The following is a 57,671-nucleotide window of genomic DNA, read 5'->3' on the forward strand; positions in this document are numbered from 1 at the left end:
ATGGTTGCAGATGAGGCTGTCAGCAGCTCCTGGCGCAAGGTGGTGCGCACCCTGGAGGAGGACGACCGCGTCTCCCCACGCCAGCGCGGGCACGTGGGCCTGGCCCAGGCCCAGGGACTCATCGGCAACACGCTCCTGCTGGCCGTCCCGAACGAGCTGACGCGCGAGGTGCTGCAGACCCAGCTGAAGGACCCGCTGGCCGCCGCCCTGCAGGACGTGTTCCGCACCGAGATCCTCTGCGCCTACTCCATCGACTCCACCCTCGCCGCGCCCCGCGCGGAGGAGTCCCCGGTGCCCGTGCGCGCCACCCCGGTCCGCGAGGTGCCCGCCGTCCGCTCGGCCGCCTCCCCGGTCCGCTCGGCGCCGCCCGCCCCCGCGCCCGGGCCGCCGTCGACCTCGGACGAGACGAGCCGGCTGAACCCGCGGTACCACTTCGAGACGTTCGTGATCGGGTCCTCGAACCGCTTCGCCCACGCCGCCGCCAACGCCGTGGCCGAGGCTCCCGCCAAGGCCTACAACCCGCTGTTCATCTACGGCGAGTCCGGGCTCGGCAAGACCCACCTGCTGCACGCCATCGGGCACTACGCCCGGCACCTGTACCCCGGACTGCGGGTGCGCTACGTGAACTCGGAGGAGTTCACCAACGACTTCATCAACTCGATCCGCCACGACGAGGGCGCCAGCTTCAAGCAGGTGTACCGCAACGTGGACATCCTGCTCATCGACGACATCCAGTTCCTGGCGGACAAGGAAGCCACCGTCGAGGAGTTCTTCCACACGTTCAACACGCTGTACAACAACAACAAGCAGGTCGTGATCACCTCCGACCTGCCGCCGAAGCAGCTCTCCGGCTTCGAGGAGCGGCTGCGCTCCCGCTTCGAGTGGGGTCTCATCACGGACATCCAGCCGCCGGACCTGGAGACGCGCATCGCCATCCTGCGCAAGAAGGCCGAGGCCGAGGGGCTCACCGCGCCGCCAGAGGTGCTGGAGTACATCGGCTCGAACATCTCCACGAACATCCGCGAGCTCGAGGGCGCCCTGATCCGCGTGACCGCCTTCGCGTCCCTCAACAAGCAGCCCGTGGACACCCAGCTCGCCGAGCAGGTGCTGCGCGACCTCATCACGGACGAGGACGCCCACGAGATCACGGCGCCGGCGATCCTCAACGAGACGGCGGCGTACTTCAACCTGACGATGGAGGAGCTGACCTCCAAGTCCCGCACGCGCACCCTGGTGACCGCCCGGCAGATCGCCATGTACCTGCTGCGCGAGCTCACCGAGATGTCCCTGCCCAAGATCGGCCAGGAGCTCGGTGGCCGGGACCACACCACGGTCATCCACGCCGACCGGAAGATCCGCGAGCTCATGGCCGAGCGCCGGACGATCTACAACCAGGTCACGGAACTCACGAACCGGATCAAGCAGAAGCAACGGGCCCGCTGACCCCGGCCGGCGACCTTCATCCTTAACTCGAGGGTGGACCCACAGCCTTAACCCCGTGAACCCGGGCCCCGGGAGCACTTCTCCACAGTTGTCCACAGAATTCCACAGGCAGAACCGCGAGATCTCAAGGGTGGCACCCACAGCTGTGGACAACGCTGTGGATCGTTAAGTGGAGGACCGCCCCCAGGCTCTGGACAACTGCCGGGCGAGCTGTGGATCGGGTTGCGGGGCCGGCGGAGGTTGTGCACCGGCCGTGCACAGGGACAACGGAGACCCTCCACCGCCCCATCCACAGGCTTAACCGCGTTCAGGCGCCGGGAAGAGGGGTTATCCACAGTTTCCACAGGGGTTATTAACACTACTCATCCCTGTTAAGAGAGAATCCCAAGAACATTCACCCTCCGTCCGTCGACCGCGACTCGTCCCACCGGCCCAGATCGGTCCCGACGCCCACCGTGGACCGGAGCCCACGCGGCCGGTGGCCTCCCCCGCCCGGGGCCGCACCCCGTTCCCCGACCCCGGGGCGGCCGAACTGCCCGGGAACACTCCCCCACCTCGGGCGCCTCAACCACAGGTCGGCCCGGTTTCCCGGCATTCGCGGCACCGGCGAGTCACGGTAAGCTGGCACAGCACCGGCCGTCGGTGTGCATGAGGGACCCCAGGTGGGTGGACGTCCCGATGGAGCCGAACGACTAGACCTGCCGTCTGCGAGAAAGGCGGATACTTCTGTGAAGTTCACCGTTGAGCGAGACATCCTGACGGATGCCGTCTCCTGGACCGCACGCTCCCTGTCCCCTCGCCCTCCGGTGCCGGTGCTCTCGGGCCTGCTGATCACGGCCGAGAGCGGCCTGGTCTCCATCGCGAGCTTCGACTACGAGACCTCCGCCCAGCTGGAGATCGAGGCCGAGATCGAGGCCCCCGGCAAGATCCTGGTCTCCGGCCGGCTGCTCAATGACATCGTCCGGTCCCTGCCGGCCGCCCCGGTCACCGTGGAGACCGAGGGGTCAAAGGTGATCGTCACGTGCCGCAGCTCCCGCTTCGAGCTGGCCACCATGCCGGTCGAGGAGTACCCCGCCCTCCCGGAGATGCCGGAGTCGGCCGGCACCGTGGACGGCAGCGCCTTCGCGCACGCCGTCGCACAGGTCACCGTGGCCGCCTCCCGGGACGACACCCTCCCGATCCTCACCGCCGTGAAGCTCGAGATCGAGGGCGACCGGATCACCTTCCTGGCCACCGACCGCTACCGCCTGGCGATGAAGGAACTCCACTGGGCACCCGCGGACCCGTCCATCTCCACCTCCCTGCTCGTCAAGGCCCGCACCCTCACCGAGGTGGCGAAGTCCCTCGCCGGCGGCGGTGAGCTGCAGCTGCGGCTGCCCCGGGAGTCCTCGACCTCCGACCTCATCGGCTTCTCCTCCGGCGGCCGCCGGACCACCTCCGTCCTGGTGGACGGCGAGTACCCGAAGATCCGCGCACTCTTCCCGGAGTCCAGCCCCATCCACGCCGTCGTGGCCACGGGTCCCCTGGTCGAGGCCGTCAACCGCGTCAAGCTGGTGGCCGAGCGCAACACCGCCGTGCGCATGGTCTTCACCGACGGCCAGGTCTCCCTCGACGCGGGCACCGGCAACGACGCCTCCGCGAACGAGTCCCTGGACGCGGCGCTCGACGGCGACGAGATCACCGTGGCCTTCAACCCCTCCTACCTGGGCGAGGGGTTGAACGTGATCGACGCCCCCTACGTGCGGTTCTCCTTCACCACCGCCCCGAAGCCCGCCCTCATGACCGCCCAGCAGGAGCCGGACTCGGCCGAGCAGGACGACTACCGGTACCTCGTCATGCCGGTGCGCCTGGCCAACTGACGCCGCCGGTCGCGAGCGCCGTGCACCTGTCCCACCTGTCCCTCACCGACTACCGCTCGTACCGCCAGGCGGAGCTGGACCTCGTCCCCGGGCCCAACGTCCTCGTGGGGTCCAACGGCGTGGGCAAGACGAACATCGTCGAGGCCATCGGGTACCTGGCCACCCAGGACTCCCACCGCGTGCCCCACGACACCCCCCTGGTGCGGTTCGGGGCCTCGCAGGCGATCATCCGCGGCCGCATCCACCGCGGCGAGCGGGCGGTCGCCGTCGAGATGGAGATCAACCCCGGCCGGTCCAACCGGGCGGCCATCAACCGGGGCGCCCCCCAGCGGGCCCGCGAGGCGCTCGGGCTGCTGCGCTCGGTGCTCTTCGCCCCGGAGGACCTCGCCCTGGTCACCGGGGACCCCTCCGTCCGCCGTCGGTTCCTCGACGACCTCGTGGTCCAGCTGCGCCCCGCCCTCGGGGACGCGGGCAGCGACTACGAGCGGGTGCTGCGCCAGCGCAACGCGCTGCTGAAGAACGCCCGCGCCTCCCGGACGTGGACGGAGGAGCACGAGCACACGATCGCCGTGTGGGACGAGCACCTCTCCCGCGCCGGGGCCCGCGTCCTCCACGGCCGGCTCCACGTGCTGCGGATGCTCGCCGCGCCGCTGACCGAGTCGTACGCCGCCCTGGCCGGGAGCCGGAAGCCCGCCGGCTTCAGCTACGAGTCCACGGTCCCCGCCGCGGCGGGCCAGCACGGGACCGTCCCGGACGAGGAGGAGCTGTACGAGGCACTGCTCGCCGAGTTGGGCTCGCGCCGCCGGCAGGAGCGGGACCGCGGGGTCACCCTGGCCGGACCGCACCGGGACGACCTCGCACTGGCCCTGGGGCCCGCGCCGGCCAAGGGCTTCGCCTCCCACGGCGAGACCTGGTCCCTGGCCCTGGCCCTGAAGCTGGCGAGCTACCGCGTGCTGGTGGCCGACGACCCGGACCCGGACGCCCGCCCCGTGCTGATCCTCGACGACGTCTTCGCCGAGCTCGACGCCGGCCGCCGCACCCGCCTGGCCGCCCTGGTGTCCGACGCCGAACAGCTGCTGGTCACGGCCGCCGTGGCGGAGGACATCCCCGTGGAGCTGCGCGGGCCGCGCATCGGTGTCAGCCTCGGCGAGGAGGGCAGCACGCTCGATCCGGGGGTCCGGCCGTGACGCGTGCCGGCGAGGCGGGTCCGGCGGACGACCAATGGGCCCCGGACGACGCGGGGCGCGCGGGCGAGCCACGGGACGCCGGGACGCCGGGGACCGGACCGGACGCGGCCCCGGGGCCCGGCGCGCCGGCGCCGCAGGGACCCGCCGACCCCACCCCGCCGGGACCGGCGCCCGAGGAGCCGGACGCCGCCCTGGTCGCGCTCAACCGCGTCCGGCAGGCCGCGGAGGCCCGGGGCGAGGCCCGGCGCCGGTCCTCCACCCCGGCGCGCGGCACGGCCGGGACGCAGGGTGCCGGCCGGGCCGGTGGGGGCCGGCGTCGGGGCCCGGTGGCCGACGCCCGCGACCCGCGCATGCTCGGCGACGTGTTCGGCCGCCTGGTGACGGACCGCGGATGGTCCTCGCCGGTGGCCGTCGGCTCCGTGCTGTCCCGCTGGGACGAGCTGGTGGGGCCGGACATCGCCCTGCACTGCAGGCCGGAGAGCTTCGAGAACGAGGTGGTCACGGTGCGCTGTGACTCCACGGCGTGGGCCACCCAGCTCAAGCTCCTCACGCCCGCCCTGCTGCAGCGGTTCGAGGACGCCCTGGGACCGGGGATCGTCACGAGCCTGCGCGTGGCCGGCCCCGCGGCCCCGTCCTGGCGCAAGGGCCCGCGCGTGGTCCGGGGCAGGGGCCCGCGGGACACCTACGGATAGGCCCGCTCCCTCCCGCCAAGCCCCGCCAAGCCCCGCCGGGTCCCGGCGCCCGGCCCGGACCCGCTGCCGCGACGCCGTCCGCCGAACCCGCCAACGGCGATCTGAGCCACTCACCCCCCGGTGGGCGGACGGGGACCGGGAGGGCGATCCCCGAGCGGGGCGGAAGGCCGGTTCTGCGCGTCTGGGGGCATGTCCTGGCCCGGCGCACCCCTCCGATGGGCGCTCCGGGCGCGTTCTGGAGTAGGATATGAAGGACGTCGTGCCGAACCTGGACGGGCCGTGCCCGCAGGTGTCCCCCTCGGGGCCGGCACGGTCCGCCGAGACTGTCCCCGAACCGAGGAGCCGTAGACGCCCGTGGCCGAAGAGAACAACGGCACTGACCAGAGCGGCCTGCCCCCGGAGACCGCCGCACCGGCACCGGAGGCGACCTCCTCCGAGATCTCCCAGGCCACCCGCAAGGTGGAGCACGAGTACGGCGCCGGTGACATCACGGTGCTCGAGGGCCTGGAGGCCGTGCGCAAGCGGCCGGGCATGTACATCGGCTCCACGGGCCCGCGCGGCCTGCACCACCTCGTCTACGAGGTCGTGGACAACTCGGTGGACGAGGCCCTCGCCGGGTACTGCGACACCATCCGCGTCACGCTGCAGGCCGACGGCGGCGTCCGCGTGGAGGACAACGGCCGCGGCATCCCCGTGGACATGCACCCCACGGAGGGCCGGCCCACGGTCGAGGTCGTCATGACCATCCTGCACGCCGGCGGAAAGTTCGGCGGGGGCGGCTACGCCGTCTCCGGCGGCCTGCACGGCGTGGGCATCTCCGTGGTGAACGCGCTGTCCACGCGCGTGGAGACCGAGATCCGCCGCCAGGGCCACGTCTGGCGGATGTCCTTCGCGAACGGCGGCGTGCCCCAGGGCGAGCTCGTCCAGGGCGAGGAGACGGACGCGACCGGCACCACCCAGGTGTTCTACCCGGACCCGGAGATCTTCGAGACGACCGTCTTCGACTTCGAGACGCTGCGCGCGCGGTTCCAGCAGATGGCCTTCCTCAACAAGGGCCTGCGCATCACGCTGACGGACGAGCGCCCGATCGAGACCAACGAGGTCCAGCAGGACGAGATCGCCGGTGACCCGGAGGCCGAGGCCACGGCGGAGGCCCCGGAGGACGCGGCCACCGAGGAGACCCCGGCCCCGATCGGGCACGAGCTGGAGTCCCATCGCAAGCGGACCGTCGACTACAAGTACGACAACGGCCTGCTGGACTACGTGGAGCACCTGAACTCGAACAAGAAGGTCGAGATGGTGCACGACGACGTCATCGCCTTCGAGACCGAGGACACCGAGCGCAAGATGGCCGCCGAGGTGGCCATGCAGTGGACCACCGCCTACTCCGAGTCGGTCCACACCTACGCGAACACCATCAACACCCACGAGGGCGGCACCCACGAGGAGGGCTTCCGCGCGGCGCTGACCTCCCTCGTCAACCGGTATGCCCGGGACAAGGAACTGCTCAAGGCCAAGGACGACAACCTCACCGGGGACGACGTCCGCGAGGGCCTGACCGCGGTGCTGTCCATCAAGCTCTCCGAGCCGCAGTTCGAGGGCCAGACGAAGACGAAGCTGGGCAACTCCGAGGCCAAGGGCTTCATCCAGAAGATCGTCTCGGACCAGCTCGGCGACTGGCTCGAGCGGAACCCGGGCCCGGCCAAGGACATCATCCGCAAGGCCCAGCTGGCCTCCCAGGCCCGCATGGCCGCCCGCAAGGCCCGGGACAACGCCCGGCGCAAGTCGCCCCTGGAGTCCTTCGGGATGCCCGGCAAGCTCGCCGACTGCTCCTCGAAGAACCCCGTCGAGTGCGAGGTCTACATCGTGGAGGGCGACTCGGCCGGCGGCTCGGCCAAGCAGGGCCGCAACCCCACCACGCAGGCGATCCTGCCGCTGCGCGGCAAGATCCTCAACGTGGAGCGCGCCCGCCTGGACCGCGCCCTCTCCAACGCGGAGATCCAGTCGATGATCACCGCGTTCGGCACGGGCATCGGCGAGGAGTTCGACCTCACCAAGCTGCGGTACCACAAGATCGTCCTGATGGCGGACGCGGACGTGGACGGCCAGCACATCACCACCCTGCTGCTGACGGTGCTGTTCCGCTACATGCGCCCGCTGATCGAGAACGGCTTCGTGTTCCTGGCGCAGCCCCCGCTGTACCGGATCAAGTGGTCCAACGCCCCGCACGACTACGTGTTCTCGGACGAGGAGCGCGACCAGGCGATCGCCGCCGGCCTGGCCCGCGGCTGGCGCTACCCCAAGGACAACGGCATCCAGCGCTACAAGGGCCTGGGCGAGATGGACTACCAGGAGCTGTGGGACACCACCATGGACCCGGAGCACCGGACCCTGCTGCAGGTGACCATGGACGACGCGGCCGCGGCGGACGAGATCTTCTCCATGCTGATGGGCGAGGACGTGGAATCCCGCCGGTCCTTCATCCAGCAGAACGCCAAGGACGTCCGGTTCCTGGACATCTGAGTCCCTCCCGAGACACCTGACCCGGACCCCGCGGCCCGGGGCCGGGCCCGCCCAGCCGTGCGGTGCCCGCCCCGCCGGCGGACCACCCTGACGAGACCCGAGGACCGAAGCGCGTGAGTGACGAGCAGAACCCCGAGAACACCGAGAACCCGACGCCCGACGCCGGCGGGCCGGCCGAGGCCGGCGCCCCGGTGATCGCCCCGAACCTGGAGGGCGCCGACAAGGTCGAGCAGGTGGACCTGCAGACCGAGATGAAGCGGTCCTACCTCGACTACGCGATGGCCGTCATCGTGGGCCGCGCGCTGCCGGACGTGCGGGACGGGCTCAAGCCGGTGCACCGGCGCGTGCTCTACGGCATGTACGACGGCGGCTACCGCCCGGACCGGTCCTTCAACAAGTCGGCCCGCGTGGTCGGCGAGGTCATGGGCAACTACCACCCGCACGGCGACTCGGCGATCTACGACGCCCTCGTGCGGCTCATCCAGGACTGGGTCATGCGCTACCCGCTGGCCCTGGGCCAGGGCAACTTCGGGTCCCCCGGCAACGACGGCGCGGCCGCCCAGCGCTACACCGAGACCAAGATGGCGCCCCTGGCCCTGGAGATGGTCCGGGACATCCAGGAAGACACCGTCGACTTCCAGGACAACTACGACGGCAAGCAGCAGGAGCCCACCGTGCTGCCGGCCCGGTTCCCCAACCTGCTGGTCAACGGCTCCTCGGGCATCGCCGTCGGGATGGCCACCAACATCCCGCCGCACAACCTGCGGGAGGTCGTGGACGGGGTGCAGTGGTACCTGCAGCACCCCGAGGCCACGCGCGAGGAGCTGCTCGAGGCCCTGCTCGAGCGCATCAAGGGCCCGGACTTCCCGTCCGGGGCGCAGATCCTGGGCCGCAAGGGCATCGAGGACGCCTACCGGACCGGCCGCGGCTCCATCGCCATGCGCGCGGTGGTCAGCGTCGAGGAGATCCAGGGCCGGACCTGCCTCGTGATCACCGAGCTGCCCTACATGGCCAACCCGGACAACCTCGCCGCCAAGATCGCGGAGATGGTCCGCGACGGCAAGCTCACCGGCATCGCCGACATGCGCGACGAGACCTCCGGGCGCACCGGCCAGCGCCTCGTCATCGTGCTCAAGCGGGACGCCGTGGCCAAGGTGGTGCTGAACAACCTCTACAAGCACACCCAGCTGCAGGAGAACTTCTCCGCCAACATGCTGGCCCTCGTGGACGGCGTGCCGCGCACCCTGTCCCTGGACGGTTTCGTGCACCACTGGGTGATGCACCAGATCGAGGTCATCGTCCGGCGCACCCGGTTCCGCAAGCGCCGGGCGGAGGAGCGAGCCCACATCCTGCAGGGCCTGCTCAAGGCCCTGGACATGCTGGACGAGGTCATCGCGACCATCCGGCGCTCCGCCAGCGCCGAGGTCGCCCGCGAGGAGCTCAAGACGCTGCTCGAGATCGACGACGACCAGGCCCAGGCCATCCTCAACATGCAGCTGCGCTCCCTGGCCGCGCTCGAGCGCCAGAAGCTGCAGGACGAGTACGACGAGCTGCAGGCCCGGATCGCCGAGTACAACGCCATCCTGGAGTCGCCGCAGCGCCAGCGCGAGGTGGTCTCCGCCGAGCTGGCCGAGCTGGTGGACAAGTACGGGGACGACCGCCGCACCGAGATCCTCTACGGCTACGACGGCGACATGTCGATGGAGGACCTCATCCCCGAGGAGGAGATGGTCGTCACCATCACCCGCGGCGGGTACATCAAGCGCACGCGGATCGACAGCTACCGCGCCCAGAACCGCGGCGGCAAGGGCGTGCGCGGGGCCTCCCTGCGCGAGGACGACGTGGTGGAGCACTTCTTCACCACCTCGACGCACCACTGGATCCTGTTCTTCACCAACCTGGGCCGGGTCTACCGGATCAAGACCTACGAACTGCTCGAGGCCGGCCGGGACGCCAAGGGCCAGCACGTGGCCAACCTCCTGGCCTTCCAGCCGGAGGAGCGGATCGCCCAGGTCATGCCCCTGACCGACTACGGGCGGGCGCCCTACCTCGTGCTGGCCACCCGCAGCGGCCTCGTCAAGAAGACGCTGCTCGCCGACTACGACACCAACCGCAGCGCCGGCGTGATCGCCATCAAGCTGCGCGAGGGCGACGAGGTGGTCTCCGCCCAGCTGGTCTCGGAGGAGGACGACCTGTTCCTCATCTCCCGCAACGGCCAGTCGCTCCGGTTCAACGCGACCAACGAGGCGCTGCGGCCGATGGGCCGGGCCACCTCCGGCGTGACGGGCATGAAGTTCCGCCCCGGCGACGAGCTGCTCACGGCCGACGTGGTCCGGGAGGACTCCTTCGTCTTCACCGTGACGGAGGGCGGGTACGCCAAGCGGACCGCCGTGGACGAGTACCGCGTGCAGAACCGCGGCGGCCTCGGGATCAAGGTCGGCAAGGTCGTGGAGGACCGCGGCGTGCTCACGGGCGGCCTGGTGGTGCACGAGGAGGACGAGGTGCTCGTGGTCATGGAGTCGGGCAAGGTGGTCCGCTCCGCCGTCGCCGGCGTCCCCGCCAAGGGCCGGGACACGATGGGAGTGATCTTCGCCAAGCCGGACAAGAACGACCGGATCATCGCGGTGACGCTGAACAACGAGAAGCACCTCAACAGCGCCAACGGGGAGGCCGCCGAGGACGCCGTGGAGGGTGAAGTACCCTTGGACCCTGAGGCGGCGCCCGCGGACACGCAGGCGGACGCCGACGCGACCATGACAGCCACCGAATCCGCCACGGGTGCAACCGGCCCGGACGCGGAGACTGACGGAGGACAGTAGTGAGCACATCCGGAACGCCCCGGTCCACGGGCCAGCGCCCGGCGGGCACGAACCCCGCCCGCGGGACCCAGCAGCGGACCGCCGCCCAGCCGGCCCGGACGGCCGCCCAGCGCCCCCAGAACGGCCGCCCCTCGGGGCAGGCCCAGGGACGTCCGGCGTCCGGCCAGCGGCCCGCGCAGCGCCCGGCCCAGCAGGGCCTGGTCCGGCCGGCGCCCAAGGCCAAGGTCCGCAAGGCCCGGCTGCTCGTCTCCCGGATCGACCCCTGGTCGGTGCTCAAGATGGCGTTCCTGCTCTCCGTGGCCCTGGGCATCGTCACCGTGGTCGGCGCCGTGGTGCTGTGGACCGTCATGGACCTGACCGGGATCTTCGACCAGGTCAACGACCTGCTGGCGCAGGTGCTCGGCTCGGAGGGCGGCTCGTTCACCGTCCAGCAGATCATCTCCCTCGGCCAGGTGGCCTCGTTCGCCACCATCATCGCGGTGGTCAACGTGGTCCTGCTGACGGCGCTGAGCATGCTCGCGGCGGTCCTCTACAACATCTCGTCCACCCTCGTCGGCGGCATCGGCGTGACCCTCACCGACGACTGACGGCTCCCGCGACCCGCGGCCGGACCGCCGATTTTGCCCGGCGGCCCGGCTGGGGTATCGTGGACTCTCGTTCCGGGGACGCGTTCCCGGAACGGTGAGGGCGTATAGCTCAGGCGGTTAGAGCGCTTCGCTGATAACGAAGAGGTCCCAAGTTCAAGTCTTGGTACGCCCACTCACGCAGTTCCCCCACCGGCCCCGCGCCGGGGAAGGCGGCATCATGAAGCCAGCGGCACGACTGGTCGCCGTGGCGGCCGGCGTGGCCGCCGTGCTCGGTGTCCGAGCCTGGCGCGAGAACGAGCGCGGCAAGCAGGTCTGGAGCTCGGCCACGGATTCCCTCGACACCACGGCGCAGGGCAGCCCGGAGCGGGACGCGCGGGACAACTGAACACCCCTCGGGGGCATGGCGCAATTGGTAGCGCACCTGCTTTGCAAGCAGGGGGTTAGGGGTTCGAGTCCCCTTGCCTCCACCGATGACGAAGGGCCCGGGATCCAGTGCGGATCCCGGGCCCTTCGTCATGCCACGGGTCCCGGTCCGTCCCGGGGCGCCCCGTGCGCCCCGGCGGGCGCGACGGCGGCCCGGAGGGCCCGAGTGCCGGGCCGGACCCGTGCGGGGACCGGCCCGGCCGCCTCACTCGGCCGACTTCGGCGCGGGGACGCCCTCGACCTTCTCCTCGGCCGTGTCCACCACGGCGTCACCGGCGGCCACGGCCGGGGCGGGGGTGGTCCCGGCGCCCGGGGTCGCGGCGGGGAGCGTGGTGGTGGCGGTGCTCGCCGGGGTGGCGGCCGGCGTGGACGGCGCGCGCGTGGCCAGGTCCGGGTCGGCACCCGTGGTGGCGGCCGCGGCCGGCACGGTGGCACCGGCGGGGGCTCCGGTGCGCGGCAGCGGGGCCGGGGCCGGGGCCTTCCACGGGTCGTCGACCGGCTTGGTGAGCTGCCAGACGGCCACCGCGGCCGCGCCGGCGGCGACGACCATCCCGGCCACCAGCCAGCCGGTGTTGCCGGAGCCGCTCTTGCGGGCCTGCTTCTTCAGCTGCCTCTCCGCGGACTTCGCGTACTGCTCGGCGGCCCTGCGCAGCTTCTTCACGGCCTTCTTGTCCCCGGTGAGGCCGATGAGGGCGCTCTCCACGGCGGGGGAGACCTTGGCGTGGTGGGCGGCCCGGGAGGCCTGGCCCGCGACGCCGGCCAGCCGTCCGGAGGCGGCGGGGACGTACTCGTCCTGGACCTTGTGCCGAGCGGTCTCCACGACCGGGGCGACGCGCTCGGCGGCCCCCGCCAGGGCGGCGCCGGCCTGGCCCAGGCCGGCCTTGACCGGCGGCGTGAGGCGTTCGATGGTGTCGGCGACCTGGTGGGAGGCCTGCGCCCGGGCGGCCTTGCCGCGCACCTTGCCCTCGCCGAGCCCGCGCTCGGCCCAGGCCAGGGCGGCCTCCACCTTCGGGGCGGCCCAGAGCGCGGCCTGGTCCACTCCGGTGGTGAGCCGGTCCTCGAGAGTCGGGGCAGTCGTCTTCTTGCTCATTCGAACCTCCATGACGTGCGCTGGTGCACTCTGCTGTGCCGGCGGCAAACCGGTGCGCCGGGCCTGGGTACAGCCTAAGGGGTTCGGCGCGGCGGCGGCACGGCGGGGACGTTCGCCCCGGGTTCGGCCCTCGGCGAAGACGGGGCCCCGGTCAGGCCCAGGACCGGCCCCCACGCGCGGCAGGTGGAACAATGGCGGACATGACTGCTATCGCGACCCACATCGCCACCATCAAGACCAACGCCGGGGACATCGTCGTCGAGCTCTACGGCAACCACGCGCCGAAGACCGTGCGGAACTTCATCGGCCTGGCCACCGGGGACCAGGAGTGGACCCACCCGGCCACGGGCGAGACCCAGACGGGCACCCCGCTGTACAACGGCACCATCTTCCACCGCATCATCAAGGACTTCATGATCCAGGGCGGTGACCCGCTCGGCCGTGGCATCGGCGGCCCGGGCTACCAGTTCGACGACGAGATCAACCCGGACCTCGACTTCACCACCCCCTACAAGCTGGCCATGGCCAACGCCGGCATCCAGGGCGGCCGCGGCACCAACGGCTCCCAGTTCTTCATCACCTCCGTGCCCACCACCTGGCTGCAGGGCAAGCACACCATCTTCGGCGAGGTGAAGGACGAGGCCTCGCAGAAGGTCGTGGACGAGCTGAACTCCGTGCGCACCGGCCCCGGCGACAAGCCGGTCGAGGACGTGGTCATCGAGTCGATCGAGATCAAGGAAGCCTGAGGCACCTCGAGTGTCCCACCTGGCCCCGGGCGGTCCGGAGGGCGCGGCAGGCCGGCCATTGCCGGTGTGCCCGCGCCATCCGGACCGCCCGTCCCTTATCCGCTGCCAGCGCTGCGGCCGGCCCGCCTGCCCCGAGTGCCAGCGCCCGGCCGCCGTCGGGGTGCACTGCGTGGACTGCGTGGTGGACCTCCGCGCCGGGACGCGGCCGGGGCGTGCGCTGGGCGGCCCGACGCCGGCCCGGACGGGCCTCGCGGCGGCCCGGCGGCCGCGGAGCGCGGAGCGTCCCACGGTCACGTGGGTCCTGATCGGGCTGTGCGCGGTGGCCTACGTGCTGCAGTGGCTCACGGCCGGCCAGCGGCCCGGCGTCACCGAGCTCTTCTGGTACGCGGGCGTGCACACCTCCGCCTGGATGACGGAACCGTGGCGGATGCTCACCTCGGCGTTCCTGCACTCGCTGGGCAATCCGCTGCACATCCTGCTGAACCTCTTCACCCTGTGGATGATGGGCCGGATCCTCGAACCGGTCCTCGGCTGGGCCCGGTTCCTCACGCTGTACCTGGTCGCCGCCCTCGGCGGTTCCGTGGCCGTGCTGTGGCTCTCCCCGCCGGACGTGCCCGTCCTGGGCGCCTCGGGGGCCGTCTACGGGCTCTTCGCGGCCCTGTTCATCGTGCTGCGGCGCACCGGCGGGAACGTGACCTCGATCGTGGCGTTGATCGCCGTGAACCTCGTCGTGTCCTTCATGGGTGCCAACATCTCGTGGCAGGGGCACATCGGTGGCCTCGTGTCCGGGGCGGCCTGCGCCGCCGTCTTCGCCTACGTGCCCCACGCGCGCCGGGGACCGGCGCTGCGGCAGTGGCTGGGTACGGCGGCGGTCGCCGGGACGCTGGTGGTCCTGGCCGTGCTCGGTGCCGCCCGGCTGACCCCGACGGTGCTGCTCGGCCTCGCCTGATATCCACAAGGTTATCCACGGATGTGGACGGAATGACACGGGTGTGATTCACAAGGAGGGTTATCCACAGTCGTTATCCACACTGTGGATGAATCACACCGGTGTCGTTCCCTCCACAGGGGCGGCTGTGGACAGCAAGATCCCTGTCCGCCGGGGAATCCGAGGCCCGTGGCGACAGTGTGGACAGGCCGGCCCCTCCGTGGGGAGAACGGCTCCACTCTTCCACAGGGCGTGGGGAGCAGGACGGGCAGGCCGGGCCGAATTCACCACCGTTGTCCACAGGTCTTCCAGCGGAGGGTGAGGGGCCGGTGGATATCACGAGGTCCGTGCCGCGATCGGGGCCGCCGTCGGGAGTCCGCGGCCGTGAGGGGGGTCGGGAGGGGCGGCGTCGAGAGGAGAGAGGCTTCGGGACGGCGACCCGGAGGGGACGGCCTGGAGGGTGGCGCTCCGGGAGGCGAGGGACCGGGGGGCGGTGAGCCGACCCCGGATGCGCCGGCGGACGGTCCCTCCGGAGCCGGGCGACCGCCCGGTCACCCCTGCATGACGCACTGGTCGCTCAGGGGTGACGGCCCGCCCGACTCCGGACGACGGCCGGGTCAGCCCCGGGCGTCCGCCGGGAGTGCGCCGGGTCCGTGCCGGGTCAGCGCCAGCGGGTGGTCATGACGAAGCCGATGACCGCGATGCCGAAGCCGATGCCGATGTTCCAGCCGCCCGCCTGCGGGAGGGGGGCCAGGCCCATGGTGATGTAGTAGACGATGATCCACAGCAGGCCGATGATCATCAGGCCGAACATGATCGCCTTGTACCAGACGGGCAGCGGCCCGGGCTCCTGGGCGGCGGCGCGTGCGGCGGCCCGGCGCTCGGCCCGCTCGGCGGAGACGTGGTTCTTACCGGTCCTGCGGGACTTCGACTCGGGCAAGGGATTCCTCTTCGACTCTTCGACGGGATCGGTCACGGTGCCGGAGACGCCGGGGAGGCGTATTCTGCTGCAGACGACTCCGGTCCCGATCAGTCTAGCGGCGACCGCCGCCGGCCTGCCCGGACCGCCGGGGCCGCCGGCAGGACCGCGTCCACCCGTGGTCCGGTCCGTCCCGGTCCCCGAACCACCGACTCGACGTTAGGCACCCCCGCATGACCTCCCCGTCCCAGCGACCCGACGGCGCCCCGGCGCGCGTCCTCGTGGTCGACAACTACGACAGCTTCGTCTACACGCTCGTGGGATACCTGCGCGAGCTCGGGGCGGACACCCTCGTGGTGCGCAACGACGCCGTCACGGTGGGCGAGGCCATCGAACTGGCGGCCGAGCGCGACGGCGTCCTGCTCTCGCCCGGCCCGGGTACGCCCGCGGAGGCCGGCATCAGCATCGCCATGGTCCGCTGGGCGGCCGAGCACGCGGTGCCCCTGTACGGGGTGTGCCTGGGCCACCAGGCGATCTCGGAGGCCTTCGGGGCGACGGTGACCCACGCGGAGGAGCTCATGCACGGCAAGACCTCCCGGCTGCGGCACGGCCGGCACCCGATGTTCGCCGGCGTCCCGGACCCGTTCTCCGCCACGCGGTACCACTCGCTCGCGGCCGTGCGTTCCACCGTCCCCGCGGAGCTGGAGATCACCGCCGAGACGGAGGGCGGCATCGTCATGGGCGTCGCCCACCGCACCGCGCCGTTGTGGGGCGTCCAGTTCCACCCCGAGTCGGTCCTCACCGAGGGGGGCTACCGGATGCTCGCCAACTGGCTGGAGTCCCTCGGCATGGCCGGGGTGGCCGAGCGAGCGGACACGCTCTCCCCGCTCGTCGGCTGATCAGCCGTCCTCGTCACCGCCCTCGTTCCCGCCGCCGTTCCCGCCGCCGTTGCCCCGGTTGTTCCCCGGCCCGGTGGGCGGGGGTGAGTCGGACGGCGCCGGGGACCCCGTCGCGCTGCCCGTCGGTGAGGGACTGGCGGACGAGGAGGTGCCCGACGGCGAGGGACTGGCCGAGGCGGAGGCCGACGCGGACGGCGTCGCGCTCGGCGTGGGCGTGGGGGTCGGCGTCGCGCTCGGCGTGGGCGTCGGGGTGGGTGTGGGCCGCGGGGCGGGCCGCTGCGGCCGGACCGCGACCTCGACGGTGACGGAGGACCCCTGGGGCACCTCCGTGCCCTCGGCCTCCTCCTGGGCCACGACGGTGCCCTCGCGGACCACCTCGTTGGCCACCTCCACGACCGTCATCCGCAGCCCCGCGTCCTCCAGCGCGGCCTGCGCCTCGGCGCGGCTGAGGTCCACCAGGGCCGGCACCTCGACCATGCCGGAGGAGACCTGCAGCTCCACGGACGCCCCGGAGCGCACGGTCGACCCCAGCTCCGGGGAGGTGCCCACCAGCCGGTCGCGCGGCACGTCCGCGGAGGGCACGTCCCGGACCGAGGAGATCGACAGCCCGAGTTCCTCGAGGACGTCCCGGGCGGTGGCCTCCGACTGGCCGGCGAGGCTCTCGGGGATCACCACCTGGTCCGGGCCCAGGGAGATGAGCAGGGCCACCTCCTGGCCCTTCTGCATGGTGGTGCCGGCCTCCGGCTCGGTGCCCACGGCGAGGTCTCGCGCCACCTCGTCGTCGTGGACCTCCTCCAGCATGGGGCGCAGTTCCGCCGCCGTCAGGGCGTTCTGGGCCTCGATCTGCGTGAGGTTGGCGACCTCCGGGACGGTGACCTGGTTGGCCTCGAGGTTCCGCCGGTTCAGCTCGTCCATGAGGAACCAGCCGCCGGCCACCGCGGCCAGGGCCAGGATGACGACGAGGACGGGGATCCACACCCGGTGACGCCGCCGCGGTGCCGGCCGCCGGGCCGCCTCCTGGGGGTCGTGGGGCATCGCGGCGAAGGCGAGGGGGTGGCCCGTGTCCTCGGACAGCGGGGGCGTGGACGCGCTGGGCGCCGGCCCGCGCTCCCCGGTCCCCGGGTAGCCGTCGGCCGCCGCGACGGGCGCGGCCGGGCCCGCGGCGCCGCCGCGGCCCTCCTCGGCAGGATCCCCACCGAGGGCGGGGATGGGCTCGGTGTCCTCGTGCACCGGCCCCCGCACCCCCGGCAGGGCCTCCGTGGCCGGTCCGGCGACCTGCCCGGTGCCCGGGCCCGGGACGACGGCGACGGCGGCCGTCGCGTCCGGATCGGCGTCGCGTCCGGACGGGGAGCCCGTCGCGGCGTGGGCACCGGCGGCGCCCACGGCCGCGACCGCCCCGGCCGTACCGAGAGCGCCCGGGGATGCGGCCCCGGCGGCCCCGCCCGTCCCGGCCCGCGCGGCACCGGACCCGCCCGCGGCAGCGGCCGGGCCGGCGTCGGCAGCCCGCAGGACCCGCTCCAGCGCGGCGCGGAACTCCAGGCCGGTCTGGAACCGCTCGTCCTTGTCCTTGGCCAGGGCCCGGGCGACGACCGCGTCCAACGCGGGGGAGACCTGGGGGTTCAGCGTGGACGGGGCGGGCGGGTCCTCCCGCACGTGCTGGTAGGCCACCGCCACGGGGGAGTCGCCCACGAACGGCGGGCGGCCCGTGAGCAACTCGAACAGCAGGCAGCCGGCGGAGTACAGGTCGGACCGCGAGTCGACCGTCTCCCCGCGGGCCTGCTCGGGGGAGAGGTACTGGGCGGTGCCCACGACCGCCTGGGTCTGGGTCATGGTGGCGGCGGAGTCGGCCAGGGCCCGGGCGATGCCGAAGTCCATCACCTTCACCGCCCCGGAGCCGGTGACCATGACGTTGGCGGGCTTGATGTCCCGGTGGACGATGCCGGCCTCGTGGCTGAAGTGCAGGGCCGCCAGCACGCCGGAGGTCCACTCCACCGCCTGGTCCACGGAGAGCTCGTCGTGGCGCAGCAGGTCCCGCAGGGTCCGGCCGTCCACGAACTCCATGATCATGAAGGGGCAGTCCACCCCGTGGTGCCCGGCATCCTCGAACGTCTCCTCGCCGGTGTCGTAGACGGAGACGATGTTCGGGTGGTTCAGCGCGGCCGAGGACTGCGCCTCCCGGCGGAAGCGCGACTGGAACTGCGGGTCCCGGGCGAGGTCCGGGCGCATCATCTTGATCGCCACCCGGCGCCCCAGGCGCAGGTCGCGGCCCTGGAACACGTCGGCCATGCCGCCCCGGCCGATGAGGTCACCGACCTCGTACCGGCCGTTGAGGATGCGTTGGTGTGGCACTGTGCAGGTCCTGTTCCGTGGGGACTCGTCGGTGACTGGTCGGGGGCTCGTCAGGGGGCTCGCGGCAGGGTGGCCCGGGTGGTCCCGGCGGTCAGCTCTCCTCGGCGGGCGCCGCGTCCAGCGAGGACGCTGCGCCGTCCCCCCGGGAGCCGGGGAGGCGGCGCCGGTCTCGGCGGTCGTGTCGGCGGTGGTGTCCGCCGTGGGCTCGTCCGTGGCGGGCGCGGTGCTCGTGGCCGGCGCGCTCGTCGACGGGGCTGCGGAGGTGGGGTCCTCGGTGGGCGCGGACGGGCTGGCCGGGGCGCTCGTCGAGGGCGGGGCGGTGGTCTCGGCGGGCGTCGAGCTCGCCGGGGCGCTCGTCTCCGGCGCGGAGGAGGACTCCGACGGCGGGGCCTGCGTGGTCGGCGGCGCCTCCGCGTACGTCACGGTGATGAGCCGGCCCAGGGGGACCTCGCCGGTGGGGTCGAGCCCGAGCACGAGGCCCGGCGTCACCTCGGAGCTCCGCTGGCCGGTCTGGGTGACCTGGAAGCCCAGGTCGCGCAGCTCGGCCGCCACCTCGTCCACGGGCCGCCCCAGGTAGGACGCCGCCGAGATGGTCACGGTCCGCGGCGCCTCGGTGGTCTCGCTCGCGGTCGGCGACTCCGAGGCGCTGGCCGAGGTGGCCGAGGTGGCCGAGGTGGAGGGCGTGGCCGGCGCCGAGGAGGACTCCTCGGCGGGGCCCCGGGCGAGCAGCGGGCCCAGCCACATGCCCAGGAGCACGAACAGCACCAGCGCGAGCAGGCCGATCAGCGGCCAGGTCCACGGGCTGCGCCGGCGCGGCTCGGCCGTGCGGTCCAGGTCCTCGTCCCGCCCGTCGGCCGCGAGGTCGGCGGCCCCGGTGCCCGGGCCGGCGTCGGGCCCGCCCGTGGCCGAGATCCGGGGGGACCCGGCCGCCGCGGCGCCCGCGCCCACGGCCGCCCCGGCCGCGGCGGAGCCCGCGAGCGGCAGGGCCGAGGTCCCGGTGCCCCGGGATCCCGAGGCGCCCGCGGGCCGCTCGATCACCTCGGTGGCGTGGGTCTGGGTCATCCCGGAGAAGTCCACCGGCTGGGTGACGGCCTCGGTCGGGGCCCCGGTGCTGAGGAACGGGAGCATCCCGGGCACGGACGCCGCGGCGGAGGCGGTGTCCTGCCGGCGCAGGGCCTCGGCGGCCTCGGCCAGGGCGGTGGCGTTGGCCGGCCGGTCCCGCGCCTCCTTCGAGAGCATGGACATGATCAGCGCGCGCACCGGCTCGGGGATGGACTCCGGCAGCGGCGGCGGCGGGTCGTTGACCTGGGCCAGGGCGATGGCGATCTGGGACTCCCCGGAGAACGGGCGGTGCCCCACGAGGCACTCGTAGCCGATCACGCCGAGGGAGTAGATGTCCGAGGACCCGGTGGCCTGCTGGCCGGTGGCCTGCTCGGGCGCGAGGTACTGGGCGGTGCCCATCACCTGCCCGGTGGCCGTCAGCGGCACCTGGTCGGCCAGCCGGGCGATGCCGAAGTCCGTGACCTTGACGCGCCCGTGCGGCGTGATGAGCAGGTTGCCGGGCTTGATGTCCCGGTGCACGAGCCCCTGGGCGTGGGCGGCGGACAGCGCGCGCGCCGTCTGCGCCATGATGTTCAGGGTCCGGTCCGGGGACAGGACCTTCTCCTTGTCCAGGATGGCGGACAGCGGCGGGCCGGGCACCAGTTCCATCACGAGGTACCCGGAGCCGCCCTCCTCGCCGTAGTCGAAGACGTTGGCGACGCCGGGGTGGTTCAGCAGCGCGGTGTGCTGGGCCTCGGCCCGGAACCGGCGCAGGAAGTTGGCGTCCCCGGTGTACTCCTCCTTGAGGATCTTCACCGCCGTGAGCCGCCCCAGGACCTTGTCCCGGGCCTTCCAGACCTCGCCCATGCCACCGATGGCGATGCGCTCGGTGAGCTGGTACCTGCCGCCCAGCGTGATACCCGATGTCGGCCTCACTGTGTGACCACCGCCTCCATGATCTTCTTCAGGTTCGTCGACGTCAGCGCGCTGCCGGTGTCGAAGTCGATGTTCTGGTACACGAGGGTCACGGCCACCTGCGGGTCGTCCGCGGGGGCGAACCCGGTGATCCACGAGTGGACGTTGTCCGTCTCCGCGCTGATCTGCGCCGTGCCCGTCTTGGCGGCGATGTCCACCGTGCCGGACTCCGCGCGGTAGGCGGTGCCGCCGTCCACGACCCCGCGCATCATCTGGGTCATCTGCTCGGCGACCTCCGGCGTGGTGGAGCGCTTGAACACCTCGGGCTCGGTCTCCTCCAGCAGCGTCAGGTCCGAGCCCCGGATGGAGTCGATCAGCTGCGGCTTCATCAGGGTCCCGTCGTTGGCGATGGCCGCGGCCACCATGTTCATCTGCAGCGCGGTGGCCTTGACGTCCCGCTGGCCCAGGGCCGACTGCGCCAGGGCGGCATCGTCCAGGTCCCCGGGGAACTGCGAGGCCGAGACCGTCAGCGGGATGTCGATCGACTCGTTGAACCCGAAGTTCTCCGCGGTGGTGCGGATCCGGTCCTGGCCCAGCTGCATGGCGGCGTTGGCGAAGGGGGTGTTGCAGGACTGGGCGAAGACCTCGGCGAGCGTGGCCCGGTCGAAGCGCCCGCAGATGCCGCCGCCGAAGTTGCCCAGCTGGGTGGAGGAGTTCGGCAGCGTGATCTTGTCCGGCACGTCCACGGTGGTGTCCGGCTCGAACTGGCCGGACTCGAGCATCGCCACGGTGTCGATGAGCTTGAACGTGGAGCCGGGGGCGGCGAGCGAGGCGGTGGGCCGGTTCACGTACGGGCTCAGCCCCGGCACGGACTGCAGCTCCTCCATGTTCTGGGCGGCCTTGGCCCCGGAGTGGACGGCGAGCAGGTTGGTGTCGTAGCTCGGCTTGGAGGCCATGGCCAGGATGTCCCCGGTCTTCGGGTCGGTGATGACGGCCGAGGCGGTGGTGCCCTCCGGCAGGGCGTCGTAGGCCACCTGCTGCATCCTCGGGTCGATCGTCAGCTCGACCTGGGCGCCCTCCATGGGGGTGCCGGAGAACAGCTCCACGATCCGGTCCACGAACTGCCCGTCCGAGGTGCCCGCGAGGTACCGGTTCATCTTGTCCTCGAGGCCGGTGGCGCCGTAGGACAGCGAGTAGAAGCCGGTCAGCCCGGAGTACAGCTCGGGCTGGTGGTACACGCGCTGGTAGTTGAAGTCGTCGTTGGACTCCACGGACTCGGCGATCGCGGTCCCGTCCACGAGGATGGGCCCGCGGGCGGAGCCGAACTCCTGGTAGAGCTGGCGCGAGTTGAAGTCGTTGTTCTTCAGCGCGTCGGCGGCGACCACCTGGATGATCGAGATGGCCGCCACGAGCACCATGAACATGGCGACGACGACGACCCACGTGTTGCGGATGGCCTGGTTCATGGGGTCCTGCCTCCCGTGGTGGTCGCGGCGGCGGCCCCGGTGCCCGGCGTCCCGGTGCCCGCCGCGCCGGTGGCCGGGTCGTGGTGGCCGGAGCCGGTGCCGGAGGCGTTGACCATGGGCCCGACGGCGACCGGCCGGCGCGCGGCCTGGGAGACCATGAGCACGAGGGCCACGATCAGCCAGTTCGACAGCAGCGAGGACCCGCCGGCGGCCATGAACGGCGTGGTCAGGCCCGTCAGCGGGATCACCATGGTGACGCCGCCGATCACCACGAAGCACTGCAGGGCCATGGTGAAGGCCAGCCCCGCGGCGAGCAGCTTGCCGAAGGTGTCCCGCGTGCCCAGGGCCGCGCGCATCATGCGGGTCACCAGCAGCACGAAGAGCATGATGATCGCGGACAGGCCGATGAAGCCGAGCTCCTCGCCGAAGGAGGCGATGATCATGTCCGAGTTCGCGTAGGCCACGATGTCCGGGCGCCCCGAGCCCAGGCCCGTGCCGAGCAGGCCGCCGGAGGCCAGCCCGAACAGGCCCTGGACGATCTGGAAGCTGCCGGCGGCGCGGTTGTAGACCTCCGGGTCGAAGGCGTTGAGCCAGGCGTCCACGCGGAAGCCCACGTGCGAGATGGTGTTGACGGCGATCACGCCGCCCACGGCCACGAGGGCCAGCCCCAGCAGGATCCAGGACGTCCGCGAGGTGGCGAGGTAGATCATCGCCATGAACAGGCCGAAGAACAGGATCGCCGAGCCGAGGTCACGCTGGAAGACGAGCACGCCCATCGAGATGAGCCAGGCGACCACCAGCGGGCCCAGGTCCCGGAACCGGGGGAACGTGAGGCGGCCGACCTTCTTGCCGGCCAGCAGGATGAGGTCCCGGTTGGCGGAGAGGTAGCCGGCGAAGAAGATCGCCAGGGTGACCTTGGCGACCTCGCCCGGCTGGAACGAGCCGACGCCCAGGTTGATCCAGATGCGCGCGCCGTTGATCTCCATGCCCAGTCCGGGGACGAGCGGCAGGAGCAGCAGCAGTCCCGAGGCGGCCAGGAACAGGTACGGCCAGCGCCGCAGGATCCGGTGGTCCCGCAGCAGCCACAGCAGCAGGATGGCCACGCCCATGGCCAGGATCGTCCACATCAGCTGGCGGGTGGCGGCGTCGTCCCCCTCGGCCACGTCGATGCGGTGGATCATCGCGATGCCCAGGCCGTTGAGCGTCACCACGATGGGCAGGATGTAGGGATCCGCGTACCGGGCCCGCAGCCGGAGCACGAGGTGGAACACGAGGGCCATGATGGCCAGCACGGCGATCTGCACCCAGTACTCCGGGGTGATCTCGCGGTCCATGCCCAGCGCGCTGAGCAGGTTGGCCCCGCCGCCGATGCACAGGCCGAGCAGCAGCAGCACCAGCTCGGTGTTGCGGCGCGGGCGGGCCGGGGAGACGACCTCGGACATCAGCGATCACTCCTCGGGGCGGTGGATCCGGACGGCGAGGGCGTCCCGGAGGGCGACGTCGTGGCCCGGGCCGTGCCACCGGTCGGGGACGGGGAGGCGGAGGGCCTCGGGGACGCCGAGGCGTCCGGGGAGGCGGTGGGACCGTCCGCGGGCGGGGAGGTGGTCGAGCCCTCGAGGTCCGCCACGATCTCCTGGGCGTGCTCCAGGTCCCGGGCCGGCAGCCCGGCCTCCACGCGCTGGCGCGAGTACGCGGGCAGGTCCTCGAGCCGCACCTCGGTCTCGGAGTCCAGGTGGGACAGGGTGATGGGCCCCAGCCGCTGCGAGACGCCGTTGTAGATGGCGACCCGGCCCTCGTGGGCACCCACGTAGTACTGGGTCTGCGTCCACAGGTAGCTCCACGTCAGCACCACGGCGAGGATCAGCGCCAGCAGCGCGGTGAACACGGGGAGGAACACCGAGCGACGGCGCCGGACCGGTTCGTCCTCCTCGGGCGCCGGCGCCCCGGGCACCGGGGCGCCGGGCGGCGCGGCCCCGGGGTCCCGGCTGCCGTTGGAACCGTCGCCGCCGGGGCCCCCGGCGGGGCCGCCGTCGGCCTGTCCGGCACCGGCGGGTGCGGCGCGGTGCCGGCCCGCCGGCCGGCCGCCCTCGATGAGGTCCGAGGCGGCGCTGGCCGCGAGCGGGTCCAGCGGCGGTTCGGGGCGGCGCGCGGCGGCGTCGGTGCCGGAGAGCAGGGTGGCGGCGCGCTTCTGCGTGCTGCGCCGGGTGACGATCGGGATCTTGCCGGTCTGCGTGGCCTGGGCCGCGGCCCCCACGAGCACGTGCGGCCGGGACTCCAGGTCCTCGCGCAGCAGGGAGCCCGAGACCGGCCCGGCGCCGTCCGGGGTGGCGGCGGCCAGGGCCCGCTCGGAGAGCGGGACGGGCGCCGGCTCGGAGGTCTCCTCGGGAGTGGCCTCGGCCACCTCGAAGGCCACCACCGTGACGTTGTCCGGCGCGCCGCCGGCCAGGGTCAGCTCCACCAGCTCGTCCGCCACCGCCTGCAGGTCGCGGCGGTGGCGCAGCTTGTGCTCGATCACGGTGGACGGGACGACCGCGGTCAGCCCGTCCGAGCACAGCAGCCAGCGCTCGCCGGGGGCCGCGGCCAGGGCCATGAGGTCCAGCTCCGGGGAGGCGTCCACGTCCCCGAGCACGCGCATCAGCACGTTCTTGTGCGGGTGGTTCTCCGCCTCCGAGGGGTCCAGCCGGCCCTCGTCCACGAGCCGCTGGACGAAGGTGTGGTCCACGCTGACCTGCTCGAAGACGCCGTCCTTGAGGCGGTAGGCGCGGGAGTCGCCGATGTGGGCCACGTGCAGCGTCTCCCCGGCCAGCAGCACGGCGGTGCACGTGGTGCCCATCCCGGCCAGCTTGGGGGTCGCGTGGACCAGGTCGTTGAGGATGAGGTTGGCGTTCTGGATCTCGTCCGGCAGCACGGTGGCCGGGTCCTCGTAGCCCGTGGCGTCGAGCGCGGCGAGGTCCAGCACCGTGGAGGCGCTGGCCACGTCGCCGCCCACGTGGCCGCCCATGCCGTCGGCGACGACGGCGAGGTGGCGTCCGGCGTAGGCGGAGTCGTCGTTCTTCGACCGGACCCTGCCCACGTCGGAGCGCGCGGCGAATCGGAGCACCAGTGGCATGCGGTTCAGGACCTCAGCTCCAGCACCGTCTTGCCGATGCGGATGGCCGTGCCCGGCTCGACCGCGACCGTGCGGGACAGCGGGCTGCCGCCCACGTAGGTGCCGTTGGTGGAGCCGAGGTCCTCGAGGAACCAGCGGGAGCCCTGGGGGAAGAGCCGGGCGTGCCTGCCGGAGACGTAGTCGTCGTCCAGGACGAGGTCGGCCTCCTGGGCGCGCCCCACGAGCAGGGGCGCGCCGTGCAGGGGCACCTCGGTGCCCTTGAGCGGTCCCTCCAGCACCACGAGGCGGCTCGCCCGCGTCCGGGATGCGCCCTGCTGGCCGGTGGTGGGGCCGGCGTCGGCGGACGCGCCCCGGACCGGGGCGCCGGCCGCGGCCGTGGCGGCCACGGGCGCGCCGGCCCCGGCGCGGGACCGCACCTTGTTCCGGGCCCCCACCATCAGGTCACGCCCCTGGGAGGAGACGATCGAGATGATGAGGATCCACATCACGAGCAGCAGCCCCAGGCGCAGGGCCGCGACGGCGAGTTCGCTCACCGGGCATCACCGTTCCCCTCGTCGCGGCCGCCCCGGGCGGGCAGCGTGCGGAAGACCATGGACACCCGGCCCATGGTGATCCGGTCCCCGTCCCGCAGCACGGTGGAGCCGTCCACCTTGCGGTCGTTGACGTAGAAGCCGTTCGTGGAGCCCAGGTCCACGGCCATCACGGTCCGGCCGCGGGTGATGATCTCCAGGTGGCGGCGGGACACGCCGGTGTCCTCCACCACGATGTCCGCGTCCGCGGAGCGGCCGAGCACGATCGAGTCCGCGTGCAGGCCGTACTTGCGCCCGTCGATCTCCAGGACCGGCTGCAACGGCACGTCCGGTCCCCGGCGCGGCTGGCGTGCCGGGGCGGCCGGGGGTGCCGCGGGCGCGACGGCGGCCGGCGGGGTGGGCGCCGGGCGCGGTTCCGCCGGCAGTTCCGCGTCGCGGGCCACCGGGGCGGACGGGGCGACCTCCGCGGAGCCGGTCGAGGTGGGCACGTCCCGGTCGCCGGTGGCCTCCGGCCGGTCGGCCCCGCCGGAGCGGTCGGCGACGGCGTCGATGGCGAGCTTGCCGGGGCGCAGGGCGTCGTCCTCGACGAAGGTGACGCGCACCGGGCCGTGCAGCGTGTAGCCCTGCTCGCGCGCGTGGCGGATGGCCTCGTCGCACAGCTCCTCGGCCAGGGCCGAGCCCCACTTGCGGGCCAGGTCGAAGTCCGGGGTGGAGAAGGACACGGTGAAGACATTGGGCGCGAACGTGCGGCCCTCGGAGAGGGCCATGGCCTCGTCGTCCATGGTCAGTCTCAGGGCATTGGCGATCTCGACCGGCTTCACCGCCCGGGCGCCACCGGCCGAGAAGGCCGACTGCACGGCCTTCTCCAGGCCGCGCTCGAGGTTGTCCAGAAGACCCACGCGGGGGTGCTCCTTTCCGCAGATGTCAGTTCCGATAGTACGCGGAGAGGCTGGGGGTGCCCGAGCCAACAGGCCGGGGCCGGATTGCGATGAGGACTCGATTTGGGGAATCGGCCCGGGTGTGCCTAAGATGTATCTCGCTGTTCTGACCGGTACGGAGGAATCCGCAAGGCCTTTCGACCGGGAAGACAGACCAGCAATCTCGCGCGAGTGGCGGAATTGGCAGACGCGCTGGCTTCAGGTGCCAGTGTCCTTACGGACGTGGGGGTTCAAGTCCCCCCTCGCGCACGCGAGTGGTCGAAGGCCCCGGATCATGGATCCGGGGCCTTCGTCGTTCCCGGATCCCCTCTCCCCCTGCATCCCTGCATCCCCTGCATCTGGCGGTCGGAAGTGCCCCGGATCCGGGCGTTCCGGGCCCCCGAGCGGGGCGGAATCGACCGCTCGATGAGGGGGCGGGGGCGGGGGCGGAGCGGTCGAGGGGGCGGGTCCGGGGACGGGTCAGTCCAGGGGACGGGGCATCGGCCGGGCGAAGCGGTCCAGCAGCGGCCCGTCGAGCGCGCGGTGGTTGCGCCAGTGCGTGTCGATCGCCTGCTCGTAGAAGCCCACGAGGGCCTCCGTCGCGGCCCGCCAGGAGTGCCGTTCGGCCTCCTCCCGCGCGGCGCACCCCATCCGCCGCCGGAGCCCCGGGTCGGTGAGCAGGCGCTCGAGGCGGTCCACCCAGCACTCCGTGTCCCCGGGCTCGACGAGGAAGCCGGTGCGGCCGTCGTCGATCACGAAGGGGATCCCGCCCGCCCGCGCGCCCACCACGGGCACCCCGGAGGCCATGGACTCCAGCGCCACGAGGCCCAGGGTCTCGGTGGTGGAGGGGAAGGCGAAGGTGTCCGCGCTCGCGTAGGCCTGGGCCAGCTCGGCGCCGGACATGTACCCCGTGAAGACGGTCCACTCCGGGTCGAAGCGCCGGCGCAGGTCCTCCACGTGGGGACCGGAGCCGACCATGGCCAGCCGCGCCCCGGGCACGCGCTCGCGCAGCCGGCGCATCGGCTCGAGCAGCTGGTCCAGGTCCTTCTCCCGGCTCATCCGGCCCACGTAGACCACGAGCGGGGCGTCCGGGTGCCCGTCCGTGAGGCGGGCGCGCATGGCCGCCGAGGCGTTGGACGGGTGGTAGCCGGCGGTGTCCACGGCCTTGGGCCACAGGCCCACCCGGTGGATGCCCACCTCGCGCGCCCGCTCCACCATGGGGCCGGAGGTGCACAGGTTCACCTCGGCCTTGTTGTGGATGTACCGGATCCAGCTCTCCACGGGGTGCCGGGCCCAGCCGACCCGCAGCGACTCCGTGTACTGGGGGACGTCCGTGTGGAAGCTGGCCAGCTGGGGCACGTCCCGCCGGCCGGCGGAGAGCACCCCGTAGGCGGCCAGCCACACCGGGTTGACGGTGTGGACCAGGTGCGGGCGGAACGCCTCCATCTTCCGGGCGATCGCCGGGGTGGGCACGCCGACCTTCAGCTCCGGGTAGAGCAGGCGCAGGGAGAACCCGCGCACCCGCACCACCTCGTGCCCGGCGTACTCCGCCGGCGGCTCGCCCGGGGCGAACAGCAGGACCTCGTGGCCCATCTCCGCGAGCTGCTCCAGGGTGCGCACCACCCGGGTGACCACGCCGTCGATCTTCGGCAGGAACACCTCGGTGAACATCGCGATGCGCATGGGACTCCTCGGGAGGGCGGGGCGGGGGCCGACGGCGGCGGGGCCGGCCGCCGTCGTCGGCCCCCACCCGCGTCAGGTCACTGGGCGACGGGTGCCGGCTCGGCCGGCGCGACGGGGGCCGCGGCCGACGGTGCGGCGGGCGTGGCCGTCCCGTCCGCGCCGCGCGCCGGACGCGCGGGCAGGTGCTGGGGGACGCCGGCCTGCTGGCGCGCAGTCCACAGCGAGGTGGCGGGGACCTTGGACAGGTCCGCGCGGTCCCGGTAGCGCTCGGCGATGTGCTCGACCTCCAGCAGCAGCCCCTCGGAGAGCGTGGTGGGCTGCAGGCCGAGGTCGAGGAACGCGTCGTTGACCACGTGCAGCTCGTTCTCGGCCGACTCGTTGCGCGGGTTCGGCACCATCTCCACCTCGGCGCCGGTGATCCGCGCCACCAGCTCGGCGAGGTCGCGCACGCGGTGGGTCTCGGTCATCTGGTTGAAGATCTTGACCCGGTCCCCCGCGGCCGGGGGGTTCTCGAGGGCGATCTGCACGCAGCGGACCATGTCCTGCATGTGGATGAAGGCCCGGGTCTGGCCGCCGGTGCCGTGCACGGTCAGCGGGTAGCCCACGGCGGCCTGCATGAGGAAGCGGTTCAGCACCGTGCCGTAGTCGCCGTCGTAGTCGAAGCGGTTGATGAGCCGCTCGTCCCGCTGGGTCTGCTCGGTGTGCGTGCCCCAGATGATGCCCTGGTGCAGGTCGGTGATCCGCAGCGAGTCGTTCTTCACGTAGTAGGCGAAGAGGTGCTGGTCCAGGACCTTGGTCATGTGGTAGATCGAGCCCGGGTTGGTCGGGTAGAGGATCTGCTGCGGGATCCGGTGCGGCTCCACCGGGTTGCCCTCGGCGTCCTCGTGCGCGGTGACCTCCACGTCCAGGTAGCCCTCGGGGATCTTCATGCCCGCGGTGCCGTAGCCGTAGACGCCCATCGTGCCCAGGTGCACCAGGTGGATGTCCCGGCCGGACTCCACGATCGCGCACAGCACGTTGTGCGTGGCGTTGACGTTGTTGTCCACCGTGTAGCGCTTGTTCCGGGGGGACTTCATGGAGTACGGCGCGGCCCGCTGCTCGGCGAAGTGCACGACGGCGTCCGGGGCCTCGGTGCGGAAGAACTCCACGAGGCCCTCGTAGTCCTGGGCCACGTCGAGGAAGGCGAAGCCGATCTCCTTGCCGGAGACCTCCTTCCAGGCCGCCCGGCGCTCGGACAGGGCCCGGATGGGGGTCAGGGACTGCGCGCCGAGCTCCTCGTCGATCACGCGGCGGGAGAAGTTGTCCACGATGATGACCTCGTGGCCCAGGTCGGACAGGTGCAGCGAGGCGGGCCAGCCGCAGAAGCCGTCGCCGCCGAGGATCGCAATCTTCACGTAGAACTCCCAATACAGGTCGAAGGTGGCCCGGCCGCCGTGTGCCGGCCGGTCGGCGCGGGGCGTGGCGGCGGCAGTCGGGCGGGTCGTCCGGTGGGTCGAGCCTATCCAACGCCCGTGGCGGACCGGTCCGCGCGGGTCCCGGGATGACGCGTGCCGTGGCCGCGGAGCCGCGGCCCCCGACTGCCGGGCCGGCGCGCGGTGCCCGCCGGCCGACGTCGGTCCTCCCGGCCCCGGGCCCCTCCCGCCCCGGGGATCCGGGGCTGACGGACGGGGCGCGGATGCGGTAGGTGTGGAGGAGGCCGCCGGGCTCCCGCTGACGTGGACGCTCGATGGTTCACCGGAAGTTCACCGCGGGGCGGGGAATAGTTCCTCCCCGCCCATCGTTCCCTTGAATGTTCAATCAAAATTTGTGGGATCGTCCGGCCTCGTCCGGGCATCACCACTGCGACACAGAGGAGACCCGCATGACCGCCCTGACCCCCGGTACCTGGAACCTGGACCCGACCCACACCGACGTCGACTTCACCGTGCGCCACGCCGGCATCTCCAAGGTCCGCGGCACCTTCAAGGCCGTCGAGGGCACCCTCGTGGTCGGCGAGGACGCGCAGGCCCACAACGTCAACGTCACCATCGCCGCCGGCTCCATCGACACCGGCCAGCCGGACCGCGACGCCCACATCACCTCGGCCGACTTCTTCGAGACCGAGACCCACCCGAACATCACCTTCGTCTCCACCGAGGTGCGCCCCCAGGGTAACGACCTCCAGGAGTTCACCCTCGTGGGCGACCTGACCATCAAGGGCGTCACCCAGCGCGTGGAGCTGGAGGCCGAGTTCGGCGGCCAGACCGTGGACGCCTTCGGCATGACCCGCGCCGGCTTCGAGGCCAAGGGCGAGATCTCCCGCAAGGAGTTCGGCATCACCTGGAACGCCCCGCTGCAGGCCGCCGCCGGCGGCGTGCTCGTCTCCGACGCCGTCAAGATCCAGATCGACGCCTCCTTCGTGCTGCCGTCCGAGGAGGGCGCCCAGGCCTGAGCCTGGCACCCCGGTCGAGGGGGCCGGTCCCGCGCGCGGCGCGGGTCCGGCCCCCTTCGCCTGTCCGGCCGTCGTCGCCGGCCCTGCCGCTCCCGCCCACCGCCCTTGCCGCCGCGCGGGCCACCCCTAGACTGGCCGTGGACCGGGTCCCGGCACCGGCGCCCCGGTGGGGCGCCGCCGTGCCGGGCACGCACGACGAGACCGACGGAGGATCCGCATGGCAGTCAAGACCCCGCACCAGAACACCACCTTCCCCCTGCCGGACAAGGACCCGGGACAGGACGGCGACCGGCTCGGCCACGGCTACCTCGCCACCCCGGAGTCCGGCTCCGGTCCCGGCGTCATCGTCATCCAGGAGTGGTGGGGGCTGACCGACCACGTGCGGGACGTGTGCGACCGGCTGGCCGCCGAGGGCTTCACCGCGCTCGCCCCGGACCTGTTCGGTGGCTGGATCACCCACGACGGCGAGGAGGCCGGGGAGATGATGTCGAAGCTGCCGGCCGAGGAGGGCGCCCGCCAGCTCGCCGGGGCCGTGGACCACCTGCTGTCCCTGGACTCCGTCACCTCGAGCACCGTGGGCACGATCGGCTTCTGCATGGGCGGCGGCTTCGTGCTGGCCCTGGCCGCGCAGCAGGGCGAGAGGGTCTCGGCCGCCGTGCCGTTCTACGGCGTGGGCCAGGCCGTGCCGGAGGCCTACACGGGCGTGAAGGCCGCCATCCAGGGCCACTACGCCCTCCAGGACCGCATGTTCCCGCCCGAGGAGGCCCGGAAGCAGGAGCAGCAGATCCGCGAGGAGTCCGGCACCGAGGTGGAGTACTTCTTCTACGACGCCCCGCACGCCTTCCACAACGACGAGAACCCGCAGGGCAACTACCGCCCCGAGCAGGCGGGGCTGGCCTGGTCCCGCGCGGTGCAGTTCCTCAAGGACAAGGTCAAGTAACCGCCCGTGCCCCGCGCCAGCAGCCCCGAGCCCGCCCCGGCGGCGGTCCCGGAGACCCTCTTCCTGTCCACCGTCCCGGGCGCCTCGCCCTCCAAGTGGGTGGACCGCTTCACCTCGCGCGAGCGCCGGGTCCAGCTGGTGAACCACGACGCCGGCGGCCAGCTGGCCTTCCTGGCCCCGGGGCCCGGGGGCGCGGCCCCGCGGGGCCTGCCCCAGCTCGGGTACCTGCGCTGGGACCGCGACGCCGGCCCGGAGGCGCTGCTGCGCTCCGGCGGGATCGACCCCGCGGACGTGCACGTGGTCCGGTTCTACGAGGAGCAGCCCGTGGTCTGCGTGGGCCGCGAGCACCTGCTGGCCGCGTGGGACCCCGAGGCGGACGGCCCCGTCCCGCTGGCCGAGCTGGACCCCGCCGGCCTCGTGGACCCGGCCGCCTTCGCCCCGGAACCGCCCGCCGACCCGCTCGACGCCCCCGAGGTCCCCGGCTCCGGGGAGCGGATGGCCGTGGAGGTCGTGGCCGCCGGGGCGGGGCACACGATCCTCCCGGCCTCGGTGGCCCGGATGTTCGGCCGCAAGGACGTCGTCGTGCTGCCGCTCGCCGGCCATCCCGGCTGGGGCGTGGGGCTGGCGTGGCTGCGGTCGGTGGACTCGCAGCTCGTGCAGGACTTCATCGGGGCCGCCAAGGGGCGGCGGCCGGGGTCCTCGCGCTCCGAGGCCGGCCGGTCCGGGGCGTCCGCCGGTGGCGCTGCCGGGGGCGGCGGGAGTACCGGTGGGGCCTCGGGCGCGGCTTCGGGAGGCCGGCCGGCCGCCCGGACGGCGTCCGGGGGCCGCTCGGGGCGGGCATCGTCGTCCCCGGGCTCCGGGGGCGGGTCCTCGCGGTCCGCGGGCCGGTCCGGGAGGCCGCGCAAGCGCCGCTGAGCGGGGGCACGCGCCGTCGCGCAGGCCCGCACGCCGGTCCCGGTCGGTCCTGGTCAGTCCCAGGAGAGCACGAAGCCCAGCTCGTCCAGCACGGCCCGGGCCGTGGCCTGCGGGTCCTCCGCCGAGGGGACGGCGATCCCGTCCTCGTCCTCGTGCAGGGGCTCCATGAGGGCCACCTGCCCCGCCACGAGCGAGGCCGGCATGAAGTGCGCGTGGCGCGCGGCCACCCGGGCCGCCAGGTCCTCCGGGGAGACGAGGATCTGCACCACCGTCACGGGGTAGCCGCACGAGCGCAGCACGTCCCGGTAGGAGCGCTTCAGGGCCGAGCAGGCCAGCACGGCGGGCAGGCCGAGATCGCCGAGCCGGTGCAGCTCGCCGGCGAGCCGGTCGAGCCAGGGGGCCCGGTCGTCGTCGTCCAGGGGGATCCCGGCGGCCATCTTGTCGCGGTTGGCCACCGGGTGGAAGGCGTCGCCCTCCACCCAGACCCGGCCCAGGGCGGTCGCCACGAGCCGGCCGACGGTCGACTTGCCGGACCCCGAGGGGCCGGACAGCACGAGGTGGGCGGCCCCGACGGGCCAGCGGGCCGGCGTCGGGGGCGGTGCGGGGTGCGTGCTCTCGGCCACGGTCCCAGCGTACGGGTGACCGCGCCGGAGCGCCCCAGCCGCGCGCCGTCGTCGCCCGCGCCCCGCGCCCCGCTCGGCCGCGTCCGTCCCCGCCCCGCCGGGCCGGCGTCAGCCGAGCCGGCCCGGCTCGGGGGACTCGAAGGGTTCCTCGCCCGGATCGGCCGGCACGGGCTCGGTGCCGCGCGCCCGCGCGATGGACCGCATGAGGTGGAAGACCACGAGCGCGGCCGCGGTGCCCAGGGCGATGCCGCCGAACTGCATGCCGCCCACCTCCAGCACCGGGTCGGCGATCGCGATGATCAGCCCGGCACCGGCGGACATGAGGTTCACGGCGTTGGAGAAGTCCACCCGGTTCTGCACCCAGATGCGCACGCCCATCACGCCGATCATGCCGTAGAGGATGATCCCGGCGCCCCCGGCCACCCCCGGCGGGATGGTGTTGACCAGCGCGCCGAACTTCGGCAGGAACGCCAGCGCCAGCGCCGTCAGCCCGGCCACCCAGTAGGCCGCGGTGGAGTAGACGCGCGAGGAGGCCATGACCCCGATGTTCTCGGCGTAGGTGGTGGTGCCCACGCCGCCGCCGAGCCCGGACAGGGTGGTGGAGAGCCCATCGCCCATGAGCGCGCGGCCGTAGGAGGGCTCCAGGTCCTGGCCGGTCATCAGGCCCACCGTCCGCACGTGCCCGATGTTCTCGGCGACCAGCACGAGCACGACCGGCAGGAACAGGAACAGCACGTTCCAGTGGAACTCCGGGGCGTGGAACGGCGGCAGGCCCACCCACGCGGCCTCCCCGACCGGGCCGAAGTCGACCTGCCCCTGGGCGAGGGCCACGAGGTAGCCCACCACGATGCCCACGAGGATGGACAGCCGGCCCAGCAGGCCCCGGAACAGCACCGCGCTCACCACGATCGCCAGGGACGTGGCGAACGTGGTCAGGGGGACCTCCGTCATGGCCTGCGTGGTGGCACCGGCCAGGTTCAGGCCGATGAGGGCCACGATCGTGCCCATCACCACGGGCGGCATCAGCGCGTGGATCCAGCCCGTGCCGGCCCGCTGGACCACGAGCCCCACGAGGAACAGCGCCACGCCGGTGACCAGGATGCCGCCGAGGGCGCCGCCGATGCCGTGCTGGTTCATGGCCGCGGAGATCGGGGCGATGAACGCGAAGGAGCTGCCGAGGTAGGACGGCACGCGGCCGGCGGTGATGACGAGGAACAGCAGGGTGCCCACGCCGGAGAAGAACAGCGAGGCGGTCACCGGGAAACCGGTGATCGTGGGGACCAGGACGGTCGCGCCGAACATCGCCATGACGTGCTGCACGCCCACGCCGATGGTCTGCGGCCAGGCCAGCCGCTCCTGGGGGGCGACCACCTCGCCCGGGGTGATGTGCCGGCCGTCGCCGTGGACGGTCCAGCCGAGGCCGAGGCGCCCGACGGCGGCCGGGCGCCCGGGGCGGCGGGCGGCCCGGTCCCGGGGCGCTGGGTCGGGGGATTCCTTCGAGGTCACGGTGGCCTTTCGGTCGGTGCCGGCCGCCGGCGCGGGGCCGGTCGGCGGAGCGGCGGCGCGGACGGTGGTCGGGCGGTGGCGGGGGTGCTGGTGGACGGCCCCGGGACGGGCCGCGGAGGGCGGCCGCTCCCGGGACGGTGACTGACCCGTAGGGTACCGTTGAATCGTGACTGACTACGTGGGTGTGATCGGCGAGGCGCTCGTCGACGTCGTCGTCTCCGACACCGCGACCCCCCGGGCGCACGTGGGCGGCAGCCCGCTCAACGTGGCCGTCGGCCTGGCCCGGCTGGGCGAGAACGTGCTGTTCACCGGGCGGCACGGGCGGGACGGGTACGGGGACATGGTCCGCGACCACCTGGCCCGCAACGGCGTGGACTGCGTCCTCGGCGCGGATGACGCCCCCACCTCCGTGGCCACCGCCCGCCTGGACCCCACCGGGGCGGCCAGCTACTCCTTCGACCTCGACTGGACCCTGCCGCCGGCCCCCGAGCTGAGCCGGCTGGTGCAGGAGGCCCTCGTGCGCGACGGCCGGGAGCGCACCCTCACGCACGTGCACACCGGCTCGATCGCCACCATGCTCGAGCCCGGCGCGAGCACCGTCATGGAGCTGCTCACCCACCTCGAGCCCGAGGTCACCCTCAGCTACGACCCGAACTGCCGGCCCTCGATCGTCCCCGACCGCGCCCTGGCCCGCCGCCGCGCCGAGGAGTCCGTGGCGCTCGCGGACATCGTCCACGCCTCGGACGAGGACCTCGAGTGGCTCTACCCGGACCGCTCCCTCGAGGACACGATCGTGACGTGGCAGCGGATCGAGCCCGCCATGGTGGTCGTCACCCGCGGGGCCACCTCCATCCTGTGCGCCACCGCGGAGGGGGTCACCGAGCACCCCATCCACCCCGTGGAGGTGGCGGACACCGTGGGCGCGGGGGACTCCTTCACCGCCGCCCTGCTGATCGCGCTGAAGGACCGCGGCCTGCTCGGGGCGCGCCACCGCGAGGCACTGCGCCGGATCAGCGCCGAGGACACGACGGCGGTGCTCGCCTACGCCGCGCGGGCGGCGGCCATCACCGCCTCCCGTCCGGGGGCGGACCCGCCCACGCGCGCCGAGCTGGGCTGACCCGGACGGGCCGGCTCGGCCGGACCGGGGCGGGCGGACCGGCCCCGTCGGGGCGCGCCGGCCCCGCCTAGAATGGCTCCATGTCCCTTCCCGACCCGGCCCTCGACCCGGCCCCGCCGGTTCCCCCGGGCGGGGGGCGCGGGGCCCTGCGGCGTCCCCGGCTGATCGCGAGCGACCTGGACGGGACGATCATCGGCTACGACCACAGCCGCACCGGCTGGGTCTCGCCCCGCACCGTGGCGGCCTTCCGGGCCGCCCACGACGCCGGCATCCACGTGGTCTTCGTGACCGGCCGCCCGATCCGCTGGCTCTCCCCCGTGACCGAGGCTCTCGGGCACGCCGGCCCGGTGATCTGCTCCAACGGTGCCGTGGTCTACGACCTCGTCACGCACACGGTGCTCGAGTCCCGCCCGATGGACCTGGCGACGGTGCTCGAGGCCCGGGACATGATCGCCGCCCTGGATCCCTCCGCCTCGTTCGGCGTGGAGACCCTCGACGGCTTCCACCTGGAGGCCGCCTTCCTCGACGACCCCACCGCGGAGCGGCCGCCCGAGGTGGCCCGCGACATCCACGTGGGCCGCTCGCTCGAGGACTCGCTGCCCGCGGCGCCCCGCGTGGTCAAGTTCCTCGCCAAGACCCGCAGCCGCGAACCGGACGCCTTCCTCGCCGAGGTGCGCGTGCTGCTCGGCGAGCTGCTCGCCGTCACCCACTCCGCCCCCGGCGTCGCCCTGCTGGAGATGTCCCGCCCGGACGTCAACAAGGCCAGCACGCTGGCCGACGTCGCCGCCCGCCACGGGATCGCCGCGCACGAGGTGGTCGCCTTCGGGGACATGCCCAACGACCTGGAGATGATCCACTGGGCCGGCACCGGCTACGCCGTGGCCTCCGGGCACCCCGTGCTGCTGCAGGCGGCCGACGCCACGGCCGGGGCCTGCGACGACGACGGCGTGGCCGCCGTGATCGAGGACCTGCTCCGCCTCCCCTGAGCCCCGCCTCGTCGCCATCCCGCTCCCGGGTCGCGAACCGGGGGTCGCGGCGCCCGGGACCCGTGGTTCGCGACCCGGGAACCGGCGGGGTGGGTGCCCGGCGGCCGCTAGGGTGAGGTCCGTGACGCGTCCCAGCCTGCCGCCGTACCTGGAGGACTCGCTGCCCGGGCGCCGGGGCTGGCCCCTGGCCTTCGCGCACCGCGGGGCGGACACGGCCCGCGAGAACACCCTCGCCGCCTTCCGCACCGCCGTGGAGCGCGGCTACGGCTACCTCGAGCTGGACGTGCGCACCTCCCGCGACGGCGTGCTCATGGTCTTCCACGACGAGTACCTGGACCGCGTCACCACCGGCAGCGGCCGGCTGTCCGACCACACGTGGGAGGAGCTGACCCGGCTGCGCGTCATCGACCCCGCCCGGGACCGGAGGGCCGGGATCGGCACGGGCGTCCCGACGGCGTCGGGGTGGTCGATCGCGGCCCGGACCCGGGCCCGCGGGGGCGCCGGCGTTCCGGGCACCGCGGCCAGGGGTCCCGCCGCTCCGGCGGGGGCCGCCGTCGGGACGCCGGCGGGGGAGCACCTGCTGCGCTTCGAGGACCTGCTCACCGAGTGGGAGGACGTCCGGCTCAACGTGGACCTCAAGGACGACGCGGCGGCGGAGGCGATGGCGCGCATCGTCGCCCGGCACGGGGCGTGGGACCGCGTGCTGGTGGCCTCCTTCCGGGACACCCGACGGCGGCGCTTCGGCCGCGTGGCCGGGCGGCGGGTCGCGATGTCCGGCGGCGCACTGGCCATCGCCGCGCTCGTGCTCGCCGCCCCGCTGGGCCTGGTCCGCGTCGTGGCGGGCCGGCTGGCGCACGTCGACTGCGTCCAGGTCCCCGTGCGCCAGGGTCCCGTCCGCGTGGTGACCCGGGCATTCGTGGCGCGCTGCCAGGCCGCCGGGCTGCAGGTCCACGTGTGGGTGGTGGACGATCCCGCGGAGATGGAGCGACTGCTGGCCCTGGGCGTGGACGGGATCATGACCGACGACGCCGAGGCGCTCGCCGCCGTGCTCCAGGCCCGCGGCCAGTGGCCGCAGCGGTAGGCCGCTACCGTGGGATCCATGGCTGAGATCCCCGACTTCATCAAGGACCAGACGCTCTCGCTGGCGCCCGGGGCCGACGGGCCCGGACGCGAGGAGACCGCCCCCGAGCCGGGGGCGGGGCTGCCCGTGCCCGCCGGCCCGGCCGTGGCGACCGGCACGGAGGACCCGGCCACCGCCGTCGGGCGCATGCGCCAGGCCGCGACCCTGCGGCTGCCGCACCCGCGCCGGTTCCGCGCCGCCCAGCTCAAGGGGATCCGCCGGATGCTGGAGGAGGAGTCCGAGGCGATCTGCGCCGCCCTGGCGAGCGACGTGGGCAAGTCCCGCACGGAGGCGCTGATCACGGAGATCCAGTCCGTGCGCTCCGAGGTGGACCACGCCCTGCTGTACCTGACCGACTGGATGGAGCCGCAGGCCGTCAAGGTGCCGCTGGCGCTGCAGCCGGCCAGCGCGAAGGTGGAGGCCCGGCCGCTGGGCACGGTGCTCGTCATCGCCCCGTGGAACTACCCGTTCCAGCTGCTGCTCGCGCCCCTCGTGGCGGCCGTGGCGGCGGGGAACTCCGTGGTGCTCAAGCCCAGCGAGAAGGCCCCGGCCACCTCGGAGCTGGTCGGCCGGCTCATCCCGCAGTACCTCGACCCGCGGGCCGTGGCGGTGGTCCAGGGCGGCGCCGAGACCGTGCAGGGGCTGCTGGCCGAGAGGTTCGACCACGTGTTCTACACCGGCGGGGAGCGGGTGGGCCGGATCGTCTACGAGGCCGCCGCCCGGCAGCTGACCCCGGTGACGCTCGAGCTGGGCGGGAAGTCGCCGTGCGTGGTGGCCGACGGCCGCAACTGGCCCGCGATCGCCCGGCGGATCGCCTTCGGCAAGTTCATCAACGCCGGGCAGACGTGCGTGGCCCCGGACTACGTCCTGGCGGTCGGCGAGGAGACCCAGCGCCAGCTGGAGCGGCACCTGCCGCGGGCCATCCGCGAGTTCTACGGCGAGGACCCCGCGACCTCCCCGGACTACGGCCGGATGATCGACGCCGCGCACGCCGAGCGCGTGGGCGGGCTGCTGCGCGACGCCCTGGAGCCGGGCGAGGGGCGGGCCCCCGCCCGGCTCGTGCACGGCGGCCGGGTGGACGCGGCGGAGCGCTACGTGGAGCCGACCGTGGTGGCGGACGTGGCCCCGGACAGCCCGCTGATGGCCGAGGAGATCTTCGGCCCGGTCCTGCCGATCCTGCGCGTGGACACCTTCGAGGAGGCCGTGGAGTTCATCACCGCCCGGCCCCACCCGCTGGCCGCCTACCTGTTCACGGACCGGCACCGCTACCACCGGGCCTTCGAGGAGCGGGTCACCGCCGGGGCCCTGGCCTTCGACGTCGCCCTCATCCAGGCGGGGCTGCCCACGCTGCCGTTCGGCGGCGTGGGGCCCTCCGGGATGGGCGCCTACCACGGCCGGGCCGGGTTCGAGACGTTCTCCCAGCTGCGCCCGGCGCTGACCAAGACGGACCAGGTGGACACCCTCAAGGCCGTCTACCCGCCCTACACGTGGGCCAAGCGCCAGGCGATCCGGCGCATCCTCTGACGCCCGGCCCGGCGGGTCCCGGCCGGTGGCCCGCCGGCCCCGGGTCAGGCGATGACGGCGTCCACGATCGCCTTGGCCTCGGCCTGCACCTGCGCCAGGTGCTCGGCCGAGACGAAGGACTCCGCGTAGATCTTGTACACGTCCTCGGTGCCGGAGGGCCGCGCGGCGAACCAGGCGTTCTCCGTGGTGACCTTCAGCCCGCCGATGGCCGCCCCGTTGCCGGGGGCCTCGGTCATCCGGGCGGTGATCGGCTCGCCGGCCAGGGTGTCCGCGGTGACGTCCGCCGGGGACATCCGCTTGAGCCGGGCCTTCTGCTCCGCGGTGGCCGGCGCGTCGACGCGCGCGTACACCGGGTCGCCGTACCGGGCCACCAGTTCGGCGTAGTACTCCGAGGGGGACTTCCCCGTCACCGCGCGGATCTCCGCGGCCAGCAGGCACAGCAGGATGCCGTCCTTGTCCGTGGACCACGGCGAGCCGTCGAGGCACACGAAGGACGCCCCGGCCGACTCCTCGCCGCCGAAAACCCCCGTGCCGTCCAGCAGCCCGGGCACGAACCACTTGAAGCCCACCGGCACCTCCACGAGGTCCCGGCCCAGCCCCGCGGCCACCCGGTCGATCATCGAGGAGGAGACGAGGGTCTTCCCGACGCCGGCCCCGGCCGGCCAGCCGTGCCGGTGGCGGTAGAGGTAGTCGATCGCCACGGACAGGAAGTGGTTCGGGTTCATCAGCCCGCCGTCCGGGGTGACGATGCCGTGCCGGTCGGCGTCGGCGTCGTTGCCCGTGGCGATGTCGAAGGGCGTCCCGGCCGCGGGCGCCCCCGCGGCGTCCGGCCTCGGGGCACCCGCCGGTGCCGCGCCGTCGGGCCGCATCCGGCCGATGAGCGAGGCCATGGCGTGGGGGGAGGAGCAGTCCATCCGGATCTTCCCGTCCCAGTCCAGGGTCATGAACGGCCACCGGGGATCGACCTGGGGGTTCACCACGGTCAGGTCCAGGCCGTGGCGCTCGCCGATCTCGCCCCAGTAGCCCACGGACGCCCCGCCCATGGGATCGGCGCCGATGCGCACGCCGGCCGCGCGGATGGCGTCCAGGTCGATGACCCTCGGCAGGTCCGAGACGTAGCGGTCCAGGAAGTCGAACGTGCCCAGGGCCGGGTGCCCCTCGACCTCGGCCGCCGGGACGCGCCTCACCCCGGCCAGGCCGTCCGCGAGCAGCTCGTTGGCGCGGGCGGCGATCCAGTCGGTCGCGTCCGTGTCCGCCGGGCCGCCGTGGGGCGGGTTGTACTTGAACCCGCCGTCGGCCGGGGGGTTGTGGGAGGGCGTGATGACGATGCCGTCCGCCAGCCCGGGGGCGGGAACGCCCGCCTCGCTGCCCGCCGGGGCCGGCGCCGTGTCCGGGGCCGCTGCGGGCTCGGTGGGCCCGGCGGGATCGGTGGCGGCACCGCCCAGCCGGCCCGCGTTGAGCACCAGGATCGCGTGCGAGACCGCCGGGGTGGGCGTGTAGCCGCCGCGCGAGTCGACCAGCGTGCGCACCCCGTTGCCGAGCAGCACCTCGAGCGCGGTGTCCTGCGCCGGCCCGGACAGGGCGTGGGTGTCCCGGCCGATCAGCAGCGGGCCGGTGATGCCCTGGGCCGCGCGGTACTCCACGATCGCCTGCGTGATCGCCGCGATGTGGTCCTCGTTGAAGGACGTCCGCAGCGAGGACCCGCGGTGGCCGGAGGTGCCGAAGGAGACCCGCTGCGCCGGGTCAGCGGGGTCCGGGTGGCGCTCGGTGTAGGCCGCCAGCAGGGCGTCCAGGTCGACGAGGTCTTCGGGGAGGGCCACGGTGCCCGCCCGCTCGGCCGCGGGCGCAGGAGTCTGAGCGTTCATGGGACCACTGTTCCACGAACGGGAAACGCCGGGGTAGCAGGGCGGTGAACATGACCGAGGACGGCGGCCCGTCCCGCCGGCGCCCGCGGGCGACTGGTTGAATGGGGGACGGGTTTGCCGCGGTGGCCGCACAGGTGCCACCGGCCGCACGAGGGTCGTGACCCCGGCGCGCACCGACGGGCGGACGCCGGGCGGCTTCGCGGGGTCCATCCGGCGCCTCGCCCCGGACGAGGACTGACCCCACCGACCGGGATCCCGCCGAGCGGGACGCGGACGGTGCCGGGGCTGTGGACGAACGGTGCGCCGTCCCGTCCGGCGCCTAGACTGGGGCCATGGCCGACCCGAACGCACGCGACCGGGGTGGACAGGGGCACGACCCGGACCGGTACCGCCCGTTCGACGACCCCCACCACCCCTCCTGGTACACGGACGCCGGCGCCCGCCCGGACGCCGGCCCGGCACCGGGCGCGTCCCCGCAGGACCCCTACGCCGACCAGCCGTACGCCGGACTCCCGGGCGGTCCGGGGCCGTACCCGCTCCACGGCGGATACCCCGGCGCCGGCGGCCCCGGGGGCCGGGCGACCTGGACGCCCCGGCCGGTGGACGGGCGCCGGACCACGGCGCTGGGACTCACGGCCCTGGTCCTGGGCATCTCCGGGGTGGCGACCTTCGGCACGCTGCTGGTCCCGCAGCTGCTGGCCATCGTGTTCGGCCACCTGAGCCTGCGCCGGGAGCCGGACGCGCGCGGCCTCGCGCTCGCGGGGCTCATCATGGGGTACGTCGTCAGCGGGCTGTGGGTGCTGATGATCCTGGGCCTGGTCGCCTTCGGGATCCTCCTGGCCTAGGGCGTTCCCGGACCCGGGACGGCGCCCCGGTGCGGCGGCATCTCGTCCGCCAGCGCCGAGCCTGCGTGGGGCACGGTGCGGGCGTTGTAGTCCGCGATCTGCCACCCCCGCTCGGCGTGTTCCTCGAGCACCGTCCAGGCGCAGTTCTCGAGGGGGGCGAGCATGTTCCGCAACCGGAAGGGGGCCTCGAAGAAGGCCAGGACGCCGCTGCGCAACGCCGCCCCGTGGCCCACGAGGACGGCCGTCGACCCGGGTCCCAGTGCCCCGGCGGCATCGCGCAGCACGGCCGTCATCCGCGCCTCGACCTCCGCCGGAAGCTCGGCACCGGGCACCCGGTAGTCGGCCTCGGCGAGGAACCTCGCGTAGACCTCGGGGTGGCTGCGGCGGAACTCGGCGAACGTGGTCCCCTGGCGGATGCCGACGTGGTACTCGCGCAGCCGGGCATCCTCGACCACCTCCAGGCCGGTGAGCGCCGCCAGTTCGCGCGCGGTGCCGCGCGCCCGCTGGAGGTCACTGGACCAGATGAAGGCGGGGGCCAGGGTGGCCAGTGCCCGGGCGGCCCGCCGCGCCTGCTCGCGGCCGACCGGGTCGAGGGGGATGTCGGCGTGCCCCTGGGCCCGGTCCTGGACGTTCCACTCCGTGCGGCCGTGGCGCCACAGCACCAGTCGGCGCCGGTCCGCCCGGAGGGGTCCTGGGGCGTGGTGCATCCGTTCGTCCTGTCTCCTCGTCCGGTGGTCCTCGGATCGATCCTAGGGGTCACCCCCTCCTGCTCCGCGTCCCGGACCCCGGGGCCGACCGCCACCGGGCCCCTCGCCACGGACGAGCCCCTTCCCTCGGGCGGGTGGGCTCGGTACTGTGCGGGCACCTGCAGTTCCCCCGGCGGGAGGGGAGCCCACCGTCGGAGGAGGTCATGATGCGACAGGACGTGAGCGACTGGTTCGCCGCCCGCAGCCACCGTGCGGGCGAGTGGTCACCGCAGGACCTGCTGGAGGCCAAGGGGGACTGCACGATCAGCGTGGTGCTGCCGGCCCGCAACGAGGCGAGGACCGTCGGCCAGATCGTGGGCGCCCTGCGGGCGGAGCTCATGGAGGCCGTGCCCCTGGTCGACGAGCTGGTCGTGGTCGACTCCGACTCCGACGACGACACGGCCGAGGTCGCGCGCGCGGCCGGTGCGCAGGTGTTCCGCCAGGACGGCATCCTGCCGGGGCACGGCAACGTCCCCGGCAAGGGCGAGGCCCTGTGGAAGTCCCTGGCGGTGACGTCCGGGGACGTGGTGGCGTTCATCGACTCCGACCTGAGGGACTTCGAGACGGCCTTCGCCGTCGGGTTGCTCGGGCCGCTGCTGGGCGATCCGGCGGTCCAGTTCGTCAAGGGCTGCTACGACCGCCCGCTCCACGACGGGCAGACGGTCCACCCGGCCGGCGGCGGACGGGTGACCGAGCTCGTCGCCCGCCCGCTGCTGAACCTGTTCTGGCCCCGGCTGGCGGGCTTCGTCCAGCCGCTGGCCGGGGAGTACGCGGGACGCCGGGCCCTGCTGGAGGCGATCCCGTTCGTCTCCGGGTACGGCGTGGAGATCGCCATGCTGATCGACGTCCTGGAGGCGGTCGGCCTGGACGCCATGGCCCAGGTGGACCTGGGCGTGCGCACCCACCGGAACTCCTCCGACGCGGCCCTGGCCCGGATGGCCGCCCAGATCCAGCTCACGGTGCACGCCCGCCTGTGGGGGGAGGGGTCCATGGCCGAGGACTCCGCGGACCTGACCCAGTTCATGCGCCGCGGGGACCGGTTCATCGCCGAGTCCCACGAGATCGCGGTCCGGGAACGCCCGCCCATGGCCGAGATCCCCGAGTACGCCCCCGCTCCGGCCGAACGGGTGGCATGAGCGGCCTGCGCGTCCTCGTCAACGCCGGCCCCTGGCTCCCCGTCCCGCCGCAGGGCTACGGGGGGATCGAGACGGTGGTGGCCACGCTCGTCCCGGAGCTCCGCCGGGCGGGCGCGCACGTCACCCTGGCTACCGTGGGCCCCTCCACGCTCGAGGCCGACGACCACCTGCGGGTGCTGGACGAGCCGGCCCTCCCCTCCATCGCGATGCCCTACAACCGGGTCTCCGGCATCGCCCACGCCCACATGCAGGGCATCGTCGAGGCGTTGCGGGACGGGGGCCGGTGGGACGTGGTCCACGACCACCTGGAGGTCGTGGGCCCCTCCGTGCTGGGGGCCATGGGGCGGTCGGCGCCGCCGACGCTGCAGACCCTGCACTGGGACCTGCGCAAGCACCCGGAGTTCTACTCCCGCTTCCGCGGACACGGCCGGGTGTGCTTCGCCGCCGTCTCCGCCTCCCAGCTCGAGCGGGCGCCGCGGAACCTGCGGGACCAGACGCTCGGGGTCGTGCCCCTGGCGGCCCCCGCGGGCACGGAGGTGGACGTGGCCCCGGGGGACCACGCCCTGGTGCTGGCCCGCATCACCGCGGACAAGGGCCAGGACCTGGCCGCCCGTGCCTGCCGCCGGGCGGGGGTGCCGCTGGTGCTGGCCGGACCGGTGGCCGGCGTCGGGGACCCGGCGGAACTCGAGCGCCGGCTGGCGGACGGCGACGAGGCCCTCACCGGCCACCCGGACGTGCGGTACTGGCTGGAGGCGGTCCGGCCGCTGGTGGACGGGACGGCGGTGCGGTGGATCGGCGGCGTCGCGGGCGAGGAGAAGGAGCGGGTCCTGCGCTCGGCCCGCGTCCTGCTGGCGCCGAACCGGTGGGCCGAGCCGGGTGCCACCGGCGTCGTCGAGGCCCTGTCCCGGGGGGTGCCGGTGGTCGGGACGCCCCTGGGCGTGTTGCCCTCGCTCGTGCAGGACGGGCGCACGGGCTTCCTCGCCGCCGACGAGGACGGGCTGGCCGCCGCGCTGGAACGCACCGGCGAGCTCGACCCCCAGGCCTGCCGGGACGCCGCCCGCCAGTGGACGCCGGCCGGGATGGCCCGTCGGTACCTGGACCTGTACGAGCGGCTCCTGGAGGCGAACCGGCCATGACCGTCCGCATCGCCCTGGTCGGGGCCGGCTCGGTGGGCCGGCGCCACGTCGACGTGCTGCACCGCCTGGGCGGCGCCCGCGTCGTGAGCGTCACGGACGCGCACGCGCCCGCCGCCGAGGCGCTCGCGTCCGAGCTCGGGGCCGCGGCCTTCGCCGACGCCGAGGAGGCCCTCGACGCCGTGGCGGTGGACGCCGTCTACGTCTGCGTTCCCCCGTTCGCCCACGGCCCGGCCGAGCACGCCGCCCTGGACCGCGGCAGGCCGCTGTTCGTGGAGAAGCCCGTGGGCCTGGGCCTGGAGGTGGCCGAGCAGGTCGCGGCCCGGGTGGAGGCCACCGGCGTGGTCACGGGCACGGGGTACCACTGGCGCTGCCTGGACACGGCCCGGCGGGCCCGGCGGCTGCTGGAGGACGCGCCGCCGCTGCTGGCCAACGGGTACTGGCTGGACAAGCGCCCCCCGGTGCCGTGGTGGGGACGGACCGACCGCTCCGGCGGGCAGATCATCGAGCAGGCCACGCACGTGCTCGACACCGCCCGGTACCTCCTGGGCGAGGTCGAGGAGGTCTACGCCGCCGGCGTGAACGTCCCGCCGGCGGACGCGGACGACGCCTGGGGTGACGTCGACGACGCCACGGCGACCACCCTCCGCTTCCGGTCCGGGGCCGTGGCGACCCTGGCCGCCACCTCCGCGCTGCCGGGCCGTCACCGGGCCGCCCTGCACGTGGTCAGCCGCGGGCGCTACCTCGAGGTCTCCGAGGAGTCGCTGACCGTCCATGCCGGGATCGAGCGGCACGAGCACGTCCGCAGCGAGGACCCGCGGCTCGTGGTGGACCGGGAGTTCCTCGAGGCCGTGCGCGGGGAACGCGAGTCCACGCGGGTGCCCTACGGCGAGGCCCTGCGCACCCACCGCCTCGCCTGCGCCATCGCCGAGTCGGCCCGGACCGGTGTCCCCGTGCGGTTGGGACTGCGGGCGTGAGCACGCGCCGCAACCTCATCGTCCCGGCCCGGGGGCGGATCGAGATCGTCGACGAGGAGGTCCCGGCGGTCCCGGAGGGTGGCCTGCTGCTCGAGACGGTCGCCACCGGCCTGTCCGCCGGCACGGAGCTCGCCTTCGTCAAGGGCGACCATCCCGGCCTGCACTCACGGCTCGACCCGGAGCTGGGCCTGTTCCACCGCGGCGTGCCCGAGCAGGGCTACCCGGTGCGCCGGCTCGGCTACATGGAGGTCGCCCGCGTGGTGCGGTCGTGCACGCCCGCCTTCCGGGACGGTGACGTCCTGGCCGCCGCCTATGGCCACGCGACCGCGCACGTGGCGGACCCCGTGACGGAGCACCTCGTGCCGCTGCCCGGGGACCTCGACCCGCTGCTGGGCGTGTTCGTGGCCCACTTCGGGCCGATCTGCGCCAACGGGCTGCTGCACGCCGCCGCGGACGCCGGGCCGGTGACGGCCCTCGGGGACGGGGTGGCGGGGCGGCTCGTGCTCGTCACGGGAGCGGGCCCGATCGGCCTGCTCACCGCCCTGTTCGCACGCTTCCTCGGGGCCCGGGAGGTGGCCGTGGCCGACGCCGACCCGCGGCGCCGCGCCCTGGCGGAGCGGCTCGGCTTCCTGCCGCTGGACCTGGAGGACGACCCGGGGCGGACGCTGAAGACCCGGTGGCGGCACGGAACGGGCGACCACGGGGCGGACGTGGTGTTCCAGTGCCGCGGCAAGCCCCGGGCCCTGCAGGCGGCGCTGCGCTCGGTGCGGCCGCAGGGCACCGTGGTGGACCTGGCGTTCTATACCGAGGGAGCCGACGCCGTGCGGCTGGGGGAGGAGTTCCACCACAACGGCCTGAGCCTGCGGTGCGCCCAGATCGGGCGGGTGCCGCGGGGGCTGGCCCACGACTGGGACCGGCACCGGCTCTCGGCCGAGACCCTCCGGCTGCTGGATGCCCACGCGCCCGAGGTGCGCGAGCACCTCATCACGGACGTGGAGGACTTCGAGGAGGCACCCGCGCTCATGGGGGAGGTCGCGGCGCGGCGGCGGCACGTGCTCACCGCCGTCTTCCTCACCGGGGCGGGGAGCCGGTGACGAGTCCCGCCCGGCCCAGCAGGTGCTCCATCCGCGCGGCCAGGGCCAGCAGGGGTCCCTCCGTGCCGGGCCGGCCGATCGCCTGCACGGACCAGCTCAGTCCGTCGTCGTCCACGAGCACCGGCACCGCGACGGCCGGCAGCCCCATGACGTTGACCATGGACGTGTACGGCGTGAACCGGCACTGCAGCTCGTAGTCCTGCGCCGGCGGCAGCGCGGTGAACGTGCCGATCCGCGGCGGGGCGAAGGCCAGCACGGGCGTCAGCACCACGTCGTGCGCGGCGAGCTGCCGGCGCGCGTCCGCCGCCCAGGCGGTCAGCCGCTGCACGGCCGCCGCCAGCTCCTCGGCGGGGCGTCGCCGGGCCAACTCCAGGAAGTAGGCCGCGAGCGGGCCCATCCGCTGCTCCGCCCCCTCGGGCAGCGGCGCCTCCAGGAGCCCGGCGGTCCACACCGCGCGGAAGTCCGCGTGGTAGCCGGGCGCCAGGCGCAGGGCCGCCTCCGCCACCTCGTGGCCGTCGCGGTCCAGCGCGGCGGCGGCCGCGGTGAGGGCGTCGACGGCGGGCCGGGCCAGGGTGATCTCCAGGTCGGGGGAGAACGGGGAGGCGGTGGAGACGCCGATCCGCAGCCGGTCCGGCTCCGCCCGCAGCGCCCGGGCCAGGCTGCGGCCCTCCCCGCGGGGGCCGCCGAGCATCGCGTCGTAGAGCAGCGCGGCGTCCGCGGCGGTGCGCGCCAGGGGGCCGGACACGGACAGGTTGCGCACCGAGTCCTCCTGCCGGTCGGTCGGCACCGCGCCCCGGCCGGGCTTCAGGCCGACCAGCCCGCACGCCGCGGCGGGGATGCGGACGGACCCGCCGCCGTCGTTGCCGGGGGCGAAGGGCAGCATCCCGGCGGCGACGGCGGCCGCGCCGCCGCCCGTGGACCCGCCCGCGGTGCGCTCGGGGTCCAGGGGGTTGCGGGCGGGCGCCGAGATGAGGTTCTCGGAGTGGCAGGGCAGGCCGAACTCGGGCACGGTCGTCTTGCCCGTGGACACCGCCCCCGCGGCGTGCACCGTGGCGGCCAGCGGGTCGTCCTCGGTGGCCGGCGCCGCGTCCACGGCCACCCGGGAACCGAAGGTGGTGCGCATCCCGGCCACGTCCACGAGGTCCTTGAAGGCCAGCGGCACGCCGTGCAGGGCGCCCACCGGGCCCCGCCGCGCGAAGTGCTCGTCCAGTTCCGCGGCACGGGCCAGGGCCGCCTCCGGGGCCACGGAGATGAAGGCCCCCAGCTGGGGGTTGCGCCGTTCGGTGACCTCCAGGAAGTGCCGCGTGGCCTCCGTGGCCGAGAGCTCCCCGGCGGCCAGGGCGTCGCGCAGCCGCAGGGCGCTCCACCGGGTCAACGCGGGGGTGCGGGCCGGGTCGTCCATGCCCTCCACTGTAGCCACGGGGCCCGGCCGGCCCGGGCGCGCGCCGCCGTCGGGGTCCCCGGCCGGGCTCCCGCCCTCCGGGTCCCCGGCCTACTCCGGGGTCTCCTCGGGGCCGGGGCGCTGCATCACGAGGGCCACGGTGCGCAGGGACAGCACGAACCCGGCGAACAGCACGATGTAGCCGAACGCGGTGTGCCACGTCATGTAGGTCGTCATGGCGGGGCCGCCCTCGCCGAAGGCGAGCAGCACGATCCCGCCGAGCACGCAGAACCCGGCGAGGATGGACACGACCACCTGCTGGAACAGCCACGTGACGTAGCGGCGGTCGTCCCGGTCGCCCAGCAGCCGGACGTTGACGGACAGCCGCCCGGCCTGCAGGTCGTCGGCGATCCGGTTGACCCGGCGGGGCAGCTGGGCGGCGATCGGCAGCACGTCCAGCAGGGCCGTCGTCGCCGTGTCCTTGAGCGAGCCGGGGGAGAACCGGTCCCGGAGCATCTCCGCGCCCAGCTCGCGGGCGGCCTCCACGACCTCCAGCTCCGGGTCGATGAGCTTCAGGGTGCCCTCCATGCCGCCGAGCGAGCGCAGGGCCGCCGCCACCTCCTTGGGCACGGCGAAGCGGTGGTCCAGGATCAGCCGCATCAGCGAGCCGAACAGCCGGGAGGCCGAGCCGCCGCGCAGCCCGCCGCGGTAGCGCACCAGCAGCTCGCCCACCTCGCGCTCGAGGTGCCGGTCGTCGAGCTGGTCCGGGCGGCCGAGCAGCTCCACGAGCGCGTCGGAGAGCAGGCGGGCGTCGTTGCGCTCGATCGAGGCGAAGACCATGACGAGCTGCTGCTGGGAGCGGGGGTCGAGCCGGCCGACCGAGCCGAAGTCCAGCAGCCCCAGCCGCGTGTACTGCGCCTCGCCCAACAGCATGACGTTGCCCGGGTGCAGGTCGGCGTGGAAGATGCCGTCGTCCATGATCTGGCGCATCACGGAGGTGGCCAGCTCGCGGGCCAGCCGGCGCCGCACGGAGGGGCCGAGGGCGTCCAGTCGCGGGCCGGCGCGGCCCACGGGCGTTCCGGGCAGGTAGTCCATGACGAGCAGCCGGCGCGAGGAGTACTCGGGGTACACGGCCGGCACGGCGATGTTGTGGCCGGACAGGGCCGCGGCCATGTCCCGCATGTTCGCCGCCTCCCCGTGGTAGTCCAGCTCCTCGGCCAGGGAGCGGGTGAAGCCGCGGCCCAGGTCCAGGATCCTCAGGGACTTGCCCCACGTGGTGTTGTGCTGCAGCCAGCGGCAGATCCGCACCACGATGTCCGTGTCCCGCGTGACCTCCTCGACCGCGCCGGGGCGCTGGACCTTGAGGACCACCTCCGTGCCGTCCCGCAGCCGCGCCCGGTGCACCTGGGCCACGGACGCGGCGGCCAACGGCTGCTCGTCCACCCAGTCGAACACCTCCAGGGGGTCCCGGCCCAGCGAGCGCGACAGGGCCCCGCGGATGGACCCCCACGGCTCGGGGGCCACCTCGGACTGCAGCCGGGACAGCTCCCGGATGACCTCCTCCGGCAGCAGGTCCGAGCGCGCCGAGAGGTTCTGGCCGAGCTTGACGAAGGTGATGCCGGAATCCTCCAGGGCCCGGCGCAGCGCGCGGGCGGTGGTGGCCCAGGAGCCCTGGTCGTCCGCGCGCCGGCCGAGCCCGCGCAGGTTCGCCCCGAGGCCGTGGCGCAGGAACACGCCGACCACCTGGCGGTAGCGCCGGTTGCGGGCCCAGCCGCTGCGCAAGCCGGCGGCCCACGTGACGGGGTTGGGCAGCATGCCGGTGGGGACCACCATCTCCAGGATCATCAGCAGGGCCGTGCCGAGGCCGAAGATCCACAGCAGCGCGATGAGCACGAGCACCAGGGCCGCCGGGACGGAGGACTCGGACAGCACCCCCCGGTCCCCGCCCGTGACCTGGCGGATCACCGTGTCGAAGACCACGTTGGTGCTCAGCACCATGAGCAGGGCCACGAGCACCGAGCGGAACCAGCCGACGGGCACGCCGAGGACGCGGCGCACCGCGGTGGCGATCAGCCACGCCATCGCCACCAGCAGGACGAGACCCACGAGCGCGCCGAGGACGGAGCCCAGCCAGTGACCCACGGTCCCCAACTCTCCGAGAAACGTCTCCACGCGGCCAGCCTATTAGGCTGGGTGCCATGAGCATGTTCGAAACCGTGGGTGTCCGCGACGTCCCCGAGGACGCCGCCATCCTGGACGTCCGGGAGGACGACGAGTTCACCCTCGGCCGCGCCGCCGGGGCCCTCCACATCCCGCTCGGCCAGCTGCCGGACCGGATCGAGGAGCTCGACCCGGACACCGACTACTACGTCATCTGCCGCACGGGCGGGCGCTCGATGCGCGCCGCCGACTTCCTCGTCGCGCGCGGCTACTCCGCCGTCAACGTGGCCGGCGGGTCCGGGGCGTGGCTGGAGTCCGGCCGTCCCATGGAGGCCGACGGCGGCGCCGAGCCGACCGTCAAGTGAGCGCGACCGACGCCGGCCCGGCCGCCGGGGGCGGACGCCCCCGGTACGTCTTCCTGGGTCCCGAGGGAACCTTCACCGAGGCGGCGCTGCGCCAGGTCCCGGGCGTCGACGGCGCCCGGTGCGAGCCCGTGGGCTCGGTCATCACCGCGCTCGGCCGGGTCCGCGACGGCTCGGCCGACTTCGCGGTGGTGCCGATCGAGAACTCGGTGGAGGGTGGCGTGACGGCCACGCTCGACGACATCGCCGGCGGGGACCCCCTGCAGATCCGCCGGGAGATCCTCGTGCCCATCAGCTTCGTGCTGGTGGGGCGCCGGGACATGGAGCTGTCCGCGGTCCGGTCCGTGGCCACCCACAGCCACGGCTGGGCGCAGGTGCGCAACTGGGCCGCCGCGCACATCCCGCAGGCCGAGTTCATCCCCGCCTCCTCCACGGCGGCCGGCGCGCGCGGGCTGCTGGACCCGGAGACGGGCTACGACGCCGCGGTCTGCGCCCCGCTCGTGGCCGCGCAGACGGGGCTGCCCGTGCTGGCCTCCGCGATCGAGGACACCGCCGGGGCCGTGACCCGGTTCGTGCTCGTCTCCCGGCCCGGGACGCTGCCGGCGCCGACGGGCTCGGACAAGACCACCGTCGTCGTGCCCCTGCCGGACGACCACCCCGGCGCCCTGATGGACATCCTCGAGCAGTTCGCCGCCCGCGGGATCAACCTCTCCCGCATCGAGTCCCGGCCCACGGGCGCGGGCCTGGGCAGCTACTTCTTCTCGATCGACCTCGAGGGCCACCTCGCCGAGGAGCGGGTCTCCGCCGCGCTCGCGGCGCTGTACCGGATCATCCCGCAGATCCGGTTCCTCGGCTCCTACCCGCGCGCCGACCACCGCCGGTACGTGGTGCGCCCGGACGTCACGGACGAGGCCTACCGCACCGGCCAGCGGTGGGTGCAGGGACTGCTGGGGCGCGCGGACGCCTCCTGACCGGCCGCCGGCGGCCCCGGCCTCAGGCGTGCTCCTCCGGGACGGCCTCGGGCTTCATGGCCGGCGCGGCCGCGGAGTCCGGCACGTCGGCGGCCGGGACCAGGATCCGCAGCGAGTCGGGGCGGACCCGGGCGTCGATCGAGCGGACCTCGCCGATCGGGTCCCCGTCCAGCTGCGCGGCCATCGGCTCGTGCAGCACCACGCGGCAGCGGGTGGCCTGGTGGGTCTCCATGACGGGGATCTCGTGGCGGGACTTCGTCAGCGTCTTGGCGGCGATGCGGATCCAGTCGCCCACGTGCCGGGGGGAGAGCATGACCACGTCCAGCAGCCCGTCGTCGAACCGGGCCTCCGGGACGAAGTCCATGCCCGCGGTCAGCTCGCCGCAGTTGGCGACCATCACGGACCGCACCTTCCGGCGCCGGGGGGCGCCGCCGTCGAGGGACACGGAGATCTCCTTGCGGGAGCCCGGCAGGTGGCGCATCCCGGCCTCGCCGTAGGCCAGCCAGCCGGCCTTGACCTTGAGGTCGTCGCGCGTGTCCCCCATGACCTCGGCGTCCACGCCGGCGCCGGCGATCACCAGGAAGGTGTTGCGCACGGTGGTCCCGTCCGTGGTCTCCACCTTGATGTCGATCGAGTCGATCTGCCGGGCGGTGCCGTGCAGGGCGGTGTTGATGCAGGCGTCGAGGTCCTCGAGGGGGAACCTGAGGTTGCGGGCCAGGAGGTTGCCGGTGCCGAGCGGGACGACCCCCAGGGAGGTCTCCGTCCCGGCCAGCTCCTCGGCCACGAAGCGCACCGTGCCGTCCCCGCCCGCGGCGATCACGACGTCGGCCCCGCCGGCCACCGCGTCCCGGGTCATCTGCTGGCCGGGGTCCTCCACGGTGGTCTCGTAGACCTCCAGCTCCGGCAGCCCGGCCTCCCGCACGGCGGCGGCCACCCGCTCGCGCACGGTGTCCGCCTCGGCCTTGATGGGGTTGAGCACGAGGGCCACCCGCCGCGGGTGCACCAGCGCGCGGGCGATCAGCGGGGCCTCGGCCATCTCGCTGACCTGGCCGTCCAGGGCCTCCACGTGCCCGGTGAGCTCCGCCATGCGGTCCGGCAGGGTGCCCACGTCCCCGCGCAGCGAGACCACCCGGCCGTGCAGCTCCTCCATCCGGCCGCGCAGCCTGCGGTGCCCGGTCCACAGCCCGACGACGAAGGCCAGGGCGGCGAGGACGAGGACGAGAGCCACGACGGCCACGGTCAATTCAGGGGGCATGGCCGCAGTCTACGGGGCGCGCGGGGCGCGGCCGCTAGGCTGGGGCACGTGATCGACGTCAAGCACCTCACCGAGAACCCGGACCTCTACAGGGCCTCGCAGCGCGCCCGCGGCGCCGACGAGTCCCTCGTGGACCAGATGCTGTCCGCCGATGCCACCCGCCGGTCCTCGATCGCCGCGTTCGAGGAGCTGCGCGCCGAGCAGAAGGCCTTCGGCAAGCGCGTGGCCGCCGCCCAGGGCGAGGAGAAGCAGGCGCTGCTGGCCGAGGTCAAGGACCTGGCCGCCCGGGTCAAGGCCGCCGAGGCCGAGTCCGGCCGGGCGCAGGCCGAGCTGGACCGGCTCCAGCGGGTCTTCCCGAACCTCGTCGAGGACGGCGTGCCCGCCGGCGGCGAGGACGACTTCGCGGTGCTCAAGACCGTGGGCTCCGCCCGCGACTTCGCCGCGGAGGGCTTCACCCCGCGCGACCACCTGGAGATCGGCGAGCTGATCGGCGCGATCGACATGGAGCGCGGCGCCAAGGTGTCCGGCTCCCGGTTCTACTTCCTCAAGGGCGTGGGGGCCCGGCTCGAGATCGCCCTCCTGCAGATGGGCCTGGACCTGGCCGTGCAGGCCGGGTTCATCCCGATGATCACCCCCACGCTCGTGCGCCCGGAGACGATGCAGGGCACTGGCTTCGACGTGGAGCACGACGACGAGATCTACAAGCTCGAGCGGGACGACATGTACCTGGTGGGCACCTCCGAGGTGGCCCTGGCCGGCTACCACGCGGACGAGATCCTCGAGCTCGGCGCGGAGCCGGTGCGCTACGCCGGGTGGTCCACGTGCTACCGCCGCGAGGCCGGGGCCGCCGGCAAGGACACCCGCGGGATCATCCGCGTGCACCAGTTCAACAAGCTGGAGATGTTCATCTACGCCACCCAGGACCAGGCCGTGGCGGAGCACCGCCGGCTGCTGGACTGGGAGGAGCAGATGCTGGCCAAGGTGGAGCTGCCCTACCGGGTCATCGACACCGCCGCCGGGGACCTCGGCATGAGCGCCGCCCGCAAGTTCGACTGCGAGGCGTGGGTGCCCACCCAGGGGACCTACCGCGAGCTGACCTCCACCTCGAACTGCACCACCTTCCAGGCCCGCCGGCTCAACATCCGCGAACGCCTGGTCAACGACGACGGCTCGAAGGCCGGCACGCGCATGGTCGCCACCCTCAACGGGACCCTGGCGACCACGCGCTGGCTCGTGGCCATCCTGGAGAACCACCAGAACCCGGACGGCTCCGTGACGGTCCCCGCCGCGCTGCGCCCCTACCTCGGCGGCCTCGAGGTGCTGCCCGTCCTCTGACGGGTCCCGCGGGGCGCCCGCCGGGAGGCGGCGCCGCGGCCCACCGGCCCCGGCCGCCCCGTCCCGCGCCGCCCCGCCCGACCGGCACTGTTCACCCGGCGGCCACCGGCCGTCGGGGGCGGGTCTACTGGCCGTCCGCGGCATCTGCTTGACTGGTGCCATGTTGAACCAGGGCAGGGCCGGCACCGAGGACCGGCACGAGAAGGGGGATCCGGGGACCGGATCGCTGCGCACCAGCTACCGGCCGCCGTCGGACATGACGGCCTCCGGCCGCCGGGCGGACGGGAACGGGCGGCGCAGGATGGTGTGCCTGGACGTGGACGGCACGCTCGTGGACCACGACGGGCACATGCACCCGGAGGTGCGGGAGGCGGCCAGCGCCGTCGTCGCCGCCGGGCACCACGTGCTCATCGCCACCGGCCGGTCGCTGGGGGCCACGCTGCCCGTCGTCGAGCTGATCGGCCTGGAGTCCGGCTACAGCGTCTGCAGCAACGGCGGGGTGACCCTCCGGCTGTCCGCGGACCTCGAGGAGGGGTTCGAGGTCATCGACCGCCGGACCTTCGACCCGGCGCCGGCGCTGCGCGCGCTGCGGCACCGGCTGCCGAACGCCAAGTACGCCGTGGAGGACGACCAGGGCCGGTTCCTGTCCACCGAGCGCTTCCAGGACATGAGCTTCGGCGTGGTGGCGGAGGGCGTGACCTTCGAGGAGATGATGGAGGCCACGGCCACGCGGCTCGTGGTGTTCTCCACGGACGCCTCCGCCGAGGAGTTCGGCGAGGCCGTGGAGTCCATCGGCCTGCAGGGCGTCACCTACTCGGTGGGCTGGTCCGCGTGGCTGGACATCGCCGCGGCCGGGGTGTCCAAGGCCTCCGGGCTCGAGGCGGTGCGGGACCGGCTCGGCGTGCACATCGACGACACGGTGGCCGTGGGCGACGGCCGCAACGACATCGAGATGCTGGCCTGGGCCGGGCGCGGCGTGGCGATGGGCCAGGCCCCGCCCGAGGTGGTCAGGGTGGCCGACGAGGTCACCGGCACGGTGGAGGAGAACGGCGCGGCGGCCGTGCTGCGCTCACTGCTCGACTGAGGGCGGCGCCCCGGCGGCGTCCACGAGGCCGAGCAGCCGCGCGGCCGCGGGCCGGCAGGCGTGCTCCTCGGCCCAGAACGAGCGCTGCACCGCCTTGGACACGGCCTGGACCGTGATGCCCAGCTCCGCGGCCACGGGCTTCTGCTGGCCGCGCACGCCCGGGACCATGAGGTCCAGCACGGCCCACTCGGCGGCCGTGCGGGTCAGCACGAGCTGGCCGACCAGGCGCAGGACGGCCTCCGCCTGCGCGGCGGCCTCGGCGTCCGGGCCGTCCACGGCCACGGGCACGCGCACGCCCGTGGCGGCGGCGCGCTCCACGGCCCGGCGCGCGTGGACGAGTCCCGGGCCGCCGACGTCGCGGAGGTCCTGGGTGTCCGGCACCGGCCCGGGCGTCCACGCCCCGTCCGGTCCCGCCGCGCCGAACGGGCCGACGCCGATCCCCACGTTCCAGCGCCGCTCCCGCAGGGCCCGGAGGGCCGCGTCCACGGCGGCGGCGGGGTCGGCGACGACGCCGATCGCCTCGTCGCCCACCGAGCGCTGGAACGGCAGGACGGTCGGCACGGGCCGCAGCGACCGCAGCAGGCCGTCCACCAGGTCCCCGACCTCCCGCGAGTCCCGCTGGTTGATCGTCAGGACGTACATGGACCCCATCCTGCCAGTGCGGCCCCCGCCGGCCCCGGAACCGCCCGTGGAGGACGCCCCGGACGACTTTGCGGGCAGAAGCGACCGGTCGCTTCTGCCCGCAAAGTGTGGGGGCGTGGGGAAGGCGCGAGGGGTCAGCCGCGGCCCTGCGGCACGTCGGCCTCGGGGCCCTCCTCGGCGGCCGGCTCCGGCTCCACGGTCTCGACGTCACGGCCCTGCGGCTCGTCGGTGGGGGTGTGCTCACCGGCGGCCTCGAAGCGCTCGATCGAGGCGGCCAGCTCGGCCTCGGCGGCTTCGCGGCCCTCCCACGCCTCGGCCTTGACCCACTTGCCCGGCTCCAGGTCCTTGTAGCGGGTGAAGAAGTGCTCGATCTCCTTGCGCAGCCACTCGTCGATGTCCTCGAGCTCCTGGATGTGGTCGAAGCGCTTGTCCGAGGGGACGCAGATGAGCTTGGCGTCGCCGCCGCCGTCGTCGGTCATGTTGAACACGCCGACCGGGCGGGACTCCACGATCACGCCGGGCACCAGGTCGAACCCGGGCAGGTAGACGAGTGCGTCCAGCGGGTCGCCGTCCTCGCCGAGGGTGTTCTCGAAGTAGCCGTAGTGGGTCGGGTACTGCATCGAGGTGAACAGCACCCGGTCCAGGCGCAGCCGGCCCGTCTCGTGGTCGAACTCGTACTTGACCCGGGAGGCGGCCGGGATCTCGATGGTCACGTCATGGTTCATGGATTCAGGCTCCTTGGCGATGCGTGGAGGTCAGGGGGTCGCCACCGCGCCGGGGCGCGGCATCTAGACTCAAGGGTAGCCCCCGGCCAGGCGCCTCCCGGCTCCCGTCCGCCCGCGGTCCGCCGCGTGACGCCCGGCCCGTTCCGCTCCGTCCAGGAAGCCCTGCCGTGACCCCTCGAGACCCCCGACGCCGGCCCGCCGCGCGCGCCTCCCGGCGCGCCCTCGGCGCCGTGCTGGCCCTGCTCCTGGCCGGTGCCACCGCCGGCTGTGACGTGCAGGGACTGCTTCCCGGCGCCGAGCCCAGCCGGGACGCGACGCCGGCCCCCTTCCCGGACTCCTCGCTCACCTCGGTCGGCGCGTGGCTGCCCGGGCCGGAGGCCGGGCGCGCCGCGGACGGCGCGGAGGCCTCGTCCGCCGCGCCGGGCCCGTCGGCCAGGGAGTCCGCGTCCCCCTCGGCCGCCCCCTCGTCCTCGCGCCCGGCCTCGGGGGAACCGTCCCCGTCCTCCGCGGCACCGACGGGCGCGGCGGCGCCCCGGGACCCGGAGGAGGCGGCCGCCTTCGCGGAGCTGGCCGGCCTGCCGGACCTGACCCCCCTGCTGGTCCCGTCGCCGGAGCCCGCGGTCCTCGGGCCCGCCCTGGACGAGGCCCTGGACCTGGCCGACGGGGAGATGTC

The 57,671-nt window shown here is 73.9% G+C and carries 47 protein-coding genes and 3 tRNA genes (1 of these 50 running past the window's edge); 31 read left to right on the forward strand and 19 right to left on the reverse strand.

The window, feature by feature from the left end; translation table 11 throughout:
- The 10 genes from dnaA to E7744_RS00045 all read left to right on the forward strand — a co-directional run bounded on the left by dnaA (position 1) and on the right by E7744_RS00045 (position 11,577).
- On the forward strand, positions 1–1,443 hold the full coding sequence (gene dnaA / locus E7744_RS00005) for a chromosomal replication initiator protein DnaA (protein ID WP_137772345.1): 1,443 nt from the start codon (positions 1–3) through the stop codon (positions 1,441–1,443).
- 728 nt (positions 1,444–2,171) lie between these two features.
- Positions 2,172–3,302 carry a DNA polymerase III subunit beta gene (dnaN, locus tag E7744_RS00010; RefSeq protein WP_137772346.1) on the forward strand — a complete coding sequence of 377 codons (1,131 nt, stop codon included), beginning with the start codon at positions 2,172–2,174 and terminating at the stop codon, positions 3,300–3,302.
- 20 nt (positions 3,303–3,322) lie between these two features.
- A complete protein-coding gene (recF, locus tag E7744_RS00015) occupies positions 3,323–4,489 on the forward strand; it encodes a DNA replication/repair protein RecF (protein WP_137772347.1) in 1,167 nt (388 codons plus the stop codon).
- 191 nt (positions 4,490–4,680) lie between these two features.
- The gene (locus tag E7744_RS00020; RefSeq protein ID WP_137774746.1) at positions 4,681–5,181 is read left to right on the forward strand and encodes a DUF721 domain-containing protein; all 501 of its coding nucleotides are present in this window, start codon (positions 4,681–4,683) and stop codon (positions 5,179–5,181) included.
- A 438-nt stretch (positions 5,182–5,619) separates the two neighbouring features.
- Positions 5,620–7,704: a DNA topoisomerase (ATP-hydrolyzing) subunit B gene (gyrB, locus tag E7744_RS00025; protein ID WP_246858684.1), complete on the forward strand. Its 2,085-nt coding sequence runs from the start codon at positions 5,620–5,622 to the stop codon at positions 7,702–7,704.
- 191 nt (positions 7,705–7,895) lie between these two features.
- On the forward strand, positions 7,896–10,523 hold the full coding sequence (gyrA, locus tag E7744_RS00030; protein ID WP_246858685.1) for a DNA gyrase subunit A: 2,628 nt from the start codon (positions 7,896–7,898) through the stop codon (positions 10,521–10,523).
- Positions 10,523–11,110 carry a DUF3566 domain-containing protein gene (locus tag E7744_RS00035; protein ID WP_137772350.1) on the forward strand — a complete coding sequence of 196 codons (588 nt, stop codon included), beginning with the start codon at positions 10,523–10,525 and terminating at the stop codon, positions 11,108–11,110. The genes gyrA and E7744_RS00035 overlap by 1 nt, the downstream gene beginning before the upstream one ends.
- Positions 11,111–11,208: 98 nt before the next feature.
- Positions 11,209–11,282 (forward strand) — tRNA-Ile (locus E7744_RS00040).
- Between the two features lie 45 nt (positions 11,283–11,327).
- Positions 11,328–11,495 (forward strand): hypothetical protein, encoded by a 168-nt coding sequence (locus tag E7744_RS15675; RefSeq protein ID WP_168199702.1) that lies wholly within the window; start codon positions 11,328–11,330, stop codon positions 11,493–11,495.
- A gap of 9 nt (positions 11,496–11,504) precedes the next feature.
- Positions 11,505–11,577, forward strand: a tRNA-Ala gene (locus E7744_RS00045).
- 161 nt (positions 11,578–11,738) lie between these two features.
- Here E7744_RS00045 and E7744_RS00050 read toward each other — a convergent pair.
- A complete protein-coding gene (locus E7744_RS00050; protein ID WP_137772351.1) occupies positions 11,739–12,623 on the reverse strand; it encodes a hypothetical protein in 885 nt (294 codons plus the stop codon).
- A gap of 200 nt (positions 12,624–12,823) precedes the next feature.
- On the opposite strand from E7744_RS00050, the gene E7744_RS00055 reads away from it, so the two are divergent.
- Both E7744_RS00055 and E7744_RS00060 read left to right on the forward strand, forming a co-directional pair.
- Positions 12,824–13,369 (forward strand): peptidylprolyl isomerase, encoded by a 546-nt coding sequence (locus E7744_RS00055; RefSeq protein ID WP_137772352.1) that lies wholly within the window; start codon positions 12,824–12,826, stop codon positions 13,367–13,369.
- Positions 13,370–13,550: 181 nt separating this feature from the next.
- On the forward strand, positions 13,551–14,318 hold the full coding sequence (locus E7744_RS00060; RefSeq protein WP_246858478.1) for a rhomboid family intramembrane serine protease: 768 nt from the start codon (positions 13,551–13,553) through the stop codon (positions 14,316–14,318).
- Positions 14,319–14,958: 640 nt separating this feature from the next.
- Here the strand turns inward: E7744_RS00060 and E7744_RS00065 are convergent.
- Entirely contained in the window at positions 14,959–15,237 is a 279-nt protein-coding gene (locus E7744_RS00065) for a cell division protein CrgA (protein ID WP_137772353.1), read from the reverse strand.
- A 212-nt stretch (positions 15,238–15,449) separates the two neighbouring features.
- Here E7744_RS00065 and E7744_RS00070 point away from each other — a divergent pair, with 212 nt between their 5' ends.
- Positions 15,450–16,115, forward strand: a complete 666-nt coding sequence (locus E7744_RS00070) for an aminodeoxychorismate/anthranilate synthase component II (protein ID WP_137772354.1) — start codon at positions 15,450–15,452, stop codon at positions 16,113–16,115.
- Here E7744_RS00070 and pknB read toward each other — a convergent pair whose 3' ends face one another.
- The 6 genes from pknB to E7744_RS00115 are packed head-to-tail and all read right to left on the reverse strand — an operon-like array spanning position 16,116 to position 26,424.
- Entirely contained in the window at positions 16,116–20,441 is a 4,326-nt protein-coding gene (gene pknB, locus E7744_RS16540; RefSeq protein WP_371415358.1) for a Stk1 family PASTA domain-containing Ser/Thr kinase, read from the reverse strand.
- Entirely contained in the window at positions 20,438–21,886 is a 1,449-nt protein-coding gene (locus E7744_RS00095; protein ID WP_137772355.1) for a penicillin-binding protein 2, read from the reverse strand. The genes pknB and E7744_RS00095 overlap by 4 nt, the downstream gene beginning before the upstream one ends.
- A complete protein-coding gene (locus E7744_RS00100; protein ID WP_137772356.1) occupies positions 21,883–23,328 on the reverse strand; it encodes an FtsW/RodA/SpoVE family cell cycle protein in 1,446 nt (481 codons plus the stop codon). Before E7744_RS00100 ends, E7744_RS00095 begins: the two co-directional genes overlap by 4 nt.
- Positions 23,328–24,995 (reverse strand): PP2C family serine/threonine-protein phosphatase, encoded by a 1,668-nt coding sequence (locus tag E7744_RS00105; RefSeq protein WP_137772357.1) that lies wholly within the window; start codon positions 24,993–24,995, stop codon positions 23,328–23,330. The genes E7744_RS00100 and E7744_RS00105 overlap by 1 nt, the downstream gene beginning before the upstream one ends.
- Before the next feature lie 5 nt (positions 24,996–25,000).
- Positions 25,001–25,528 carry an FHA domain-containing protein gene (locus tag E7744_RS00110; RefSeq protein WP_137772358.1) on the reverse strand — a complete coding sequence of 176 codons (528 nt, stop codon included), beginning with the start codon at positions 25,526–25,528 and terminating at the stop codon, positions 25,001–25,003.
- On the reverse strand, positions 25,525–26,424 hold the full coding sequence (locus tag E7744_RS00115; RefSeq protein WP_210417135.1) for a DUF3662 and FHA domain-containing protein: 900 nt from the start codon (positions 26,422–26,424) through the stop codon (positions 25,525–25,527). Before E7744_RS00115 ends, E7744_RS00110 begins: the two co-directional genes overlap by 4 nt.
- A gap of 204 nt (positions 26,425–26,628) precedes the next feature.
- Here E7744_RS00115 and E7744_RS00125 point away from each other — a divergent pair.
- Positions 26,629–26,712, forward strand: a tRNA-Leu gene (locus E7744_RS00125).
- Between the two features lie 210 nt (positions 26,713–26,922).
- On the opposite strand, the gene E7744_RS00130 is transcribed toward E7744_RS00125, so the two are convergent.
- Both E7744_RS00130 and E7744_RS00135 read right to left on the reverse strand, forming a co-directional pair.
- Complete coding sequence (locus tag E7744_RS00130) at positions 26,923–28,125, reverse strand: glycosyltransferase family 1 protein (protein WP_137772359.1); 1,203 nt, start codon at positions 28,123–28,125, stop codon at positions 26,923–26,925.
- Between the two features lie 77 nt (positions 28,126–28,202).
- Complete coding sequence (locus tag E7744_RS00135) at positions 28,203–29,519, reverse strand: NAD-dependent epimerase/dehydratase family protein (RefSeq protein WP_137772360.1); 1,317 nt, start codon at positions 29,517–29,519, stop codon at positions 28,203–28,205.
- A gap of 467 nt (positions 29,520–29,986) precedes the next feature.
- Between E7744_RS00135 and E7744_RS00140 the strand changes: the two genes are divergently transcribed.
- The 3 genes from E7744_RS00140 to E7744_RS16435 all read left to right on the forward strand — a co-directional run bounded on the left by E7744_RS00140 (position 29,987) and on the right by E7744_RS16435 (position 32,411).
- The gene (locus E7744_RS00140; RefSeq protein ID WP_137772361.1) at positions 29,987–30,556 is read left to right on the forward strand and encodes a YceI family protein; all 570 of its coding nucleotides are present in this window, start codon (positions 29,987–29,989) and stop codon (positions 30,554–30,556) included.
- Between the two features lie 217 nt (positions 30,557–30,773).
- Complete coding sequence (locus tag E7744_RS00145) at positions 30,774–31,496, forward strand: dienelactone hydrolase family protein (protein WP_137772362.1); 723 nt, start codon at positions 30,774–30,776, stop codon at positions 31,494–31,496.
- 6 nt (positions 31,497–31,502) lie between these two features.
- On the forward strand, positions 31,503–32,411 hold the full coding sequence (locus E7744_RS16435) for a LysR family transcriptional regulator substrate-binding protein (protein ID WP_137772363.1): 909 nt from the start codon (positions 31,503–31,505) through the stop codon (positions 32,409–32,411).
- 53 nt (positions 32,412–32,464) lie between these two features.
- On the opposite strand, the gene E7744_RS00155 is transcribed toward E7744_RS16435, so the two are convergent.
- Together E7744_RS00155 and E7744_RS00160 are read right to left on the reverse strand one after the other, a co-directional pair.
- Positions 32,465–33,034 carry a gluconokinase gene (locus tag E7744_RS00155; RefSeq protein WP_137772364.1) on the reverse strand — a complete coding sequence of 190 codons (570 nt, stop codon included), beginning with the start codon at positions 33,032–33,034 and terminating at the stop codon, positions 32,465–32,467.
- Positions 33,035–33,142: 108 nt separating this feature from the next.
- Positions 33,143–34,540: a uracil-xanthine permease family protein gene (locus E7744_RS00160; protein ID WP_137772365.1), complete on the reverse strand. Its 1,398-nt coding sequence runs from the start codon at positions 34,538–34,540 to the stop codon at positions 33,143–33,145.
- 166 nt (positions 34,541–34,706) lie between these two features.
- Between E7744_RS00160 and E7744_RS00165 the strand changes: the two genes are divergently transcribed.
- The 4 genes from E7744_RS00165 to E7744_RS00180 all read left to right on the forward strand — a co-directional run bounded on the left by E7744_RS00165 (position 34,707) and on the right by E7744_RS00180 (position 39,287).
- Complete coding sequence (locus E7744_RS00165) at positions 34,707–35,657, forward strand: carbohydrate kinase (protein WP_246858479.1); 951 nt, start codon at positions 34,707–34,709, stop codon at positions 35,655–35,657.
- An 80-nt stretch (positions 35,658–35,737) separates the two neighbouring features.
- Complete coding sequence (locus E7744_RS00170) at positions 35,738–36,643, forward strand: HAD family hydrolase (protein ID WP_137772366.1); 906 nt, start codon at positions 35,738–35,740, stop codon at positions 36,641–36,643.
- A gap of 121 nt (positions 36,644–36,764) precedes the next feature.
- Positions 36,765–37,724, forward strand: coding sequence for a glycerophosphodiester phosphodiesterase family protein (locus E7744_RS00175; protein WP_137772367.1), 960 nt, complete (start codon positions 36,765–36,767; stop codon positions 37,722–37,724).
- An 18-nt stretch (positions 37,725–37,742) separates the two neighbouring features.
- A complete protein-coding gene (locus E7744_RS00180; protein WP_137772368.1) occupies positions 37,743–39,287 on the forward strand; it encodes an aldehyde dehydrogenase family protein in 1,545 nt (514 codons plus the stop codon).
- A 44-nt stretch (positions 39,288–39,331) separates the two neighbouring features.
- On the opposite strand, the gene E7744_RS00185 is transcribed toward E7744_RS00180, so the two are convergent.
- On the reverse strand, positions 39,332–41,152 hold the full coding sequence (locus E7744_RS00185) for a phosphoglucomutase (RefSeq protein WP_137772369.1): 1,821 nt from the start codon (positions 41,150–41,152) through the stop codon (positions 39,332–39,334).
- 332 nt (positions 41,153–41,484) lie between these two features.
- On the opposite strand from E7744_RS00185, the gene E7744_RS00190 reads away from it, so the two are divergent.
- A complete protein-coding gene (locus E7744_RS00190; RefSeq protein ID WP_137772370.1) occupies positions 41,485–41,997 on the forward strand; it encodes a DUF4190 domain-containing protein in 513 nt (170 codons plus the stop codon).
- Here the strand turns inward: E7744_RS00190 and E7744_RS00195 are convergent.
- On the reverse strand, positions 41,994–42,704 hold the full coding sequence (locus E7744_RS00195) for a histidine phosphatase family protein (protein ID WP_137772371.1): 711 nt from the start codon (positions 42,702–42,704) through the stop codon (positions 41,994–41,996). The genes E7744_RS00190 and E7744_RS00195 overlap by 4 nt on opposite strands.
- Before the next feature lie 203 nt (positions 42,705–42,907).
- Between E7744_RS00195 and E7744_RS00200 the strand changes: the two genes are divergently transcribed.
- Genes E7744_RS00200 through E7744_RS00215 form a run of 4 tightly spaced genes read left to right on the forward strand, consistent with a single transcriptional unit; the run spans position 42,908 to position 47,083 of the window.
- Complete coding sequence (locus E7744_RS00200; RefSeq protein WP_246858480.1) at positions 42,908–43,879, forward strand: glucosyl-3-phosphoglycerate synthase; 972 nt, start codon at positions 42,908–42,910, stop codon at positions 43,877–43,879.
- Entirely contained in the window at positions 43,876–45,015 is a 1,140-nt protein-coding gene (locus E7744_RS00205; RefSeq protein WP_137772372.1) for a glycosyltransferase, read from the forward strand. The genes E7744_RS00200 and E7744_RS00205 overlap by 4 nt, the downstream gene beginning before the upstream one ends.
- Entirely contained in the window at positions 45,012–45,989 is a 978-nt protein-coding gene (locus E7744_RS00210) for a Gfo/Idh/MocA family protein (RefSeq protein ID WP_137772373.1), read from the forward strand. The genes E7744_RS00205 and E7744_RS00210 overlap by 4 nt, the downstream gene beginning before the upstream one ends.
- On the forward strand, positions 45,986–47,083 hold the full coding sequence (locus E7744_RS00215; RefSeq protein ID WP_137772374.1) for a zinc-binding alcohol dehydrogenase: 1,098 nt from the start codon (positions 45,986–45,988) through the stop codon (positions 47,081–47,083). The genes E7744_RS00210 and E7744_RS00215 overlap by 4 nt, the downstream gene beginning before the upstream one ends.
- On the opposite strand, the gene E7744_RS00220 is transcribed toward E7744_RS00215, so the two are convergent.
- A complete protein-coding gene (locus E7744_RS00220) occupies positions 47,061–48,485 on the reverse strand; it encodes an amidase (RefSeq protein WP_137772375.1) in 1,425 nt (474 codons plus the stop codon). The two genes, E7744_RS00215 and E7744_RS00220, sit on opposite strands and share 23 nt — an antisense overlap.
- Before the next feature lie 90 nt (positions 48,486–48,575).
- The gene (locus tag E7744_RS00225; protein ID WP_137772376.1) at positions 48,576–50,636 is read right to left on the reverse strand and encodes an AarF/ABC1/UbiB kinase family protein; all 2,061 of its coding nucleotides are present in this window, start codon (positions 50,634–50,636) and stop codon (positions 48,576–48,578) included.
- A gap of 26 nt (positions 50,637–50,662) precedes the next feature.
- On the opposite strand from E7744_RS00225, the gene E7744_RS00230 reads away from it, so the two are divergent.
- Positions 50,663–50,989, forward strand: coding sequence for a rhodanese-like domain-containing protein (locus E7744_RS00230; RefSeq protein ID WP_137772377.1), 327 nt, complete (start codon positions 50,663–50,665; stop codon positions 50,987–50,989).
- Positions 50,986–51,957, forward strand: coding sequence for a prephenate dehydratase (pheA, locus tag E7744_RS00235; RefSeq protein ID WP_137772378.1), 972 nt, complete (start codon positions 50,986–50,988; stop codon positions 51,955–51,957). The genes E7744_RS00230 and pheA overlap by 4 nt, the downstream gene beginning before the upstream one ends.
- A gap of 22 nt (positions 51,958–51,979) precedes the next feature.
- On the opposite strand, the gene E7744_RS00240 is transcribed toward pheA, so the two are convergent.
- Positions 51,980–53,212, reverse strand: a complete 1,233-nt coding sequence (locus tag E7744_RS00240; protein WP_246858481.1) for a diacylglycerol kinase family protein — start codon at positions 53,210–53,212, stop codon at positions 51,980–51,982.
- Positions 53,213–53,260: 48 nt separating this feature from the next.
- Between E7744_RS00240 and serS the strand changes: the two genes are divergently transcribed.
- Positions 53,261–54,547, forward strand: coding sequence for a serine--tRNA ligase (serS, locus tag E7744_RS00245; RefSeq protein ID WP_137772379.1), 1,287 nt, complete (start codon positions 53,261–53,263; stop codon positions 54,545–54,547).
- 160 nt (positions 54,548–54,707) lie between these two features.
- Positions 54,708–55,631, forward strand: coding sequence for an HAD family hydrolase (locus E7744_RS00250; RefSeq protein WP_137772380.1), 924 nt, complete (start codon positions 54,708–54,710; stop codon positions 55,629–55,631).
- On the opposite strand, the gene E7744_RS00255 is transcribed toward E7744_RS00250, so the two are convergent.
- Both E7744_RS00255 and E7744_RS00260 read right to left on the reverse strand, forming a co-directional pair.
- Positions 55,617–56,273, reverse strand: coding sequence for a hypothetical protein (locus E7744_RS00255; protein ID WP_137772381.1), 657 nt, complete (start codon positions 56,271–56,273; stop codon positions 55,617–55,619). The two genes, E7744_RS00250 and E7744_RS00255, sit on opposite strands and share 15 nt — an antisense overlap.
- A gap of 134 nt (positions 56,274–56,407) precedes the next feature.
- A complete protein-coding gene (locus tag E7744_RS00260) occupies positions 56,408–56,998 on the reverse strand; it encodes an inorganic diphosphatase (protein WP_137772382.1) in 591 nt (196 codons plus the stop codon).
- A gap of 167 nt (positions 56,999–57,165) precedes the next feature.
- Between E7744_RS00260 and dacB the strand changes: the two genes are divergently transcribed.
- Positions 57,166–57,671, forward strand: partial view of a D-alanyl-D-alanine carboxypeptidase/D-alanyl-D-alanine-endopeptidase gene (gene dacB, locus E7744_RS00265; protein WP_137772383.1) — the beginning only. The gene runs 1,165 nt beyond the window's last position; 506 of the gene's 1,671 nt are visible here — the first part of the coding sequence; its start codon is at positions 57,166–57,168; its stop codon lies beyond the right edge, outside the window.

Source organism: Citricoccus sp. SGAir0253, from assembly GCF_005877055.1.
Taxonomy (GTDB): domain Bacteria; phylum Actinomycetota; class Actinomycetes; order Actinomycetales; family Micrococcaceae; genus Citricoccus.

Excerpts from the sequence above, each read along its gene's own strand:
- dnaA (WP_137772345.1), top strand. The coding sequence starts at position 1 with ATGGTTGCAGATGAGGCTGTCAGCAGCTCCTGGCGCAAGGTGGTGCGC.
- E7744_RS15675 (WP_168199702.1), top strand. The coding sequence starts at position 11,328 with ATGAAGCCAGCGGCACGACTGGTCGCCGTGGCGGCCGGCGTGGCCGCC.
- E7744_RS00050 (WP_137772351.1), bottom strand. The coding sequence starts at position 12,623 with ATGAGCAAGAAGACGACTGCCCCGACTCTCGAGGACCGGCTCACCACC.
- E7744_RS00055 (WP_137772352.1), top strand. The coding sequence starts at position 12,824 with ATGACTGCTATCGCGACCCACATCGCCACCATCAAGACCAACGCCGGG.
- E7744_RS00070 (WP_137772354.1), top strand. The coding sequence starts at position 15,450 with ATGACCTCCCCGTCCCAGCGACCCGACGGCGCCCCGGCGCGCGTCCTC.
- E7744_RS00095 (WP_137772355.1), bottom strand. The coding sequence starts at position 21,886 with ATGAACCAGGCCATCCGCAACACGTGGGTCGTCGTCGTCGCCATGTTC.
- E7744_RS00100 (WP_137772356.1), bottom strand. The coding sequence starts at position 23,328 with ATGTCCGAGGTCGTCTCCCCGGCCCGCCCGCGCCGCAACACCGAGCTG.
- E7744_RS00105 (WP_137772357.1), bottom strand. The coding sequence starts at position 24,995 with ATGCCACTGGTGCTCCGATTCGCCGCGCGCTCCGACGTGGGCAGGGTC.
- E7744_RS00130 (WP_137772359.1), bottom strand. The coding sequence starts at position 28,125 with ATGCGCATCGCGATGTTCACCGAGGTGTTCCTGCCGAAGATCGACGGC.
- E7744_RS00140 (WP_137772361.1), top strand. The coding sequence starts at position 29,987 with ATGACCGCCCTGACCCCCGGTACCTGGAACCTGGACCCGACCCACACC.
- E7744_RS00145 (WP_137772362.1), top strand. The coding sequence starts at position 30,774 with ATGGCAGTCAAGACCCCGCACCAGAACACCACCTTCCCCCTGCCGGAC.
- E7744_RS00170 (WP_137772366.1), top strand. The coding sequence starts at position 35,738 with ATGTCCCTTCCCGACCCGGCCCTCGACCCGGCCCCGCCGGTTCCCCCG.
- E7744_RS00180 (WP_137772368.1), top strand. The coding sequence starts at position 37,743 with ATGGCTGAGATCCCCGACTTCATCAAGGACCAGACGCTCTCGCTGGCG.
- E7744_RS00185 (WP_137772369.1), bottom strand. The coding sequence starts at position 41,152 with ATGAACGCTCAGACTCCTGCGCCCGCGGCCGAGCGGGCGGGCACCGTG.
- E7744_RS00190 (WP_137772370.1), top strand. The coding sequence starts at position 41,485 with ATGGCCGACCCGAACGCACGCGACCGGGGTGGACAGGGGCACGACCCG.
- E7744_RS00195 (WP_137772371.1), bottom strand. The coding sequence starts at position 42,704 with ATGCACCACGCCCCAGGACCCCTCCGGGCGGACCGGCGCCGACTGGTG.
- E7744_RS00200 (WP_246858480.1), top strand. The coding sequence starts at position 42,908 with ATGATGCGACAGGACGTGAGCGACTGGTTCGCCGCCCGCAGCCACCGT.
- E7744_RS00205 (WP_137772372.1), top strand. The coding sequence starts at position 43,876 with ATGAGCGGCCTGCGCGTCCTCGTCAACGCCGGCCCCTGGCTCCCCGTC.
- E7744_RS00210 (WP_137772373.1), top strand. The coding sequence starts at position 45,012 with ATGACCGTCCGCATCGCCCTGGTCGGGGCCGGCTCGGTGGGCCGGCGC.
- E7744_RS00220 (WP_137772375.1), bottom strand. The coding sequence starts at position 48,485 with ATGGACGACCCGGCCCGCACCCCCGCGTTGACCCGGTGGAGCGCCCTG.
- E7744_RS00230 (WP_137772377.1), top strand. The coding sequence starts at position 50,663 with ATGAGCATGTTCGAAACCGTGGGTGTCCGCGACGTCCCCGAGGACGCC.
- E7744_RS00240 (WP_246858481.1), bottom strand. The coding sequence starts at position 53,212 with ATGCCCCCTGAATTGACCGTGGCCGTCGTGGCTCTCGTCCTCGTCCTC.
- E7744_RS00250 (WP_137772380.1), top strand. The coding sequence starts at position 54,708 with ATGTTGAACCAGGGCAGGGCCGGCACCGAGGACCGGCACGAGAAGGGG.
- E7744_RS00255 (WP_137772381.1), bottom strand. The coding sequence starts at position 56,273 with ATGTACGTCCTGACGATCAACCAGCGGGACTCGCGGGAGGTCGGGGAC.
- E7744_RS00260 (WP_137772382.1), bottom strand. The coding sequence starts at position 56,998 with ATGAACCATGACGTGACCATCGAGATCCCGGCCGCCTCCCGGGTCAAG.